Origin of the sequence: Paenibacillus sp. Root444D2, from assembly GCF_001426375.1 — a bacterium.
Lineage (GTDB): Bacteria > Bacillota > Bacilli > Paenibacillales > NBRC-103111 > Paenibacillus_E.
This window is the reverse complement of sequence record NZ_LMEO01000009.1, coordinates 1-57,671: the sequence shown is the minus strand read 5'-3', so window position 1 is coordinate 57,671 and position 57,671 is coordinate 1. Positions and strand designations below refer to the sequence as shown.

The following is a 57,671-nucleotide window of genomic DNA, read 5'->3' as shown; positions in this document are numbered from 1 at the left end:
AGCGCCTGAAGCAATCATCGCATCGGCTCCGCCTTCACCAGGAGCAATAATTTCTACATTCAGTCCCTCTTTTTCAAAAAAGCCTTGATCCTTAGCGACGTATAACCCCGTATGGTTCGTATTTGGCGTCCAGTCTAGAACGACCTTCACGTTCGTTAACGGCTTGGGCGTTTGTTTTGCCGGCTGTTCAGCCATCTTATTGCCGCATCCAGCCAAGGCGACTGTTAAGCTCACTAGCATAAGTGATGCAATTTTCTTCCATTTCATTCTTTGTTTCCCCTCTCCACATCTCTTTTTAACCACAAGAAAAAGCCCCCGTTATCCGGGAGCGCCATGTGTAGAAAATGATAAACCCATTCGAAACAGATCGAATGAACGTGCATTTATGTGAGTTCTCTACGCTGGCATTACCCAGATCAGATTAACGGTGAGTGACAATGACGGTCACAATCTCAGCCTGACTTCTCAAGCTCCCGTGAGTTCTTATTGGTTTGTTTATACCATACCTCATGTTCGTACATATTGCAAACAGAAATGATAACTACATTCCTGCTGCATCCAGCAAATAGGGCTTATGTTATACACCTTTGATGCTTGTTGATAACTCTCATTAACTTCTTCAGCAGACCCGACGGCCATAACTTCAAATTTGTTTGTAACGTTGGTCAAAGGCTTTATACATATAGGCAGCCATCCGTGGTTACTGTTGTTGTATTTTCTGCAACATTTTCCACTCACAAACGCTATTTATTAAGTGTAAGTTGTAGTTTGTACAACACTTTTTACCCCTTTGAGGAAAAATGACCTGTAGGGGTCAAAACTGTTGCACTTTATGCAACATCGTATCGCAATAGCGCTTTTATAGGCTGCAATTGTTGCATTTCCTACAACATCATCCATCGAGAGTTCGTCCAGTCCTTCACCAACCTTTAAAAACAAGAAAAAACCACCGTTCACCTTAGAATCCCCCCCCTAAATTTTTCATCGGTTTAACCCAGGGGTTTTTCCAATGTTTATTCTAAGGGGCGCTCTTCAAAGGAACAGTGGCCTTAATTAATATGTCTAGTTTCTCGCAAGATTCAATTGCCATGTGACGCCGAAACGATCACCAACCCAACCAAACTTTTCACTAAATGGGTAGGCCGCTAATGGCATGAACACCTTGCCGTCTTGCGCTAACTTCTCATACACGCGATCAATTTCCTCTTCACTGTCACATGTAACGTACAAAGAAATCGCAGGTGTAAAAGTGAAATCGTGCTTTACATAGCTATCTATGCACATAAAAACCTGTCCATGAAGTGAAAACGTGGCGTGCACAACACTTCCCTCCGCGCCTGCTTCGCCTGCTCCATAGCGTTTTATGGTCAATATCTCGGAATGGTCAAATAAAGAAATATAGAAATTCATGGCTTCCTCAGCTTGACCGGTAAACATTAAAAACGTAGTAATTTTTTGATTTGATTTTTCCAAATACACACAGCTCCTTACGGTCAACTAAGTAACCATTCTTTCATCTGTGATCCCATTCGTTTCGCATCCTGATAGCCAAGCTCGTGCAACGCTTCTAGTTTCTTTGGATCCTTTTCCATACGGCCTACTACTACTTTCGACGAAGGTCGTATAATGATGGCACTTCCATCTGCTTCCATTCGTTCAATGGTTTCTAAGGTTCCATTATAGATTTCACTTCGATTGACAAGTACATTTACAAGGCCGTTATAAGCCGGGTAGAAACTTTTAGCTAGCCACCGCTGCTTAAAGGGACTCTTGCGATACCCCTGTTCTTTGGTCAACACGATAACATGCTTTTTGTTCCCATCAGCGAGAGACTTCTTCACAGGAATCGGATCTACTAAGCCGCCGTCAAACAAGGTCCGACCTTCATAATGAATCGGAGTGGCTACAAATGGCAATGAACTTGATGCTTGAACAATCGGCAAGGTTTGCTGCATAAGCTGATGTTTCGTGTAATAAATGGGTTCGCCCGTATGCGCATCGGTTGTACCGATCGCGAACTGCTGTGACGAGTTATAGAAGGTATCGTAATCAAACGGTACCAACTTATTCGGCAACTCTTTAAATATAAAATCCATCCCAAATATGCTCTTATGACGGAATAAATTACGATAGCTTAAATAACGGTGATCTCTAATATAACCGATCGTTACTTTTTTATTACGCCCGGGTTGTTTGGAAATATACGAAACTGCATTGCATGCACCTGCGGATACACCAACCACATAAGGAAAATATAAATCCTGTTCCATAAAGTATTCCAAGACTCCTGCGGTGTATACGCCTCGCATGCCTCCGCCTTCCAGTACGAGTCCAATTCCTTCCATGGTCACACCTTCTTTCTCTTTCTCTCTGTCTCTAGCCCCTTTCTAGCATACAGGAAATGTCAATTAAAAGAAATGCTCCTCCATCTCCGTAAAAGAGACAAAGAAGCAGATTTCATACCACTTTATTAGATGGATTCAGGAATTACCCCAGATAACCCACGTTTTTGGCGAATTTTACGGATGATGATGTTAACGTTGCTCCTTGTAGAACTCTTTGATTACCAGGAACTCATCCAAATGCTTAATAAAGAGATCTACGATCACAGGATCGAAATGCCGACCGCGTTCCGTTTTAAGCAAATCCATTACGCGATCAAGTTCCCAAGCTTTCTTATAAACACGATCACTGCATAAAGCATCAAATACATCAGCTAATGCGGTTATACGACCATAGAGATGTATCTCGTCGCCGCGAAGTCCTTGGGGATACCCTGTTCCATCAAAACGCTCATGATGCTGCTGTGCGATGATAGCAGCGGCATTTAAGACTTGCTTGTTCGAATGCTTGAGCATTTCGTACCCCAGATTCGAATGAGTTTTCATAACATCGAATTCTTCACTTGTTAGCGATCCAGGCTTATTTAAAATCGCGTCTGGTATGCCAACTTTACCAACATCATGCATCGGCGAAGCCAAGCGAATGACTTCGGCTTCCTGCTCAGATAATCCATATTTAATAGCCAGTAAACGGGAGTATTCGGCAACTCTTTTCACATGGTGTCCCGTTTCCTTGGATCTCGTTTCCGTGATTTCACCCATCGTATAAATAATTTCTTGCTGTGTGCTTTCAAGCTCTTCATTCAAATAAATATTTTCGAAAGCCACAGAAACATTCGCACAGTAAATATCAACTAAATAATGCTCCCACTCGCTGAGTGCTTTGAATCCATTCATATAGATGACATTTTCCATCCCCATCTTACTTTGAAAATAAATCACAAAGCGATCCGATGCGAAGCTGCTTTTTTTGGAATGAAAGGCATGTTCAATCTCTTGGAGTACATCTGTAGGAACAACATCCCGTGCTCGTTCGTCTTGATTGGATGCGTAATCCCCGCTTGCTGCTAGGATATAAATATCTTCCACGCCTTTAGTAACAGCAAAGCTGCAATGAAGCGCATTTTTATGTAAGTTAACGATGGAGGTCATTTGTGTTAAAACGCCGGAAGCAAATTTCTTCATAGATTGCAGCTCGAATAACGAAGCAGATGACTTAATAATCTCCTCCAAGCCCGATCTGCTTTTCTCAATTGTTTTAATATCGCGATAGGAGCGCAGCGCCGTAACCACTGTGGTGAACAGCTTCTGTGTTGTGAGTTCTGTCTTTTCTTTATAATCATTAATGTCATAATCCATGATGACCGTGCGTTCAGGCGCTTGACCTGGCTGACCTGTCCGCAAAATAATGCGTATCGCCTGATTATTCAATTCTTCGCGTATGTACTTAACAATTTGCAGCCCCGCATCATCTTGTTCCATGACAACATCCAAAAGGACTAATGAGGCATTCGGTTGTTGTTTTAACAGCTGTTTGGCTTCTAAAGCCGAAAAAGCACTATGGAATTCCAGCTTCTTTCCATCAAATTCAAAGTCTTGCAGAACCATTTTCGTCACTTGATGGATTTGTTTCTCATCGTCAACAATGAGTACGACCCAAGGGTCTTGTTCGATCGGAACTTCCTTTGCTGAATCGGTCTCTTCTTCCTCAGCAAAAAAAAGCTCATCCTGGTCCATTAACCCATCTTGTCCTGTCATTGCACAGCTTCCTCCTCTTTCGGAATTGTAATGGTAAATAAACTTCCTTGTCCCAAGGTACTAGAACCTTCGATGGTTCCATTCAGTGATTGTGTAACGAGATTATAGACAATATTCATCCCTAACCCTGTTCCGCCTTTACCGCGGCTCGTCGTAAAGAAAGGATCAAAAATTTGATCTAGCACTTCTTTCGTCATCCCTTTACCGTCATCGGTATAGGCAAGGATAATATAGTCTTGATGCTCTTCAACACGTATGGTTAAACTGCCTTCTTCCTCTATTGCATAGGCATGGTTCAAAGAATTCATGACTAAATTTGTAATAATTTGTGATAAAGCACCTGGGTAAGTGTAAAGAATCAGCTCATTATCGCAATAAACATCTACTCGCAGCCTTGTTTTCTTGAGCGTTGGTTTCAAGCTTGAAATGATTCCCTCTAAATACTCCTTCAAATGAAACGAGCGCTTGACTTCAACGCTTTGATCAACAGAAATTTGTTTAAAACTGCGCACCAAGGAAGAAGCGCGTTCCAGATTGGTCTGCACCATGGCATTCGTCTCTTGTGTGATGGATAGAAACTGCTCAAGGTCAGACTTTTTCATTTTACCTGTCTCATACAGGTTCTTAAATTCCTTCGTCTTTTGATCTAAATAGCTGATTGCTGTTACACCAATTCCTATTGGTGTGTTGATTTCATGTGAGACCCCGGCTACAAGATTACCCAAGGCTCCCATTTTCTCCGATTGGACAAGATGGTCCTGTGTCACCTGCAATGTTTTTAGTACCTGCTGAAGCTCTTGGTAGCGTTCATCCAAATTTTTGACCATATCATTAAAAGCTTCAGACACTTCGTCGATTTCAGGGGAAGCTTTGAACTGCAGGCTAGGAAGATCTCCTCCTTGCCTTACAACAAGCGCGGCTTCACGAAGTCGGCTTAATGGTCGAATAACAATTCTTCTCAAAATAAGCCAAAGCAATGTTGACATAACAATAGCTACACTAATGCCCACAATCAGAATAAGTTTCGTTCGCTTTGCAAGTAGTACGGCTTCCTCGGACGAATCAAAAATAACTTCTACCGCACCTACAACAAGGCCATCCTCCTGTAGAGGCGCCGTCAGACGGACTACCGGTTTATCCGTTTGTGCCATAGGCACACGGTCAACAATGGTATGATCCTGCTTAGGAATGATTACACTATCAAGAGGCATATGATTACCGACTTCAGAACGATTGGAAGCCGCAAGAACTACGCCTTGTTTATCGTAAAGCTTCATTTCGAGTACACGCGTATTTTTGTATTGAATATAATCAAATATTTGCTGTACATCTGTAACGGAACGAGATTCTTCATAGCGTCCATTAATGGCAATCGTCATACCGCTTATTTGACTCACATAGGCTTCTCGAATGGATTGATTTAAACTTATGGTATCGAAAACCAACATTGTTGAGAGCATACTGACCGTAACTGTAGTCACGAGGAAAACAATTCTTTTCTGTAAGCTCAATCTCTTTGGAAGAAATGACATGGGATGCTCCTACTTCACTTCAAACGTGAGCGTCTTGCTTACATCGTAAGGTGTGTGATCGTTATTATGTAAGGAAACCTTTAATTCGTGAGGACCTTTGCTTAAATGTTCATAATTTTTTTCAGTGGTCGTCATGATTTCTTTTTCTGCTTTGTCCAAGGAAACATGAACGTGCCCCTCCCCTTGCTTGCGCTGTTGATCATAATGCTCTTTGGAAAGCTTAAGGTCCGTTGTAATTCGAAGGGTTGCAGCATCTCCATTAACAATAATACTTGCCTCTAAGGTAGGCGTGAATGAATTTGCCGGTGAAGTATTTGTTTTGGATGATCCACATCCGGAAATACTTAGTGTAACAGCTGCAATTATACAAAAACCTTTCCATGTTCTCATCGTTTCATCCCCTATTTAGACCCAAATTGTCTAATCATGTCAAAAAAAAGCTATCTTCTTTAGCTTATGAATATTCAAGCGGTTTGTCCACTTTTATTTTGGAAACAATAGCCTTTTCATGTAATTGATTTTGTATTCGAAATTTTCTGACTTTTCATGTCGAATTATCATAAGAACGCTCACATTTTGCGCTTCCCCAGGAAATAATTTCATTTCCCAATCGAAGAATGATTTCCCCAACTTTGGAGCAATGTAGTAAAGTCGCTGTTCTTTTTTACCCATAACAATTATCCTTAGGAGGCATTCCCCTATGACAGAAACCCGTCAGCATCAGCAGCCGCTTCAGCACGCCATTGACGCAGCAGATCATGCTATACTCCAAGCTCAAGACGCTGAGCATCAACTGCAAGTTGCCATTACACAGGCCAACCCTCGGTCTATTCAATCTGCACAAGCAGCGCTTACAGAGGCTAAGCAGCAAGTTCATGAAGCACACGAGCAGCTACAAGCTTTTAATAACGATGAGTATGGGCAGCAGATACAGCAAATCATGGAACAATTGACGCAAGCTTCACAAGATATCGAGGCCAATCAAGAGAAGTTCCATACCCCGAAGCAAATTCGATAAGGCTATTATTCTCTGCAAAAGGTGATCGAAATTCGATCGCTTTTTCTTTTTATACGAACATTATGTTAAACTACGGAGGAAGGTTTTCAAGTTATTTGGGGAGGCACTACATTTCATGCTCGTTATCGGAATTGCCGGTGGTACCGGTTCAGGAAAAACTACAGTAGCTCGATCTATCATTACCAAGCTAGGATCCACGAACGTGACATTAATTTCACAAGATAATTATTATCTTCATCATAGTGGTCTTACTTTTGAAGAACGGGAACGTATTAATTATGATCATCCCCGTGCCTTCGAAAACACCTTGCTGCTCAAGCATTTAAATGAATTGAAAAACGGCAATGCCGTTGACATTCCTGTGTACGATTTCTCGCAGCATGCTCGCTCACAAGAGACGATTCGTATCGAAGTAAAACCGATTGTGCTTCTTGAAGGCATTCATGTCTTAACCGATGAAGAGCTGCGCGGTGCTTTGAACATTAAGGTGTTCGTTGATACCGATCCAGACGTCCGTATTCTGCGCCGACTATCCCGAGATATTAATGAACGTGGACGTACGCTCCAATCTGTCTTTGATCAATATTTGACAACCGTTAAGCCAATGCATGACGCATTTATTGAGCCGTCCAAGAAATATGCTGACATTATTATTCCTGAGGGCGGAGAGAATCAAATCGGAATTTCTATGCTCACTATTTTGACAGAGCGGTATATGACGGATCAAGCAGCAAGCTATGAAATAGGCTAAATGTTGACTAAATGAAAAAGGACACCAAACCTTCGTTAGGTTTAGTGTCTTTTTTTCATACAGATTGACGTCGAAAAGTAAACCCAGATAGGGCAAATAAGATATAGATAAGGCCTATTAAGTAAAAAATACTGGCCGTGCTAATATACCGTATAGCTAGTCCTCCCATTAAAGGGCCGGCTATACTTCCTATGCTGTACTGGATAGAAGCAAGTACATTCGCAGTAGGTACTAAATGTCTGGGCAATATATCTGCCGCGTAGGCCAAACCTAGTGAGAAAAACGAGCCCACCATGCCCCCAGCAACGCCGAAACAGAGTCCAATCAACCAAAGATTCGAGCCTGCAAACGGAATACATAGAAATGCGATGGAGCCAATGAGACCACTCACAATAAGGATACTTCTCCGCCCCACACGATCACTCCAAATCCCTAGCGGCAGCTGCATGATGAGACCCCCTACCCCCATGATGGGCAGCAGAACACCAATATTAGATTCCGTGAGACCTGCACGCAGTCCATAAATCGGAAAGTTGCTGTTCATCGAGGCTTCCATATAGCCATAGAGTAAGGAGGTAATAAGCGGGAACCAAGCGATTGCTAATACCTTTGAAGCACGCTTATGCACCGCTTCCACTTTGTCTAGTTGCTCTGGCTTCTCATTGGACAACTGCAGCACAAGCGTTAGAACGATTAAGAAAAAGCAGCTGGTCGTCAAAAAGGGAACCCAACTACCTGCTTTGAGCAAGGTAATTCCTATAGGTCCTAAGCTAAAACCAACGCCATAAGCCATGCCGTATAAAGAGATATTACGTCCTCTACGCTCTTTAGGGCTTGATGTAACGATCCATAACTGGGTTGCATAATGCAGGGCGCTATCCCCGATCCCTACAAGCAAACGAAGTACAAACCAGAAACCAATCTGCTGCCATAACGGAAACAAACAAGTTGCCAAGATGACAAGTCCCATCCCAACCATGATGACTGGCTTATATCCGTATCTTCGCACAGGTCTTTCTATGAAGAACATCGTGGAGAAAATACCAATATAAAGCGCAGCAGCGTTCAGGCCATTGGCTTCCGTTGAGACACCCGAACGATCCAAAAGGATCGTTAGCAGCGGCAGGAGCATGCCTTGACTCATCCCTGCCACGATAACGACCATAATTAATATGATTAATTTGTTAGTTGAGATCCGTTGTTTAAGAGCCATTTCCAAAATCCACAGCTTCCCATCTCTCCGCGTATTCATTCAGCTTACCATGGAGAGGGACATGGAATTGGTTGATGATGACGAGTCTTACTTTTTTGATCCATTCCTTGAAGGAAGGATATGTCACGAATAGATTCGCATAGCGATCACTCATGCATACGAAATGGGGTCCGGGCGTTTTATCCGTCAAAAATTTCAAAGATGTATCTATCGGTGTGTACTTCTTACGCTTCCCTTCCCACTTATCCACGTCCAATTGAAGGGTGGTATCCACATGTTCCAGTAGGCTTTCCAAATGCTTCACACGGGCATAATAGGGCTGCTGACTAGGTATGTCCATTCTCCGTAGCGTTTCCTCATGCTGGGGATAAAAGATAGCCCGAACGAACTTTCTTTCCTCCGCCCATTTGGTAAAAGCTTGCAGCTCTGTCTCCGTCCAGTCCTCAAATGTTTCAAATAATAAAACGGTTCCTTTATGAGTCTCCGCTGGAGGTTCGTACCCGAATGGTACTTTAATCTGATCTCTTGCCATTGCGTCCTCCTCTAGTTGTAATTTTCTTTTGTCTGTCATTCCTTGATATATTGTAGCATACCCCATTAAGTTCCACGAAATCATTAGTCATTATTGGCTTAAGAACGCTTGTTGCGATATAATTTGTTAGTACATATATTCAATCAAGGGAGACCTATAGAATGAGAGATCCAAGACTTCAAACTTTTGCCCGAAATATAATCCGTTATTCAGTTAGCCTTCAGCCTGGTGAGAACATATTGATTGAAATGATTGGAGTCAAAGACCCCGAACTCGCCAAATGCTTCATTGAAGAAGTGTATGCCGTAGGCGGTAAACCATTCATCGAGCTGCGCGATCCAGCCATCATGAGAAGCTTACAGATGACAGGTACACAAGAGCTATTTACCCAATGGTCCGAATTTGAACTTGCGCGGATGAAGCAGATGGATGCTTACGTAGCCGTCCGTAGCGGTGATAATATTACCGAATCGTCCGATGTACCCGATGACCAAATGAGGCTCTACCTAAAATACTTCCAACGTCCTCTCTTCGACGAACGCATTAACAATACCAAATGGTGTGTAATGCGTTATCCGAATCCTTCGATGGCTCAGCTTGCCGGCAAAAGCACCGAGGCTTTCGAAGATTTCTATTTCAATGTTTGTAATCTCGATTACAGCAAAATGGCTGTCGCTATGGAATCACTTGTCGACCTGATGAACCGTACAGACCGCGTTCGCCTTGTTGCCAAAGGGACTGATATTAGCTTCTCGATCAAAAATATTGGCGCCGTTCCTTGCTCTGGTTTGAGAAACATACCTGATGGTGAAGTATACACGGCGCCTGTGAAAGGCTCCGTCAATGGAGTAATCAGCTATAACACACCTACGATATATTCCGGCACTTCTTTTGAAAATATTGTATTACGGTTCGAAAATGGCCGTATTGTTGAAGCTACAAGCAATGACAGCAAGAAATTGAATGATATCCTGGATACCGATGATGGTGCTCGATATATCGGCGAATTCGCAATTGGGGTAAACCCTTACATCCAACATCCAATGAAAGATATTTTATTCGATGAGAAGATTGATGGCAGCATTCACTTTACTCCAGGACAAGCATATGAAACAGCGGATAATACGAACCGCTCCTCCGTTCACTGGGATATGGTGCTGATCCAGCGTCCCGAATATGGCGGCGGCGAAATCTACTTTGATGATGTTCTCATTCGCAAAGACGGACGCTTCGTCATCCCTGAATTGGAAAAACTGAACCCTGAGAACTTAATGTAGTTAATTTAAAAAGCAGCCGCTGCTTCCGACTAATCCTCGGTAGGCCTAGGCTGCTTTTTTCATAAGATCGCAGGAAATAATAAGTAATGCCATTAACAAAACGTGATTAACCAAGCCAATGAAATACCTGTTTCGGCGATTGATCAAGGGATGGCAGCTTATTGGGAATAAGCAATAACGTGTCCTTCACTTGCTCATTATGGATCGCAGCCCATTTGGCAGAATTTATTTGAACCTCTGTGCCCTTAGGAACAAACTGGAATAATTGCTGCACATCCGGATTCGTCAGTCGAATACAGCCCAATGATTGATCCGTGCCGATTGAGCTTTCATCGAATGTTCCATGAAGTGCAATCGCTCCAAGTCCCAAGCCGGCCTCCCCATATACTTGTGCATGTTTACCTTTGGGCTTCTGTACACGATCCATCACCCGAAAATCTCCTTGGGGTGTGCTCCCGTTGGCTCCAAGACCAATATCTTTAACCCACAGTAAATAGCTGCCGCTAACCAGTTTCAATTGATGTTCTGCCTTGTTGATTTCTATATGCACAGGTTCATAGGGTACTCGGCCAACGCCTGCAGTATTCGCATAAAACATCTGCTCGACATCAGCCGCGCCGAAATTGTAGACCCAACCGCCTCGCCCGTTAAACTCCGTGGATATGTCATTGGAACTTGTGACCGCTTCTAACGGAATGAAGCTCAAATAATTATTCGGATAATCTTGCAGGAGAGCATTCAGATGAACGGGAGCCTTCCCATAATCTTTGCGGTACGATTCCAAAGCTGTACGAACTAAATTAGCACCAATCGCACTAAGCGGTTGGTGCTTTTCAAATTCGGAATTCAGAAAGCGAATTCTCACTGTACGATCCGTCGCGGGATGATATTGAGCGATAACAATGGCGCTTTTCGTCAACTCATCATTCGTGAGAAGCATTGTTTTCCCTTGGTTCACGTTATCTTGTGAAACAATGCCATAAATAAGAATACTGGAATTCGGCATCTCCTTGGCTAATTCCAAAGCCTGCTTATGCAGTGCTGTTTCAATATCTTCATTTTGGGTGTCAGGATCAAGATACATGATAAATGGGACATCTACTGTCTCATATGTAACATCGCTTCCAACACCCCAGACTTTCATTTTCGAAATCGCTTTATAGATCGGGGCATCTCCAACAAACAAGAAGACTAACATCAAATTAAGTACAAAGAGAACGATAAGCATTGTTTTCATAAATGGTGGTAACAGCCGTTTTTCCGCCTCTGGGAAAGCCTTTTGCATACTAGCTGCATGATCCGCTTGTTGTTGATCCAATTCACGAATGGCTCGATTAGCAGCCGAATAAAATGGTGATGGATACGTTCGAAGAACTTCTTTGTAATGGAAAATCGCTCTTTTCAAATTTCCTTTTAACTGAAATTTTTGTCCGATCTTATAATGAGCTTCCGGAGAATTAGCGTCAATATATCGGATCACTTTTTCGTAATATTGTGGATCAGAAGGGCTTATGAACAAGTTCTTATGCAGATGAATCAGATTATCGTCGAGATGGTTACGAAATCGTTGGCTTCTGCGAATCATTCGGCTCCTCTCCGTTCAATAGAATAGCTTGTCCACTCTAGATGAATGATACAATTAGTATCTCTGATACATAATGTATCACGCGTAAGATAGAAAGACAACTATTTATTACCTTTTGTCTTATTGAATGAACGATAATCATTTAGCAAAAGCTGTATCGACGGAGGTGATAAATCATGAGTGGAAGAAATAGTAAGCCCAAGAACACTGGACCTGCAGGCAGCCCTTCTCGCTTAGATCAATTCGGAGAAAAAGCCGTACAACAAGAGAAACGAGAAGCTAAGGAACGTAACAATCCGACATGCTAGTGATACTCTGAATACTTTAGTGATGAAATTCATCGTCTCAGCTGCCATCTTCAGGGGATTAGGCTGGTTCGGTTCCTGAAGGGATGTTTTACATCGTTATGGAGTCAATTTCAGCAACTCCGTGTACTTTAGCGATGAATTTCATCGTTTCAGCTGCCTTCTTCGGTGAATTTTGGTTAATCTGGAGTTTATAACAATGTTTATCATCATTACAAAAAAAAGACGTTCTCACCACGCCAAACGTGGTGAAAACGTCTTTCCTTTTATCAAAACTTAATGAGCGACTTGATTATAAGTCATAATCCAAATCGAACCGGCCACAATCGTCAATAAAATTACAAGACCAAAGATCAGCGCCATGATATTCCAGCGAGCGTTCTCGCCCTCTTTCACATGCATGAAGAAGAACAATTGAACACCGAATTGCAGTACGGCCATGATGAGGATCAATACGATTGTGCCTGTTTTGCTCAACATATGGTTCATGACGGCAACGAGTGGAATGATGGTCAGAATGATCGAGAGAGCAAAGCCAATGATATAAGATTTCAATGAACCATGAGCGTCATGGTTTTCATGTGAACCTGTATGCGGTTGACTCATCTTACATCACCCCCATCAAATAGACGACTGTAAATACGAAGATCCAAACAACATCAAGGAAATGCCAGTACAGGGAAATGACAGCCACTTTCCGTTTGGTTACTGCTGTGATGCCGCGGCGTTTCAATTGCAGCATCAACCCGACCATCCAGATCAAGCCAACCGATACGTGCAAACCGTGTGTACCAACTAATGCAAAGAAGGCTGATAAAAAAGCGCTCGTACTAATGGTTGCACCCTCATGATTAACCATGTTAATGAATTCATTAAGCTCGAGTCCAACGAATGACGCTCCCAGAAGCACGGTTACGGCGAGCCAACCGATTAACTGCTTCATGTTCCCTTTATGCATACCAAGCACAGCTAAACCGCTTGTGAAGCTGCTAGTTAGCAAGATAAAGGTTTCTGCAATGATACCTGGCATCTTGAACAATTCTTCCGGGGTAGGTCCCCCGTTCGTATTTTGATGAAGAACCATGTACGTTGCAAATAAAGATCCAAATAAGATACAGTCCGTGATTAGAAATATCCAGAATCCGAACGTTTTGAGCGACTCGTGATCATGTTCATGATCGTGGGCGTGATGCCCACCTTGCGCAGCTGCATGTGCCATTATACTTTCGCCCCTTTCAATGCGGCTTCCGTACGTTTCACTTCATCAGCAGGAATATAATAATCCGTATCATAGCTGAACGAACGTGCAATCATACTAATCGCGACACCAATTAAGGCAGGAATCGTCAGCCACATCCAATCAAATACAAAACCAAATCCTGCGAAAAACCACAAAGCGGACATTATGAATGGTATGGAAGAATTCTTAGGCATGTGAATCGCTTCATATACGATCTTGGCTGGTTGCTTGGCAGATAAGCTTTGCTTCTGCTTTATTTCCCACCATGCATCTGCCTCGTTTACTTCTGGCAATACGGCAAAGTTATATATTGGAGCTGGCGAAGGAATCGACCACTCTAGTGTTCGGCCATCCCACGGATCCCCGGAAACATCCGGTTCTCTGAATTTAATCGAGTGGGCAATTTGCCATACTTGGAAAATGAACCCAATACCCATAAGGAAACCACCAACTGTTGACACAAGATTTAACGGTCCCCAGCCCATATCGAAATCGTACGTGTACGTACGACGAGTCATACCATCTAAGCCTAAGAAATATTGCGGCATGAAACAAACATAGAATCCAATGTTCCACAGCCAGAATGCCCATTTACCTAAGTGTTCATTAAGTTTGAAGCCGAACATTTTCGGCCACCAGTAGTAAAGTCCAGCGAAGTAACCAAAAGCTACACCACCAATTAAAACTTGATGGAAATGCGCAATCAGGAAGTAGCTATTATGGAATTGAAAATCAGCAGGCGCAACAGATAACAATACCCCTGTCATGCCCCCAACAACGAAACAAGGAATGAAGGCAATCGTCCACATCATTGGTGTCGTAAAACGAATTTTACCGCGGAACATAGTGAATAACCAGTTAAATACTTTAGCTCCGGTCGGTATCGCAATCAACATCGTACTAATGGCGAAAAAGGCGTTAACATTCGCGCCGGAGCCCATCGTAAAGAAGTGATGCGCCCATGTGAAGAAGGACAATAAACTAATGATCAGCATAGCAAAAACCATCGATTTGTAACCAAATAATTTCTTTTTGGAGAAGGTCGAAACAACTTCTGAGAAAATCCCGAAAGCCGGAACGACAACAATATAGACCTCGGGGTGACCCCACATCCAAATCAAATTAATGTACATCATCGGATTCCCGCCGCCGTCCAACGTGAAGAAATGGGCGCCAAGGAAACGGTCAAGGAATAATAAGGCTAACGTAACTGTTAGGATCGGGAAAGCAAAGATAATCATAATACAGCTTGAAAATACGGACCATGTAAACATCGGCATTTTCATCAACTTCATGCCAGGTGCACGCATTTTCAAAATAGTTACGATAAAGTTAATCCCTGTTGCCAAACTACCGATACCGGATATTTGAATCCCCCAGATATAGAAGTTCTGTCCAACACCCGGACTGTGGGACACTTCCGAAAGCGGCGGATAGCTAAGCCATCCTGCATCCGGTGATCCGCCAATGACGAACGATACGTTGAAAAGCATCGCTCCCCAGAAGAACATCCAGAAGCTAAGTGAGTTCAAGAACGGATAAGCGACGTCTCGAGCTCCAATTTGCAGAGGGACTACAATATTAAATAAACCAAACATTAGAGGCATAGCCATGAATAAAATCATAATCACGCCATGCGTTGTGAAAATTTGATTATAGTGCTCTGGTTGCAGAAATTCGCTGTTTGGCATTGCTAGCTGTACACGCATTAGAAGCGCATCCACACCGCCGCGGAACAGCATCATGATCGAGCAAATAATGTACATGATCCCGATTCGTTTATGGTCAACACTTGTTAACCATTCACGCCAGAGCCAGCCCCACTTCCTGAAATAAGACAGCACGAAAATCATTGCGATCATCGAGAGTCCGATACTAACCTGAGCACCTAGGATGAGTGGATCGCCCGTTACGAAAAACTCTGATGCGAATTGCTTTATTTTATCCAACATGAGCAGATCTCCCTTTCTCAAAAGCTTTGATCGATCATTTTGTCATTTTCATTTGACTGTGATCATTATGGTTCATAGGGGCATTTTTGTCCGTTGCTTGAGGCTTACTCGTCTCTTTCACGGATTCTGTACCGCCATGACCACTGTGAATGGATTGACCATTCGTATATTTCGTTACAATCTTATCGAAAAGTCCATCTGGCACCGATGAGAAGTATTGCACATCTGACTTACCAGGCTTTGCTAATGTTTCATAGCTTTCCATCGTAAGTTTTGTTGGAACCTTTTTCGTTTTGGCTACGAAAGCATCGAAATCGCTCTGAGATGTCGCATTCACATCGAATGTCATATCCGCAAAATGCGCACCGCTGAAATTCGCTCCCGTTCCGAAGTAATGCCCGATCTCATCGGCTTGCAAATACAGTGTCATCTTCATACCTGACATCGTATATATCTGCCCACCCAACTGCGGAACCCAGAACGAGTTCATCGGAGCATCTGAGGTCAGTTCAAACTTAATCGGTGTATCCTCTGGAATTTGCAAGTAGTTGACTGTTGCTATGCCCTGCTCCGGATACGTAAACAACCATTTCCAATCCAGTGATGTCACTTGAATGGTGACGGGTGGTTTATTGGATTTCAACGGCTTAGAAGGCTCTAGTGAGTGCGTATAACGAATAGTTATGACTGCCAGTGCCACAATAATAATGATGGGAATTGACCACCAAACGATTTCTAAAGTAGTACTGTGCGCCCAATTTGGCTTATAAGATGCTTTATTGCCTTCTTTATCCCGATACCGCCATACGATCCATGCAGTTAGCGCAAGAACAGGTACGAGGATTACCGTACATAAAATAGTAGAAATCACAATCAAATCTTTCTGTTCAGCACCCACAGGTCCTTTGGGATTCAGTACCATAGCTTGATTACTGCAGCCTGCCAATAAAATAATGATGGCGACCATCATAAAGGGCAGCAAAGCTTGTACGAGTGTTCTCTTCTTCATCCTACTTAACCTCCCTATCAACAAATCTGATCTATTATCAAGATATCATCTCGCTGATAAAAGTACACTGTCGCAAATGCAACTTAACAAATACGTCAAAGGATCGACGTTTTACTGTAAAACAAATGTCACAGAACGTTTGTTGACTATTATAAAAATGTATGAAAATGCGTGAAAACGAAAAAGCCCTTCAAGTTGTAACTTGAAAGGCTTTTTTATTACTCATAATACGTTGTAATCATTCCGACTTTGAAGCTGCACGAGAATGCACCAAGTGAATAGCCGTCCGAATGACATAGATGTGCACACTACCTACCATGAAGCCAATACCAACCATTAAAGAAGCATTACGGTCACTAAAATGATCCATATTCATCAAGCTTAATAGTAATCCTATGCCTAGCAACGTCCATGCCGCTATTGTCATCATCTTGACTAATGGCATTACATCGCGCTCACTGCGCTCATTACTACTGATCAAAACGGCTCTATTTGCCATCATTATCACTCCAAACTCCAATGTAAGTGCTTTATAAACATAGTATATCACAAATCCAAAATTTGTTCATACTTTATTCACACGTTGATCAAAATTTGGACAAAACTAAATACGTCTAGTTCACAAATAGAAATATATTGACATTTAGATAAATTTGTGCTATAATAAAATATTTATTTGACAATTCACCAACCTCCTGGGTATGATAGCACTGTTATTTCATTATCATTTCTCTTTGGAGGGATTCGAATGCAGATTGCGAACGGTATTTACATGCTTGAACTGTCAGTTCCTGTAATGGGGCGTATCGATGTCATACACCCAACCCTTTTAATCGATGAAGGGGGCGCCACTCTCGTGGACACCGGATATCCCGGTATATTACCGCTTATACAGAATGCCATGGAGGAACATAACGTTCCATTCCGTCATTTGAAAACAATTATTATTACCCATCAAGACATAGATCATATCGGAAGTTTACCTGATTTCATAAGCAAATCTCCGCATAAACTTGATATCTTAGCCAGTGAAATCGAGAAACCTTATATTCAAGGTAAGAAAATGTTGATCAAAATCACACCAGAATCGATCGAAAAAGCGGTCGCTAGTTTACCTGCGGACATTTCTCCTGAATGGCGAAAAGCTTTTCGATCAGCTTTGGAGAATCCGCCCAAAGGACCGGTCAATGGCATTCTTGAAGATGGACACGAACTTACCTATAGTGGTGGAATTATCGTCATACATACCCCAGGTCATACTCCGGGACATGTTAGTCTGTACCACAAACAGAGCAAAACATTGATTGCGGCTGATGCCTTGGTCGTTTCAGATGGTCAACTTCTCGGCCCTATTCCGGAGTACTCCGTTAACTATGAGTTAGCGATGCAATCAATTAAGAAGTTCATCAAATACGACATTGAGGCTGTCATCTGCTATCACGGCGGGTTGTATAAAGACAACGTAAATCAACGTATTGCGCAATTGGCAGCTTCTTCTTTTAATTGAATCATCATCTTATCGTTTAAAATCGAAAAAGCAGGCTGCCACAATTGGCAACCTGCTTCTCATATGTATGTCCTGCTACTTCAATAACGTGTAACCTCCGATAAACGGAAGGGGTTTTACTTCGCCTTGGGCCGCAGCGACTATACCTAGAATGGCTAAAACAAACACAGCTAAATTCGCTAAAGGCAATAGAATCCAACCAATGAAAGGAATGATACCCAAAACAACATTTACGATGACAGCGGCCAGTAATAACGTAAGACCTTGGTTAGCATGATACCATGCAAACTTGGAGTCCTTTGCAGCGATGAGCGGGATAAAAAACAAGATGTATGCAATGATGGCCATTCCCTTATTACTTTGAATATCCGAAGAATCATACATAGACAGCACCTCTTTCTTTTTCTCAAAGTATACTATTCCATTATATTCGGTGTTTTCCATCTATTCTATTGAATTTCATACTTTTCGAAAAATTATTTTCCGGAGTCAAATATCCCATCAGTTGCTAAAATCACGCCAGAGTCTGAGTAATTCTTGTTCGCGGGAAGGGTCCATACCTGCAAGGCGAACTATCTCAGATGATCGTCCTAAATCCCAAACCAAAGTGTCTTGGACAGTCTCACTTAACGGCCTAGTTGTTAGTCCCGATTCGAAGGCTTTGGCATTGTCCAAAGCAAACATCCCAACTAAACTATCGCTCTTTATCCAAAGTGGAAGCTCCATCCACTCCCCGACTTCATGTGCCACTAAGAACGTTTCCGATACCCATGAACAAGATGTTTCAGATACACATACACTTTTACATGCCTCAACTACATCTTCCATTGTATAATCGTTGCCGCTTGCATGGAGTGTGCCCGTTATACCTTGTTCAACTAACCGAATAATCCAAGCCGATAAATCTCTTACATCAATAAATTGGAGCTTCCGTTCTTTCGGCAGAGGAACTAACACGTCTCCACCCCGATGAAAACGAGATGGCCAATAGGTGAATCTATCCGATGCATCATAAGGTCCAACAATGAGACCTGGACGTATAACTAGTGACCGGTCAGGAAATGATTGGTTCACCGCTTGCTCACAGAGGGCTTTTAGCGCACCGTAACGCCGCCCTGGATCAATTGTTTCTACCGATTCCAATTCAGCCACTGGTGCCGACTCATTCAAATTTTCCTTCCGAAGATCGTCATAGACGGAAACAGTAGAAATGAAGGTAAAGTGCTTCACTCGATCCTTCAACAGCTTTGCAGCGGCATCTACAACCTCTGGCTGATATCCGCTCGTATCGATTACCGCATCCCATTCGTGCTCTTGAAGCAAGTGTAAATCAACGTACCGATCACCATGGATATGCCGGACCTGTGGAAAGGCATTAGCGTCATGCTGTCCCCGGTGAAATAAAGTTACTTCATGCCCCTTAGCTAATGCGGCTTCTGTAAGCGCTCTTCCTAGGAATTTCGTACCGCCTAGAATTAGTATATTCATGGACTACCTCCAAATATTTAGTTTATCTACACGCGATAACCCAGAAGCCAATCCAACCGCTTCATTTGGACATTATCAGGAAGGAGTCTAAGCACCTGATTTCGCAGCATAATAGCGGCTGGATTGCTCATTTGTACGATGCGCGCCATTCGTCTGGATTGACGCACAACTTGATTGGCTCGTGGTTTTCGATTGCTTTCATAAGAATGAAGTGCGGATGTAACGCTATTTAATGAAAGCATTGAAATTCCTTCTAGACATCTAGCTACAACAAGAGCATCCTCCATCGTCTGAGCGCCTCCTTGCCCGAGATTAGGCAGCATAGGATGAGCTGCATCACCAACCAGTGTTACTCTCCCTCGGCTCCATCTTTCAAGTGGTTTACGATCATGAATGTCATGCGTTAAAATTGCCCCCTCATCAGTAGACTGGATAGCCTGCTCAATCGGATTATGCCAGCCCTCAAATTGCATAAGAACGTAGTCCTTCTTACGATCTACACCTGTCCCTGAAGCTGCATTGATTGCCGCGAACCAAAAAACTTGCCCCTCGCCAATCTGGGAAAAACCGAACCGTCGTCCTCTACCCCATGCCTCAAATCCTCCACCGATCTCAGGCATATAACGCTTATCCAAGAATGTAGTAATACCTCGGAAAGCTCTAAAACCTGAATATCGCAGTTGTTCTAAACCAAATAATAGTTGAGCAACTCGTGAATGAATACCATCTGCACCGATTAAGATATGTCCGCTATCTTCTGTTCCATCATCAAAATGGACAACTACCTGATGCGGATCCTGTTCAAAGGTTATCAGCTTTTTATTCATATAAACGATTGTTCGCTCATCTAGTTGTTGAAATAAAATCATTTGAAGCTTCGCGCGATGAATAAGGTAGCTATAAGTTCCATATTGAGCGGCTTGCTTCGAGACGGGAACTGAAGTGATCGGTTTACCATCCCATGAGCGAATTTCAGCCAAGCCAACTTTAGCGCCGGCCCCCCGCACCTGTTCATCCAAGCCAAGCTCCGATAATACATGCATCGCATTCGCAGCTAACACAATTCCAGCACCGAACTCGGATAGCTCTTTCTTTTTCTCGTAGATGACAACTTCCCAACCTTGCTTTTCTAAGAAAAGCGCTGTCGTTAATCCACCAATCCCAGCTCCAATGATAATTGCTTTCCTAGTAGAAGGTAAGATATTCTTCATGTTGCCCTCCATAACCAAACGAACCATTTCCATCTACTGTAACATATTCCATTCAAGACAAAAACCTCCTAAAACCAAGGGTTAAGGAGGTGCGTTATTATGAGGGTATGAAGTTTATATTCTGTTATGTTGCAACTAATTGTTGTTTAACCTCAACGATCTCAAGATTCGAGAAAAATCGGCTTAACTTCATCATTTTCTCATTTGCTGCCAATTTAGAAAGTGGCGGGCACATAGGCTTTCCTCTGTAACATACGATAAATAACAAACTCATCACCTACTCTTCCATTCAAGAATTCACATTTTCACTTGATACATAACGTATCATACAATAATTTTACTCTAGATACAACAAATAGAGATAAATACCGTCATATTTCGATAGTATATGTAATTTCACAGGACTTTATAACCATTAAACTCCTACATAATTCGAAAGACCCCCTCGGAATGAGGGGGCCCTTCGATATTTTAAACGATGACCAATTCGGAAAGCTTGGCACGTACCTGCTCAACTAATTCAATCGCATCTTCGGAACGATTCACAACATCAACACGATCCATATCTACAATCAACACTTCAGAGGCATGATAATGATTCATCACCCAGTCATCATAACCTGACCAAAGCTGCCGATAATAATCAACCAAAGATTGATCCTGCTCGAAGCTGCGTCCCCGCAGTCCGATGCGGTACATAACCGTTTCGAATGAAGCTTTTAGATATACCATAAGGTCTGGCGCTTTCTTAGGAAGCTCGGCAAGCTCAGACATCATATTGTCAGCAAGCCCCTCATAAACATCAAATTCCAGCTGTGAAATACGGCCTAACTCCCGATTCACTTTGGCAAAGTACCAATCCTCATAAATACTTCTATCCAGTACATTTCGATTATGTACTAACGCTTGTTTAATTGCCTTAAATCTTGTATTCAAGAAGTGCAATTGAAGTAAAAACGGATATCGCTTCAACTCAATTTCTTCCGGTGATGCCGTGTAAAATAGCGGTAGTATCGGATTATCATCGACACTTTCATAATAAACATTTGAATTTAATTCTTGCCCAAGTAAAGTCGATACCGATGTTTTACCTAGACCGATCATTCCCCCAACCACGATCACAGCCATTGACCCCTTTCTCCTTCTGCCCATTCCTAATTTACCGTCAGTCAATTCTTGCAAAGCTTCCCTATTATACAAGGAATTCATAGTGGTGGGAACCCTATTTTTTCACCTTTATCTATCGTTTTCTTCTTCTCTTGTAATCCGCTCAATGACAGCATGAAGATCATCTGGTCTAAGTAATTCAACCGGTGATACGCCTTTTTCGAAGTGTAAATAATCGCCTTCAATCAGGATGACGTACCGTTCACCTTGTCTGGCAATGTGAACTTTGCGTCCATAATCGGCAAGTTGCGCCTTCACACTGATATGATCTAGCTTGATGCGCATTTCCAGATCCGGCTTCTGCTGGGCCAAATAATTAGCGGCATCCATGACCTGAGTCGGTGTCCACTTCTCCTGAAGCTCGCGCTTTTCACTGGCTGCCCAAATTTCCAAATCCTTTTCTTCCTGCTCGCGTTCCTCCGGTTTATGCTCATAGTCTCTCTCCAGCTGCTGCTGAACGAGCCCTAGTACTTGATGATGCAAAATTTCTGGCATGGACTGCTCATATTCTACATATTTTAGGAAATCCTCAAAGTAACGAGCATGTGAAGCCTGGTGAATTTTCAGCTCCGCTGGTTCTAACATGCCTTCCTCAGGCATAAACGGATATTGGATCGATTTCATGTTTTTTGCATTAATCGCCATTTCCACTTGATTCAATAAGCTCTTTTCGTCGGTAATCCGTGCAATTTTCGGCTCAAAATCGCACTTAAGGATAAATACAAAAGGATCATCAAAATATTGATTGAGCTTCGCACTTGCGACAAGAAAAGCTCCGCCCCTGACCGCACTTGTGTTCAGATAAGCGTTTAAGAGTTCGTCAGCGACATTAAGGAAGTCCTGTTTATTCTCTGCATAGCGCAAACGCGCGAATAGATTATAGTTCGGATTACTTTCTAGTCACAAAAAATGATATATATTGAACTGCGAATTTCATGCTGCTTCTCCCTGTCAATCGTATTCAAAATTGCACAACTTTGATTGTACTTGGTATAAAACCGAAACACCACAAAAAAAAAGGAACAGTTTGTGATTGTTTGTAAGCTCATGCTGTCACTACTAATAAGCGCTGCTTTTTCAAAATAATAAGACAGAGGTGTGAAGATGATTTACGGAACCAAACTACTGGAAACAGATACAGAAATTTTCATTGCCGCTCTTACAAAAACACCTGTTTATGTTTGGTCGTTAGATTCATTAGGCGTTTATTATCAGGTAAATTCAGGTTTTATCGTAAAATATACACCTGATGAAGTACAAATTCATCCTGAACAGGACTCCTCAATGACAAAATGGTATTCAAGAGAGACGAATGAATTTAGTATCCGTTTCTAGAAATGAATAAAACCGCCCGTTCCTGTTACTTGACAGGCCTGGCGGTTTTTACATTCATGCTATTCAAATTCACTCATGTCCTTACCTATCGTCTGCGTCGGCAAAAACACATCAATAATGGTTCCTACTCCAATTTGGCTCTGAATTGACATTGTGCCTTTGTGCGCTTCAACGATTTTGAAACACATCATTAGACCGAGTCCTGTGCCCTTTTCCTTCGTTGTATAGAAAGGTTCACCTAATTGCTTGACCCGCTCCTCTGGGATGCCGCATCCATTATCCTGAGTCCTTACTCGAATCATCCCGCTGCCCTGCATGGAAACGGTAATCTTAATTTGTCCATCCTTCGTTATCGCTTCAATCGCATTTTTCACCAAATTAATAAACAATTGCTTAAGATGCATCTCGGAACAAATGAACTCCGGAATATCAGACTCAAACTCGAGCAAAAGCTGCACATTACATAGATTAGCCTGCGTATCAAGCAGCGCAATCACGGTTTGTAATATATTTATCAAATCACTTTTTTTGTATTGAATAGCTTCCGGTTTCGCAATGACGAGGAATTCACTAACAATGAAATTAATCCGATCCAGTTCGGACAGCATAATGTCAAAATAGTGCTGTTTTCCCTTCATATCGTTCTGCAGCAGCTGTAGGAAGCCTCGGAGTGACGTGAGCGGATTCCTGATTTCATGAGCAAGTCCGGCAGCTAATTGGCCAGCGACGGAGAGTTTATCTGATTTACGCAACAATTCCTCAGTTCGTTTCCGTTCAGTAATATCTCGCGTAATACCAGCAAACCCGATAATCTCGCCCTTCTCATTCTTGATCGGCGTTTTGGTCACACTTACGTGAATGAGCTGTCCATCTTTACGAACTCGAACCGTCTCTAACCCAGAAATTTGATTACCCGCTTTCAATATGTCATGAATTTCTATACGATGCTCTTCCAAGAAATCTGGATATATGGGTAATAGTTGGTTTAGAAGCTCATCCTGATTCCAACCAAATACTTTCTCATAGGCGGAATTGACAGAAATAACCTTAAACCGTTGATCAAGTACGCAGATGGCATCTGTTGTATTATTAATAAAAGATTCCAGCAGCTCCTTCGTTTCTCTAAGCTCTGTTTCCATCTGTTTACGTTCCGTAATGTCCACACAAGAGCCGATCACTTCAATCACGCGGCCATTTTCAAAAATGGGACGTAACGATGTCAAATAGGTAATCCCCCGGAATGTGGCTTCATACATGACATTTTCTTCCCCGCTCCATGCTCTGCGATAATACTTATCGATATTGACAGCCATATAGAATGGCCATATCTCGTATAAGCCGTTGCCAAGGATATGCGATGGCTTATAGCCGAGCCTATACAGAAGTTCACCGTCACATAAGGTATGAATGAATTTCCCTTGCATTTGTCTGAATTTCATGGTCATTCCTTGCTGTCTGCGAACAGTGTCATGCAGATCCTGCTGCGCAACTCTCAAGGACTCACGGTCTTTATTATGCTGGGTGATATCTCTAGCGATAATATAAACGCCTTCCGTTATCCCATTCACAATAATCGGCACATTTTTTAAGCCTAATTCTATCATGCCGCCACTCTTATGCGTAACCCGAAGCATATAATTATCCGTCTGCAAGAGCACACTATCGGTCAGGTATTCAGATGGATCCTCTTGTTTCTCTTGCTCCCAGAATTGATGGATGGACCGTCCAACCATATCCGTCTTCGAGTAACCCAGAATCCGTTCCATAGCAGGATTCACACTAATGATCACACCATTCAAATCACTTGTTATGATCCCCGCAGGATTATGCTCAATTAATGAATTATACCGCTGCTCACTCTCAGCAAGTTTAAGTTCCATCTCGGACTTTATCGAGAGATCTTTCATCTGAGCCATATAATAAAGAGGTTCATTGTCAGAGTTTCTAATTAGCGAAATTCCGCATTCCACCCTTTTGATTACTCCCTCTTTTGACTTCAATCGTTGTTCGATCTGAAAATAGCGTAAATCCCCAGACAACAGTTGCTCTAAGTGTCCAGGCAGTTTGTCGTTCTCTTCGGGCAAAAAGATCGTAGTTATATCCGTATTTACTAATTCTTCTTCCGAATATCCAGTTATCGCGATTAAGCTGTTATTCATCTTCATCCATTGTCCATTGAGCGAAATAATCGCCATGCCCATCGTTGTGAATTCGAATACCGTGGCAAATGACGGTTCCGTTCTCGAAAGCATATCCATTCATTTATCCCCCATCTTAAACATACATGGATGGTTTCCATCACCAAATGTTTGAATTCGACGATTTAAAGATGATTCCTCCCGTAATAGCTCTTAGTTGATCAAATAGTTCATGAAATGTGCCCCTGAAATTCCTCGTTATGATAAAATAAAATGGTTCTTCTATGTATGTTTGAACATCACAAATTAGGAGGGGCACAATTGCCTAACATCTGGACACATCTGATTTTCGGTCAAGAATTAATGAACCAATTGGGGCACGCCAATATGCTGAATGATAAGCAGATGCGACATGTTTTCTCCCTTGGCTGCCAAGGACCCGATTTCTTGTTCTATCATAACTTCTTACCTTGGAAAAAAGACAAGAAACTCAATCAATTGGGAAGTCTCATGCATGCGAGAGCATGCGGTCCGTTCTTGATGGATCTACTTTCCCATATGCAAGGTCGAGGCTTGTATAATCCCGCTGTTGTTTATGCACTTGGATTCCTTACACACCATATTCTCGACCGCAACATGCATCCCTATGTTTTTTACAAATCAGGCTTCAAGAAATGGGATCACCAACGATTTGAGATTATTATGGACACACTCATTGTTCGTCGCAAGCTTGGACTTCAGACATGCAATACGCCTGTATGGAAAGAAATATATGTTGGAGAAGCTCTGCCCCTTGGTATTGTACCTGCGCTTGCCCACGCTGCCGCCATCCACTATCCTGATCATGCATCACAGATTACTGACAAGGATTGGAACGATGCTTACATGGACATGATTCGAGCTCAACGCTTATTCCACGATCCGAAAGGAATCAAGCGTTTATTTACCTTCGGTCAAATATCGCCTTTTGTCTATACCAGACATCCGGCTCCGCTTGATTATTTAAACGAAGCCAAGACGGTTTGGAATTGTCCTACATCTTTAGAAGAAACGTACACATACAGCGTCTGGGACTTATGGGATATCGCGATGGAAGATGGACAAATCGTCCTCCAAGCAGCCATAAAAGCCATACAACGAGGTTCTTCGGCTGATTACCAAGCCTTTAAAGAAGTTCTCAGCAATCTCTCCTATGAAACAGGTAAAGATTGTGACAGCGGACTGCAAATCACTCATGTGAAGCCTATGATTTAAAGCTTAGCATCATCAACCTGATCAAGCCATGAGTCGATATGACCAATTACCGAAGCCACACAGCCATCTTTGAAAGGTGAAATTAGCTTAGCGACTTGCACAAGCTCGGTGAAATTCAAACTTCCGCCTTGCTGACAAAGTCTTAAGTAATCCTCCCAAGCTAGTTCTGGATTTTCATTAGCTCGTTTCCAGAATTGAAACGCACACACTTGCGCAAGGGTGTAATCAATGTAGTAAAACGGGCTTTTGTAAATGTGGGCTTGCTGCTGCCAAAAGCCCCCTCTTTCCAAATAGTCATTATCCTCGTAAACACGATGCGGCAAATATTTGCGCTCAACCTCGCGCCAAACTAACTTACGCTCAGCGGGTGTAAGTTCCGGCTGCTCATAGATTCGATGCTGAAATTCATCTACCGCAACACCGTATGGAATGAATAAGAGCGACTCACTAAGATGTTTGAATTTATACTTATCTGTCTCTTCCTCAAAGAATAACGACATCCAAGGCCAAGCGAGAAACTCCATGCTCATCGAGTGAATTTCACAGGCTTCCAAGGTTGGAAATATATATTCAGGCACTTGAAACTCTCGGCTGCTATAGCCCTGGAAAGCATGTCCCACTTCGTGCGTTAAGACATCAATGTCACCTGAAGTTCCGTTAAAATTAGAGAAAATGTACGGTGCTTTGTATGTACTAATATAAGAGCAATAACCACCTACGCGTTTTCCCTTCTTAGCCACTAAATCCATCAAACCGTTATCGATCATAAAGGTAAAGAACTCATCCGTTTCTGGGGATAGCTCTGCATACATCTTACGAGCTTGTTCCACAATCCAATCCGCATCGCCTTTAGGTGTTGCATTCCCGGAGGCGAAACCAAACTTGTCATCGTAATAGTGCAGCGAGTCTACGCCGATTCTAGCCTTCTGCCGCTCCTTTAGTTTGGTTGCCACCGGTACAATGTGTTCAAGAACTTGATTCCTAAATACATCCACATCTGTGGCATTATAATCAGAGCGGTTCAAACGAGCATATGCGAGTTCAACAAAATTGTTGTATCCGAGCTTCTTAGCTATGAGAGTGCGAATCTTCACTAATTGGTCATACAATTCATCCAATTTCGCTTCATTCTCTATAAAAAAGCTATATTTCACATCATTCGCTTCTTTACGAACTTTTCGGTCTGTTGATAATTGAAAAGGCACGAGTTGGGATAAATTTCGTTCTTCCCCTGCATAAATGAGCTTCGCAGATGCAAGCAGCTTCGAATATTCACTGGCCAGTTTGTTTTCCTGTACGAGATCTTCAACAATTTCCGGCGAAAACGTTTTCAGTGATAAGGAGGCAATCGTGAACAATTGCTTCCCCCATTTGACTTCTAACTCTGATCGATAGGAGGACTCAATGAGAGCTTTATAAAATTCGGTAATTAGCCCTTGATATAAAGGCTCAATTTCGTCGAAATACTCTTGCTCCGCTTTGTAAAATTCATCATTTGTATCTACACTGTGACGAATCCGCGCAATAGACTCCATTGACTCCAACTCACTTCGCAGGCTAACGATCGCTTCCATCGCTTGGTCCTGATCGCCAAACGAAGATGCTCGTTTAAATGCCTCTAAAAGCTCCTTAAATTTAATTTCAAAAGCGTTAAAGTCGGGTCTTTCGTACTTAAATTCTTGAAATTTCATTGGATTCACTCCTTTGAGTTTTCGCCAGAAAAACTGGCAGTCTAATTACATAACTGCAATACTGTATGGAAACAATTCACTGGTCATAAGTTGATTAGAAACAGCAGGGTCTTGTTCCATGATCAGTGTAGCTTCTAACTCATTATCCACCCTCAGGATAACAATGCCAAATGTTTTTTCATCAAAAGTTTGTGTTCTTCCTGCTAAAATGAGTTCCCCCTCCTCTTTCAACTGTAAGAGGTATTGAAAGTGCTCTTCAACAATTTTTTCTTCTCTATCTGTCCAAACACTGCGATCTAGAAAAGCAGGTTTTAATCGTAAGACATAAATAAATTCTTTATTGTCGCTCATTATTCCCGCTCCTTCACAAATAAATTTGGTATTTGCCAATCAATTTCCGAATTTCCAAAGTCCCTAAGATGCGCATTCACTTGCGAAAAAGGCTTACTGCCAAAAAATCCGCGATACGAAGAAAGCGGACTTGGGTGAACTGATTTTATGATTACATGCTTCGAAGTATCAATTAGACGCTGCTTAGCCTGTGCATGACTTCCCCACAGTACAAAAATGACCGGATTCTCCCGATCACTAAGTGTCGTTATGACTTTGTCTGTAAAACGTTCCCACCCTTTTCCCTTATGCGAATTCGGCGTATCAGCTCTCACTGTTAGGACAGTGTTCAACAGCAGTACACCTTGTTCTGCCCAAGTCTTCAAGTAGCCGTTATCGGGGATATAGCAGCCAAGGTCAGACTGTAATTCTTTATACATATTTTGCAAAGATGGCGGTGTTGGTATACCCGGTTTAACGGAAAAACTAAGGCCATGGGCTTGGCCTCTACCGTGATAAGGATCTTGTCCCAAAATAACTACTTTGGTATTCGTATAAGATGTTAAATGAAGTGCACTATAAATCTCATTTTGTCCTGGAAAAATGGTTTGTGTCGAATACTCATCATTAAGAAATTTTTGCAACTCATGGAAATAGGGCTCTTCCAACTCTGACCCCAACAAAGAAGCCCAGTCGTTCGTTAAATGGCTCACCATTCATCCCTCCTATCACTCCGTTTCCGTACCGAGCTCTCCCGTATCCATGTTTTTCAGCACGATTCGTCCATCCGCCGATGTACCATCTGCAAGTACGAGCTTCAGCTTCGTCGTTTTCCCTTTATTTACGAGCGCCTGAACTTGGGCGTCCGTTAGATTCCGGCCAAAGCTTTCTTTCCAGATGACGAATTTGCAGCCTTCCTTATAGTGCGAGCAGCCGTAACCTTTACGTCCCATGAAAAGAGAGCCTCCGCACCCTGGTCTTGGACATGTCGCAAGGAACGTATTAGCTCCATCTGTTTGTTTAGCAGGAGCCACTTTCTTAGGGGCGGATGCTGTTTTGGTGCCGCCTGAAGCTGAAGCCGCACTCGATCGTACAGACCCGCGTTTGGGTGCACTAGCAGGAGGCGTTTCGCCTTCGAAAGCTGTTTTGGAAGCCCTAGCTTGCACGCGAACCTTATCAACGATAAGGGTTGCGAATCTTTTGACGTTATGCATAAACTGCTCGTCCGAAGCCGTACCACGGGAGATTTCATTCAGTCTTCGCTCCCATTGCCCTGTCATTTCAGGTGAAGTCAGCAGTTCAATGCCCGCGCCGCGAATTAATTCAACAACCGTTCTCCCCTTCTGGGTCAGGACGATTTTCTTGCCCTGCATGTCAATGTAGCCAACCTTCTTGAGACGCTCGATAGTCGCTGCACGAGTTGCCGGAGTGCCGAGTCCCGAATCTTTCATCGCATCGCGGAGCTCCTCATCCTCAATCTGCTTGCCGGCACTTTCCATAGCTTTGAGCAGCGTTCCTTCGTTAAAATGCTTTGGCGGCTGCGTATCTTTTTCCTTTACGATCGCGTCATGGCAAAGGACATTTCCCTGTGAATCAATGGAGAAAGGCTCATTTACTTCAACCTCTTCGTCTTCTTCCTCTTCCTTCTCCTTGCCCTTCGTGCTCTTCGCCTTTTCTTTTTTCTGATCGGCGTAGATGACCTTCCAGCCTAATTGGAGCAGTTCTTTGACCGTTGTTTTAAACATTTCTTGTTCTACTTCAGTCATAACCGTGTGAACCTTATACTCAGCTGGAGGGTAAAACTGGGATAAGAAACGTCTTACAATCAAATCGTACAATTTCTGTTCATCTGGACTCAGTCCTGATGCTTTGCGATTCGTCGGAAGGATCGCATGGTGATCTTCAACTTTGCTCGGATTGCAAATAAACTTGTTATTTTTATGCACCAGATTACGATTTGCCCCTTGCACAAGCTCATGGTAAGCCGTTCCTTGTAATGCAGATAAGGACTTGTGCATTTCCGGAATATTTTGCTCAGTCACATAGTTGGAATTGGTTCTTGGATAGGAAATGACCTTATGCTTCTCATAGAGTGCCTGAGCCGTATCCAACGTCTTTTTCGCTGAGAAGGCGTATTTCCCATTCGCCTCACGCTGCAGCAGCGTCAAGTCATACAATTTAAACGCATATTCCTTCGTCTCTTTCACTTCATAGGAGATAATCCGTGCCGGTTTCCCTTTGACCTTGGCAGCAAGCGCCTCGACCTTCGGTCCATCCGTCAAGCGCTCTCCCTGCCACATGCCTCTATACGTCGTCTCGCCTTGTGTAAAATGCCCTTCCAGCTCATAAAACTTGAGCGAAGAGAAGGCTTCAATCTGCTTCTGTCGATCATAAATAAGCGCTAGAACGGGCGTTTGAACGCGGCCAACAGAAAGCAATACGTTATGCTTAGTTGTAAATGCACGAGAACCATTCATGCCGATTAGCCAATCAGCTTCACTGCGAGAGCGCGCGGCGCGCGTTAAATTCTCGTATTCAGCGCCGTCCTTTAATGTAGCGAAGCCATTTCGAATCGTTTCCGAGGTTAAATCGGAAATCCAGAGACGCTTAACAGGCTGTTTCAGACCAAGATGCCGTTGGATAAGCGAGAAGATATGCTGCCCTTCCCTCCCCGCATCGCAAGCATTGACAAGCATGTCGCATTTCTTCGCAAGCTCAGCAATCACTTTAAGCTGATCGTAAGTCCGCGGGTTTGGAATCAACTTAAATTCATCAGGAATAATCGGCAGGTGATTAATATTCCATTTTTTATATTTATCATCATATTGATCAGGTTCAGCCAACTCAATTAAGTGTCCGATCGCCCAGGTGATGATGTACTGCTCACCCTCTAGATGGGACCTGAGATTTTTGGCTTTGGGTTCTATTGCGGCGGCTATATTACGTCCCATATCGGGTTTTTCCGCAATAATTAATGTCTTCAAGAGAGTATCGCTCCTTAATTGAACTTTCTAAGTAGATCAGAATCTGTCGCCTCAGTGTATCCCACTTTATAAATGGCTGCAATATGGTAATGATCGAAAAATTTTATTTTTAGCAAGTAGACTTTACTCCAAGTCCCTTTACTTCCTTTGAATATGATAACTGGAAACATCAAATGAAGCCAAGAGGTGAAAGTTCTTATTATGCATATTCTGATTATTGCTCCTGAACAAATTCCCGTCCCTCCTCCCGTCGGAGGCTCTGTGGAGCATTGTATATACCAAATCGCCAAAAAAATATCCTCCAAGCATAAAGTTACCATAATAAGTCGGCTGCGTTCTAACTACCCAAAGACAAGTAGATTAGGTCATATTACGATTCTTCGAGTCCCAGGTGCCAATAAACAAGCTTATTTATCTAATGTACTTAAGACTGTCAAAGGCCATCATTATGATAGGATTCAAATCGATAATCGCCCTAGATTTGTGCGTTCGGTGCGAAAAGTATTCCCACATACGCCAATCTCTGTTTTTTTGCATTCAAAGACATTTATATCCCCGCCAATGACATCCAAAAAGCAAGCTGCAAGGGATCTCAGCGGGGCTAATCGCATTATTGGCAACAGCCTTTCGCTGCAAAATCACCTGAAACGAACCTTTCCAAAAATCAGCCATAAGGTTCGTTACGTTCATCTAGGCGTTGATCTCACTCAATTCCGTCCTCGTAAAAAGAAAGAACATTCAAATGACGGTCGCCGTCCATTTGTCATTCTATTTGCAGGTAGGTTGATTCCGAAAAAAGGAATCCCCGTACTAATGAAAGCTACAAAGATCGTTATGAAATCCATCCCTTCAGTAAGGCTTAAAATTGCTGGCGGAACCGGAAAGCCAAGCTACAAGAAATACTTGAAGCATCTAGCTTCCTCACTCCGAATCCCAGTAACGTTCAAGGGTTATGTTTCACGCAGTCAAATGCCTCGTTTCTATCAGTCCGGGGATTGTTTCGTTTGCCCGTCTCAAGGTCATGAAGCGTTTGGTTTAGTGAATGTGGAAGCGATGGCATCCGGCATTCCAGCGATCGCCTCCAGAAATGGCGGGATTCCTGAAATTATTCGACATAAGCATAACGGACTTTTAGTGGCGAAGTATCGAAGCCCGAAGGCTTTTGCCAAAGAAATTATTAAACTAGCCAAAGACCCTTCTAAGGCCAGAAGACTGGCCAAGCAAGCCCGACTAGATGTAACGAGAAAATTCAGTTGGCGAGCCACAGCAAGCAAATTAGAAAAGATTTATACGAAAAATTCCACGTAGAGGTGCTGTTATGTCCATGAATCGAGCTAGAACAGTAAGCAGCAAATGGGTCAAGACGAAAGTTCTTTTATTAAACAAAGAACTTCGCAAATTTGTTCCGGAAACAAGAATCTATAGTCAAAAGAACCTGCTTGAAATGCTAAATAAACATAAAATGGTTTATGTCAAACCACTCAATGGCTCTTCTGGGCATGGTGTTATTCGTGTAGAGAAAAATGAGACTTATCGATTTCAGTCCGGCAAAAGAGCTAAATCCTTTCGAACTTTTTTAGGTTTATTCGGTGCCCTAAACAAAGCCAAGTTAGCTAGATCCTATTTGATTCAGCAAGGCATTCATCTCTTAACCCATCAAAAGAGAATATTCGACATACGTATAATGGTACAAAAAAGCCCTAAGAAAACTTGGGAAACTACTGGTTATATTGGTCGAGTTGCTCATCCACAAAAAATAGTAACGAACTTTCATAATAGCGGCAAACCGCTTCCATTAGAATTATTACTTGCTACTTACTTAAAGAATCCGAAAAAAGATTATTATATCAAAAGCTTGCGACATCTAGGATATCAAATAGCAACGCATTACCAGAAGGTTTATCCGAGATTTAAAGAAATTGGTGTTGATATCGGTATTGATAAAAAGTTAAAACCATGGGTCATAGAAGTAAACACAGCACCTGACCCCTTTATATTTAACCAATTAAAAGATAAAAAAATGTTCTTCAAAGTACTCCATTATTCGAGAGTAAACGGCCGATTCTTACCCAAAAAACGTAAGTAATCATTTCCTATGCTTAGTAAAAACCTCCAATCCCACTTGAAATGGGACTGGAGGTTTATTTGCTTTATGAGGTTAATCGGCGTTAGCGAACCATCTGCCGTTCTCAGAAGTGGAACAGACCTTTGTTTTTTTCTTGTCAAGGTTTTTGGCCTCATTGGATTCTCATGGTTTTCTAATAAACCTCGTTTAAGCCTGATTTGACCTAGTGTTCCCCTATTGTTGGTAATCTATAGGTCATTCTGGATGTGTTAAGGTTATCCCAGGTGGAAGCCTAAAACACGATCCTGAAGGAGGACATCCAATCATGAACAACATGAAAAAGAACCGCCTAAGTAAATCGCTATTAGGAATTACACTTAGTGTGTCCTTATTTGCATCAGCTAATCTAATAACAGCCCCTCAATCCGCACATGCTGCAAGCGCAGCTTCTATAACAGCAGCTTCAACATCGATGCCGGGAAAAGCAAATCGTATTATCTCAACCGGTAAGAAATACCTTGGCGTGAGGTACAAGTTCGGATCGCAGAAAAGCAGTGCAAGTTCTTTTGACTGCTCGTCTTTTACGCAATATGTATATGGCAAGAATGGGATCAATTTGCCTCGTTCCTCCAAACAGCAATCACAGGTAGGTACATTTGTGCCTAGGAATCAGCTGCAACCTGGAGACCTTGTCTTCTTCTATTCACCTATTCATCACGTAGGTATCTATATGGGTAATGGTAAGATTCTTCATACGTACGGCAATCCTGGCGTAACGATTTCAGATATGAATTCCGGTTGGTGGAGCAGAAATTACAAAACGGCTCGCCGCGTGATTAACTAAGCCGGATATTCACAAAAAACTCCTTCCAGATATCCATCTGAAGGAGTTTTTTTATTCATTAAATGACTTTATTCTCTTCATGATCTACCTTTTTCCGGGAATGATAAGAATATGGTGAGTTATTTGTGTTTTTATCTTTACTTCCAAATACCTTGAATAGCAGGAACTTCATTTGTACTGCCCAAATAAGGCAATTTATACATCTCTTCTAACGTACGTAATACATTCAAATGCGTAATATGCTGATCATATTTAGCTGCTTTGACCATTGGTCCTATAAAGATTGTTGGGATATGATTGTCTTTGGAATTATCATCTTCGTCCCACGTAAGAACGAGCAAGCTGTTATGGCTTTGAGCCCAGGTTACATAGGGACCTATGTGTTTTTTAAGCCAATCATCTGCGGCAAGGATTGTCCCGTCATGCATGTCATTATCCAGATTAGGGATGACGAAAGATACCGTTGGCAGTTTGCTAAAGTCTTTTGGAAATTGGTTAAAAGGTTGATTGCTCTCTTTGGCAACATTGGAGAAACTCACCCATGGACTGTGTTTGCGGCCATATTGATGATTCGTACAAACGGTTGAACCTATCGCAGGTAAATCCTCCGAGTAGCCTGCAAACGAATAGCCTGCCTTCACCAGTTCGCTAGCCAAATTAGCCGTCTTAAATTCATGACCGCAAGAATCATTTTTAACACCTTGATCGGAGCCTGAGAATAAGACGAAATAATTAGGCTGACTGGGATGTGCCACGGCATATGAATGTGTGAAGAACGCTCCTTGCCCAGCCAAAGCATTGATATAAGGGGCTGAAGCATTGCCAATCAATTTCTCATAGGAATGATTCTCTTCTACCACTATAACAACATGGTCGGGTTTACCGCCTTCGAAAATTGCCGGGTTAGGCGTTTTCGCCGGACTTGAAGCCGTGGTCAACGGACTTGGTGAAGGTAATATGGTAGGGGTTGGCGAAGCAGCGGGTGTTGCTATTTGAGTTTGTGGTTGGATTGATGTCGCTACATGACCTTGATCCGGATTGGAACAAGCTGTAACCATTAGTACAAGAATGGATACTGCCAAGAATGTTTTTTTCAATGGATGTCCTCCCGTCATTCCCCGCTTATCAAAGGTATGCATGAATTAAAAATAAAACAGCAAAGATTAGTCCTAATCGCAAATGCCATTTCCGATCAAGTCCTCGAGATCGAAATACCCCTGCAATCGGTACAGGCAACAAGGCAAGTCCTGCTAGAAGTCCACTTATATTGGCAAAGTCTAGCTTGATACCATATAGAATAGCACCCACGATATGCAGAACAATGACGCCGATGGCAAGAATGGCGATAGGTGTATGGAATTTCCGAGTTATTCTCAAAAGGGTAATAACACTCCTTTTCAGTATAAGCCATTGTTCCACCCATCGTCTCTGTATTATTATTTTGAGCACATAGTACGCCAAAACGGCAAATAATAAAAAACTTGCTTGGGATCCATAATTTTTATATAAACCTTTGAAAGAGCGATCATGCCATTGTATAGATGGTACATGGAACATTGTCCATGTGCCATATATGACGATTAGCAGTGTAATTCCAAGACTAAGAATCACCCATTTACGGTCTTTCGCCCAGAATGTATTCATAATTCGTTTACTGAAGATTGCGGCGATACGTTCCTTCGCCAAATCTTGGACTCGACAGCTTCATAACAATGGATGCATTTATTCAACCATGTCAGTGCCAACGACGAACGCTTAAATAACTGATGGATGAGAACCGCGGCAGCTATTCCAATCACAGCGCCTCCTATAACATCAGAAGGATAATGAATCCCTGTCCAAATTCTTGAGAAAGCAATACCAGCTGCTAATACAAGCCATAACTTCCCTTCTTTTCTCCGGTGAATCCAAATGGATGTGGCTATAACGAAAGCGCCGATGGCATGGTCACTTGGAAAAGAGGCATTGGCCGGATGAGCGATCAGTTGAATGACATTATGTGTGACAAACGGGCGATCCCGATAAAAGAAATGCGCAAGTATTCCGCTGAAAGCTACTGCCACACATGCGGACAGAAGTGATTCAGCAATCATTCTACGCTTGAGATCATGCCTCGTAAACCAATAAATCACAATTCCGATGTAAAACACGTACTCCGCATAAGAAGCTAACAAACGCATAATCGGGTTTAGAGCGGGTATCGTATTCCCTAATTGATTAATGAGTTGAAACCAATGATAATCCAACTGTGTAAAGCTCATCTTCATCATCCTTTATTTATACTGAATGCTCTAACGAAAGCATTTGCATTGACTTTACATGATAAAGATGAGAACGACATGAGAAATGTACTATTTAATAATTTGATTTATTGGTAATGTAATTAAGACTATGGTACCTTCGTTTTCCTTGCTTCGGATGGTTATTTCCCCTTGATACTTGTGAACGAATTGCTTGGCAATAGACAATCCTAGCCCGGTACCCGCTATCTCACGATTTCTTGCTTTATCAACACGATAGAACCGATCAAATACATAGGGTAATTCGGCTTGCGGAATCCCTATTCCATGATCTTCGATAGTAATATGCACTTGATTTATCAATCGAAGTCCCTCAATAACGATCCGTCTATCTTGAGTGGAGTATTTAACCGAGTTATCCAGAACGATTAGGAGAATTTGCTCCAGGTGCAGCGGGCTTATGGATACCAAAGCATCACTCATTTTCTCCGTATTCACTTGAAATTCAAAATCTGGATTAAGGACCTCAAATCTTTTTAGCGTTTCTAAGATTACGGGTTCTATTGGAATAGGCTCACTAATTTCAGAATCGAGGTGAGTTTCTACTCTCGTTAGGGTCAGAAGTTCTTCGACGATCCCTTTCAAGCGTCTAGTCTCTTGGAGGGAAGCTTGCAAAGATTCATTTAAGACTTCTGGATCTGATTTACCCCAGCGATTTAAGAGGGACAAGTGACCTTCCAATATCGTTATGGGTGTCCGCAGCTCATGAGAGGCATCCTCAACAAATTGCTTTTGTTGGCGAAAGGAGACTTCCAACTGATTCATCAATTCATTAAATAATTGTGCTAAACTGGATAATTCATCTCCATTTTCTATGTTACTAACCCGCTCTGTCAGCCCATTCTCCTTTACACTTCGAATGGTTGCTGCCAATGCCCGAATAGGGCGCATCAATTGCTTCGCAATCGCTAAGCCGCTAATTGCACTTATAAAAACAGCCAACACCCCGCCGATCAGCATCACCCAGAATAACGTCTTACTAAAATGATCGAACGTTTCTAGATTACTTGCGAACTCTAAAGTTCCAACAAACTTTGCCGTTATAAATGGGCTCCTATAAATGAGAATGTGATCTTCTTGGCGGATGGTATCCAAAAGTTCAGGCGCTGTCACAGTCCTAGGTGTAACCCAACTTTCATCAAAATGATTGGATACGGTCAGGAGTGGCTCTCCATTATTCCCAATAATACGTACTAATTGGTTTTTTCCAATCATTTTTTCTATGTAGGGTCGAGCTTCCGTTATCAACAAGGCATCCATTGTATTTGATTTTTCAAGTAAATAGTCTTGAAGCTGCGTCATACTAACTTGAATTTTGTCTTTTTCTTGATTCATCATCCACTGTTTGAGAACAAGATATTGGGAGAAATTATAAGTTGCAAATAAAAGGAAGATGAGTGCAGTTGCTCCTAACATGAGCTTCCATTTGATGGGGAGTTGTCGAATTAAACGAGATAATCGTTCCATCATCGCATCACGTATCCGATTCCCCGAACCGTTTGAATACAACTATTCTCTCCCGCTTGATCTAGCTTGTTCCTCAAATACCTGACATAAACATCGACAACATTCGTCTCCACTAACGAATCATACCCCCATACATGATCCAAAAGCATATCGCGCGTCAGCACGAGATTAAGGTTTTTCATGAACATCACCAATAGATCGAACTCACGCTTAGTAAGCTCAATGATTTGATTGTCTTTATAAACCATACGAGCATCCATATCGACGTGAATATTTTGAAATGAAAGCATAGCATGCGGGTCGTTTCCCTCGAGTTCGATACGACGGAAAATAGACCTTATCCTAGCCAATAATTCCTCAATCGCAAAGGGTTTGGGCATATAATCATCGGCGCCGCTATCTAAGCCTGATACACGATCAACAACGCTATCTCTGGCTGTCAACATGAGGATTGGAGTCTTCTTCGCTGCACGAATACGGCGGCAAACCTCAATTCCGTTCAGCTCTGGCAGCATAATATCTAACAATATCAAATCCCAATGATCTTGAAGGGCTAATTCTAATCCTGTTTTCCCATCGTAAGCTGTATGTACTTCGAATGATTCGTGCTCCAGTTCCAATTGAATAAAACGAATTAGGTTTTTTTCGTCTTCTATGAGCAATACCCGTTTCATGAATATCTCCCTTGTCTCGTTAATCCAATAAGTATAGGCTATGTGAATGAGAAAATAATGAGAATTTTCGCTGTAATCCGTCTCTGCCTAGTTTCTATTTCAAAAGCCCCAGAATACTGGGGCAAATTAACCATTCAGTTACGTTGATTGATGTAAGAGAAACTTTGCGTATCGCATTGGTGTTTCATATGTGCGATAAAAAGTCGTTTCTAAGCCTGCTTTTTTAAAGGTATAGCGTTGGTCTCTGCCGTTTACTTCGATCAATTTGATGCGGCCCCCCTGATCAACGCCCACATCTAATCCGATATCAGCCATATGAGGCAATTTAACGCCAATATATTGGGCAATTGCCAGAGATACTTGCTGTAATTCTTGCTTCATTTGGTCGGAATCAAAACTACTGGACTCAAACAGCTGCTCGCACCGTTTAACTTTCCCTCCCTTTGCCACATTAGTCACATGACGGCCGGAGGCTGCGACTTTCCCAATCATTCCGGTAACTTGCCACTGCCCACTGCTTCCACGCTGTACCGATACACGAAGATCATAAGGCCTTTCTTTGTAAGTTGCTAATTGGATTGCTTCCTGAATCATGTAGTTTTGTTTACCCACTACCTTCCCAATGAATGAAATGGCTTTCTTCTTGGAAACAAGCTTTGGTTTCCTTTTCATCCAGTACAAAGTCCAATCCCCACTCTCCTGCTTGGATATTTTAATAATCCCGTCACCTACACTGCTGTTTGTCGGCTTGATGAAAAGTGAGGCGTACTTCTTCATGGAGTCTTCTAATTTTTCCCGCGAATATTTAATAGAATCAGGAAGATACTTACGCAGCGAATGATTGGAGTTTAAGAGTTGATGTATGCGATATTTGTCATATCGATTTTGTCTGTTGAACACGATGCTCGATTGCGAAAGCTCTTTTAATTTTTTTCTTAAATAAGGAGATAAGCAAATGGCTCGGTTATGTGTCACACGAGGAATAGATCGCCTAACGAGCCTGTACGCATTATTCTCATAGTAATAACCCAAAACAGATTTACCTTTTACATGCTGTAAACACATATAAAAAGGCCTTATTCCATGCATCTTTCCTGCTTTGTTATACAGGGCTAAGCGTTCATTTCCTGTTCTTCCTCTTGCAATACCCAAATAAGTTTCCAAGTCCAATAGGACACCTACCGTAGTACGCATCGAATCACCACCATTCGAATAATAGAACTATGACAGTGTATGTCCCTCTTACTCTTGCAAACACGGTGAACACCTAAGCAAAGGAAGGAAATGACACAATTTAAGAGAAGGAATTTTTTGCCATCTGTCGAAATTATCTTAGGAGTAAGATTAAAGGAGGGCACGTATGTCAAAGCGCGTTCAACTGCTCGTCGGCACCAATAAAGGCATTTTCATTTATTCCTCAACGACTGAAAGACGGAACTGGTCCATGCAAGGACCTTTTTTACCAGGATGGGAAGCTTATAGTGTTCTTGGAGATACACGAACAGCAAGTACGTTGTATGCGGGAACCTCTCATGCCGCTTATGGTGCGACCATACGAGTGTCCAGCAATGGCGGTGAAACGTGGGAACAGATTGCGGATAGTCCGAGGTACACCGAGGAGAGCGGTTTTTCACTAAACCGTATTTGGCAGTTGGTACCAGGTCTTTCATCTCAGCCCGGAACTCTTTTTGCGGGTGTCGAAGAAGCGGGATTATTCGTTAGCCGCGACAACGGTCAGACGTGGCAAGAGTTAGATGGTTTAACGAAGCACCCCACACGTCCAGAGTGGTTTCCCGGAGCCGGCGGTATGTGCTTGCATACCATTCTCATCGATCCAAGGAACTCGCAGCGCATGTGGATCGGAATATCTGCGGTTGGTGTCTTCCGTACACTTGACGGGGGGATTAGCTGGAAGCCCTGCAATAACGGCTTGAACCGGATACCAACAGGTCAACCTGATGAGCGTGTCGGATACTGTGTGCATAAGATGGTGCTCGACCCGGAAAACTCCGATGTTCTCTATATGCAGGAGCATAGCGGGGTGTTCAAATCCATTGATGGCGGTGACAGCTGGCATCCTATCGAGGAAGGCCTCACATTACGCGAAGGCGATGCCCCGTTTGGTTTCCCGATTAGTATTTCACCAACAGGTGATTTATTTCTTATCCCGCTGGAAAGCAGCGAACAACGATCTATGCGTGACGGCAAGTTAATTGTTTACAGAATGGCACGCGGTGAACATACCTGGAAGCCTATTGGGGATGTTCTCCCAGAAGAAGAACGACATGTCAGTGTACTGCGAGATGCGATGGCTGTGGACTCACTTGAGCCTTATGGACTTTATTTTGGAACAACATCAGGTGAAATTTACTGTTCATTAGATCGCGGAGAAAGCTGGGAACGTCTTCCAGGACAATTATCACGAATCCTAACTGTGAAGCCAATGATTTTGGAGGACTAGCATGCTTATTACCGTCAGCGTCCCCTCCTTGCTGCGTGATTGCACAGGGGGAAACGTTAAATTTCAATTGGATGCGCTTACGTTACAGGATGCACTAGATCAACTTATATCGAGCTATCCCCTGCTGCGCGTTCATCTTTGGACCGAAACCGGACAAGTCCGAAAGCATGTCCTGCTCTATTACAATGACACGAATATCGCATGGCTGGATGACTTAAATATCACGCTGCAGCAAGGGGATCAGCTTATCGTTTTCCAGGCTGTCTCCGGCGGATAGAGCAGATGTACGCAATGTCAGATGCTAAGCCTTACTATCGTAAAAGAAATGCTTCGCATGAATGCTATCACCGATCTCGATGATACCGTAGGAGTATTGCGGCTGCCTTCTTTTATCCGTAGGCGAGCCTGGATTAAACATGAGAATGCCATTAATCGTTTGCTGGTATGGAACATGGGAATGTCCGAAGATGACGATATCCGGCCGCTCGGCCTGGAACGCTTCTCGGGCTCTTTCCTCTGTCGTTTTACGAAAGCCGTCTCCATGGATAAGACCTATTCGATAGTCGCCGAGTGTCAGTATTTTCCTCAAGCCAAATCGTTCTATGATGTCAGATCCGTCATTGTTACCTGCCACAGATTCGCAAGGTGCGATTCGCTCAACCAAGTCAACAACGTGCTCACTCACCCAGTCTCCGGCATGAATAATAAGATCAACACCTTGTAAACCTGCAATTAACGCATCTGGCAGTTTCTGAACCCGAGGTGATAAATGAGTATCCGAGATCACACCAATCCGCATATGGACCACTCCTTCATTTAATCTATTAGCCATGATATTCGTTCAAATTAACTTCCCATTCCAATAATAGCTGTCCTCCCGGTATACTCGAAAAGCGATCTCCACCTCAGGAATGCCCAGCGAAAGAACGTGTTTGGTCAGTACGCTAGCATACTGGTCACGCGTTTCCTGCCCTCTCTCGAACCAACCTACTTCAATAAAAGGGTATGTATGGACTTGCTTTCCTTCAAATATAGAAACTGTGGGAAGACATTCCAGCATAAAATTGTCCGTTCCGCACGAGCATACTTGAGCTAGTTCTTCAATTAACGCCGTACTAATGGATTGAATTTGAGGAACACTAATTCCTCTAACGATCATTTGTGGCATGGATAACGCTCCTTTGTATTTTCTTAGAAGACTGATAACTGCAGGCTCAGATAAAAGTAGTGTAGATACTACAGGTCTTATTGTAGCATATTCGATGTTTACCGGGCAGTTTGATACAATATAAACATACGAGCTTTGATTACGCCAAGGGGGACAACAATGTGAAAGAACCCATCGTCATACAGAACAAATTAAGAGAAGCTATGGGTCATCTCGAAAAACGGTTCATGGAACGGGAAGAGCTCATCCGTGTCTTACTACTCGCTATCATGAGTGGCGAACATGTCTTATTGGTTGGACCTCCCGGTTCAGCCAAATCTCAATTAGCACGCGCTGCCGCCGAATTATTCGGTAATGAACCTTATTATGATTACTTATTAACCCGATTCACAACACCTGACGAATTATTCGGGCCTGTTTCCTTACAAAAGCTTAAAAATGATGAGTATGTAAGGCTCACAGACGGCTACTTACCAAGTGCCCGCTTCGCCTTTCTCGATGAAATATTCAAAGCGAACAGCGCCATACTTAATGCGCTTCTTTCTGTCTTGAATGAACGTGTCTTCTTCAATGGACGGCAAAAGCAGCAATCTCCCCTTCTATTCTTAATGGCAGCATCGAATGAATTGCCTGAAGATAACGAACAATTAGCAGCGCTGTACGACCGTTTCCTGTTCCGTTTTGAAGTCGAATATGTCAAGCAAATATCCAGCTTTGAACTCATGTTTCAGGCACCAACCACACCTCTCCCTGCCCTTCTATCAACGGAATTGGTGAAACAGTTGAAGTCTCAAGCGGCCGAGGTTCAATTGCCAGATGCGCTGGTTTACATGCTTTTTCAATTGAAGACAGCTCTTGAAGAGAAAGAATACGTGCTTTCGGATCGACGCTACCACAAGATTGGCCATTCGTGGAAGATTTCAGCAGCTATCCATGGGCGCAGCGCTGTCAATGTGTGGGATACCGTACTAACCCCGCATATGCTGTGGGATTTCCCTGAAGATTTGGCAGAGCTCAAAGCCATTTTCGACTCCTTATTCCAGGACATGCTCAAACGAGAAATGGAACAAGAACTCCCGCTGCTTCAATATAACTTGACGGTTAAGAAATGGTTGGAGAAAGAAGATGAATTACATGCCTTCCAATTTAAAAAAGAAATCGGCGGCGCTTTAAATAAGGATGCTTCCGAGCGATTGAAAGTAACTTTGGAAGATTGTCGCACTGAGCTGGAAGAAACAGCCAGAAGCTTACGCGGCAGACTTGTCTCCTGGCAGGAGAAAGAAAAGAAATTACCGGAATGGATTGCTTCTCAATCTATTTTTCTGCAGCATCCCGAGCAGTATGCCGTTAAATTCACGCACTTACGCATTCAGGGCGAGCGCATATTACAATCGATCCAAGGCTTATATCGCACATTGTTTGACCGGGAAATCCCGGGAATTATATACGACTATACGTTATAAGAGGTTACCTATATGATCATACGCTGCACTCGGGTTGACAGGTATGTGTTCGAGGGCTACGTACACTCATCGCGCGTCGCACAAGAATGGATGCGCGAGGCCGTAAGGCAAGCCCCTTGGTTTACGCTTGAACTTTTTGCAGATTTCTTTATGTGCTTCTATTTAACGAAGCCTGATGTGGACGGCACCGTAGAGGAAACCCCCTTCCACCGCTGGATGGTCTTAACGCTGCGCAAGCAGTACTTCTATGTGTCCATACATCCTCGAACAATTGGACAAGTAAATGCTTCTTTCAAAACAGCGCTTAAGGCGCTGATGTGGCTTACCGAGTCCTATGAAAAAGAAGTCAAACGCAGACAAAAGGAACAACAAATGAGCGGCTTCGGCTTCGAGAAGAAGCAACAGATGAGCGGGCAAGAGGAAAAGAGCGTCAGTGAGCGTCTCTCCGAGAAGCAAATCGAGAAGCTGCGGCTCGTTGGGTATACACTGCAGCAAGGGAAACGCGCCGTCGAAGACAAGCAGGAAGCCGTCGATTCGAGGCCGCTCATCGCCGAGGAGATACGCGCGCTGAAGCAGCGCATCACGGAGCTGCAAAGCGAGATGCGCACCGAGTTCATGAAGCGCGATAAGCTGAAGGCGAAGCTGCGCAAGGCGGAAGAGGAACTCGAGCGCCGCGAGCGGCAGCTGGACCGCATGAGCGCGCGCGACATCGCGGCCATGAAGGAGATCGAGGCCGAGCTTGGCGACTGGCTCGGTCAGGCTTTAAAGGAGACGCTGTCCCTCGAAGAGACGGACAGCTTCAATGTGCACGAGCTCGTGCAAGCGAGTCAGCGGCTAGCGAACCGGCGCTGGGGCAGCGAGCTGGGGAAATTGCGGCGGCAGACGTTCGAGCGCTACGTGCAGTGGATTGAGAAACTGAAGCGCAGCAAGGATCTGGTGTCTTTCCTGCAGGAGGTGGGACGGAACATCCATCACCTTCGGGTGCAGCGGAAGAAGCTGCGCTCGCCTTACGTTCCGGAAGCCTACGATGATTTGCGCCAGTCTGGCGACATCGCGCATCTGCTTCCGAGCGAAGCCAGCCTGCTCGCTGATGAAGATTTCGAGCCTTATTTTCTCGTCAAATGGATGGAAAATAAGCTCATGACCTACAACTACACCGGCTCAGTTGAAGAGCCGCAGAAAGGTCCTGTTATCTGCATGCTCGATACCTCCCACTCGATGCGAGGCAGCAAGCTGCGGCTTGCGCAGCTGTTTACGGCGACCTTTGCCTCCTTCTCCCTCCTCGAGCGGCGGGACTTCGTCCTGCTCTTGTTCGGGGCGAAGGGCGAGCTCATCGAGCATGTACTATCTTATAAGCGGCCGGATTGGGACCGCTTCTATGGTCTGGCTCAGCTCGCTTTCGGTGGCGGCACGAACTTCGACGCGCCGCTGAGCAGAGGCATGGACATCGTACAGCACGAGCGGCAGTTTCACGATGCCGACTTCGTGATGGTCACCGATGGTGTCGGCCAAATCTCCAAAGCAACGCTGCAAAAGCTTGGCGCTCTTGGTCAGAAGAAGCAGCTGCGGCTGCATTCGCTCATTATCGGCTCCGCCCGCCAACATCTCGTTCAGAAGTACGAAATTGTCGGCGTTTCTCACCAAGTTAGATTCGCGACAGCCTGGGATGTTCAAGATCCAGTGAAGGATGAACTTCTTCTGGATGTGTTTGCTAAGCGATAGTGAGAGCTTTAAAATAGCGAAAAAGCCTTCAATCCCTTGGGAATTGAAGGCTTTTTCTTACTTGTCTCAGTTACTTCCTTTTGAACCAGTAAAAGCGCGGCGGGGGGAGCTGGGTGCTGGTTTTCAACTGATTCATATACTAGAATAGCTATCACTTTCATAATACCCCCACCCTGAACCTTCATGAGCGGAACGCCAATGCCTTATTTTGCTCGAAAGTCGCTATTTTGCTTTGGAAACGGAACGTCAATCACTTATTTCCCTACAAATGCCGTATTTTTGGACAAGAACTGCAAAATAACGAATCCTTATTCCCTTTAAACGAATATAGGCGTATATTTGAGACAAATAGCGCATTCTAGTTCCTTTAGCTGGTTCCTTTCACTAGTTCCTCACCACTTCTTATCGCTGCCTCCCAGTCCTTATAGGCGCATCCAATCAATCCGCTCCCACATAAAAAAAACCATGAAATCTTCAATGAAGATCATCATGGTTTTTGTCATTTTCTATGTATTCAAGCTCTCATAAGTTCTTTTATCGTTTTCAAAGATACACCCGTTTGGTGGTAAACCTCAATAAGTGTGGCACGCGGATGAGCCCGAACGAAATCCTTCACTTTGTGGGACTCTTTTATTTGAAGCTGGGAGCAAGATTTACAATGCTTTTCAAATTTCGAAATATAAACTTGTCCGCATGTTTCACAGTTGCAAAGTGACATTTCTCTACACCTTCCTGATCCAATTCTCTATGATAAATCTCTCTAATATAGATTTCGAGAAGAGGCGCACACTTCTGGGGGTACCTTATGAAATAAATGCAATTAAATTTGAATCTCGACCAAGTCACCTGGTTTTAGTTCACCTGGGCGTTCCACGTAAGCGACAATCCCTCTACTTTGCCCAGCATGTTTGATAAATTGTTGCGTTAGACTTCTGTCTCCGTAGTAATTGGCAATTTGCTTACCAGGACCTGCACAAGGCTCGTTCTCACCTTCGCACACAAGTCCGCCGCCACTTGGCAGGATCATTCGGATTCCCATAGGAAGCTTGGTTAATTCAGGAGCACCGCTCACAACAATATTTGCACCCAACCACTCAGGTTTAATTGTTTCCACACCCAGTCGCTGCGCAATGCCTTGCAGTTCCTCAACAGATACAATACTGAGTTGACGACGATTCATTATCTCTTGGCCTCTTTTGTACATGGGCTGCCGCGAGTCCGCTTTGGCGAATAAACCGAAGTGACGATCGCCTTCAATGCCCCCAAAACTTAGTTCGACACCGTCGATTTCTCTCGTTACAAACGTTGAAGCGTCATCCGCGATAAGTACAGCTTCAATTTTGGCTATAATTGCCATGAAGTCGTTCACCTGCCTTGTCCCCTATTATACCACTTACTTTCCCTATTCTTCCAGTACCTTCGTTAAGTCCTGCTCTGGCCATATCGTTCCATCCTGCCAACCGAGCACAAAAGCTTCCCATCGACGATTTTCCGGAAAAACATCAAGTTCACCGAAATGTTTGGAAATTGTTACATGCTGAGTTGCATGAGCCCGCAAGGCTGCTGCCTTGATCGGCCAACCAGCTTCTGTATCTACTACTATCGAAGGCTTGTGACCTTTTGCTAGTAATGAAGCTGCTGCTGCATAATATAACTTGCGTACACTCGGACATTTCCCACTTAATACTGCCGCCGTTGTCGCCTTGGAAATGGTGATATGATCAGGGTGACCATTGCCCCCATCCTCTGGAAAAGTGAATAGTACCTCAACCTCGTACCGCTGAATAAAAGCGATAACACCTGCAACTAGTGCATCGAAATTAATCTCTGCGAGCTGACCATCTGGCCAACCTAAGTGCTCCACGTGTGATAAGCCCAGTATTTTGGCGGCTTCCTCCATCTCTTTCTCTCGCAGTTTAGCCAGTTCTGATCGATCTTTTGCCCGCTCTAGCCCTTGTCTTCCCGCATCACCTCGTGTTGCCAACAACAAAACAGGATTTTCCCCTTGATCGGCAAGCTTGCGAATGATGCACGCACTAAGAAACGTCTCATCATCCGGATGTGCAAATATAAATCCATATCGGTGCTTCATCTCTTCACTCCACTCTCTTTTTATGTAAAATCTGCTGGCGGATAAATCTTTTCGATGCAATAAATCGCTTGATCCATCGGCATCACTTTCTCATGTAGATCCTGCATATCCATTAACTTCACTTGGTCAGTCGAGCTGTCTTCCAAGCCTATGCAGATAATAAAACGAATTCCAAGCTTTGTCGCAGCAGTTAGCTGCTTATCCAAATCTAACTTCTCATCAACGATCATAATACCTATACCAGCTAGTTTCAGCTCATTTTTCATTCGACCTGCAGCTTCAGAAGCTATAGGGTCAAGAAGGATGACCATAGCTTGCTCTTCTTGCTGCTTTCCATACGAATCTTCTGAACTCCAACCTACATTTGATCCTTCCACGTTTTGCATACCATCCACCCTTTCCATTCTTAACGAGATAAAAAAACGCGCCGGACCTATGGTCCTGCGCGAATTGCTATCCCGCAGGGAGGCCAACGCGAAATGCGTTAGCCCACCCTGATATGTACAGGTGTGTGCTAACGCCTATAAAAATAATGAATTTGTACGAACCAAGCTGTGTTTTTCATATGATTCGTCTCCTTCAACTTCATGATTATTATGATTATAGCGAGCCTCTATCGTAGATGCAACAGCTTTTTTATTTATTCTATGCTAAAATTGCTTCAATATCCGGAGCGATAGTCGCTGGATCCGTACTAGCGCTGTACTGTTTAACAACAATACCGCTGGCATTAACTAGGAATTTCACGAAATTCCATTCGATTTCTCCTGTCCGATAGGTTTCAGGTGTATGAGTTAACAAGTAAGTATATAAGGGATGAGCATTTTCACCCTTCACATCGATTTTATCAAATAACGGGAATGTCACGTTGTAGTTGAGCTCACAGAAGCTTTGGATTTCTTCATTCGTGCCTGGCTCTTGACCGCCAAATTGATTACAAGGGAATCCCAGAACTACCAATCCTTTATCTTGGTACTGCTCATATAAGCTTTGGAGCCCTTTATAATGCGGTGTAAGCCCGCATGCACTTGCTGTATTTACAATGAGCAGCACTTTTCCTTTATATTCGGATAGTGACCTCGTTTCGCCTGAGATCGTTTTAACCTCGATATTGTAGATGGACATACCTCCACGCTCCTTTTAAATTATAATAAGTTCCTTCCTGTCCATTATAACATTCTTTCTTAGGAGAGCCCAAATCATAAGCTTGACTGTTTCGCTTCCCATATACTGACAGGTGTGATATATTGTTTACCTGTTTATTTCATAAAATAAACAACATCTGATCTTAGGAGGTAACTGATCTTGGACACAAAGACTCAAAGTGCCTATCAAGAAGAATTACAACAACTTGAACGAACGAATGCCGAAATTGACAAACAGCTTGAGCGGCTTAGGTCGACTCCTGTTTATTATGGACCGGATTTAACGGAGCAAGCGTTGGAGGCAGCACGCGAGAATGGTCGACACAATTTAGCTAAAGCCGTCGATGAACCGTATTTCGGCCGCCTTGACTTCCAAGAGACGGGAACGGCTTCCGCCCTTCCGCTTTATATTGGCAAATCAGGTGTCGAGGACGAGCGAACAGGCCAATTGCTTGTCATTGACTGGCGGGCACCAGTCGCTAGCCTTTTCTATTCATTCACGGGTGGACTGGACGCAGCTTCTTATGATTCACCGGACGGCCTTATCGATGGCCTCGTATATCTCAAACGAAACCTCGTTGTCCGTAAACAAATTCTCCAGCGTGTCGTTGATACCTATGACCGCAATGCAGACTCTCTTGCCGTAGGCGATGAGTTCTTACTCTACCGACTTGGCGAAAATAAAGACAATAAGCTGCGCGACATTGTATCTACAATCCAGGCTGAGCAAGACCGCATTATCCGCGCAGCGAAAAATACCGCACTGATTATCCAAGGGGTCGCAGGAAGTGGTAAAACAACTGTCGCCCTGCATCGACTTGCTTTCTTACTCTATCAATACCGTGAACAGGTTCGTGCAGAACGGATGATTATTTTTGCACCAAACTCCATGTTTCTCGACTACATATCCGGCGTACTGCCTGAACTTGGAGTCGGAAATATCCAGCAAAGCACTTTCACAGATTGGGCAATCGATGTGCTCGACCAAGAAGTGAAGCTAGCGGATCAATCACTAGTTCTTCAAACCTGGTTCTCGCTCGGCAGCAAAAGACCGCCGGTAGATGATCAAGCACCGGGACGATTTAAAGGATCCATTGCTTTCAAACAATACCTAGATCTCTGTCTCACAAGGTTCGAGGAGTCTTATGTACCTACTTCCGATTTCATCCCGTGGGAGGGTATCAAGCTTCCAATTGCAACCATTCGCGAATGGTTTTTCGTTGAGAATAAGCATTATCCGCTTGTCAAAAGGCGCGAGCGTGTCATTGCTCGGATCAAACGCTGGATGGAAATTCAGCTCGACAAGATTTGGGAGCAAAGTCGGAAGAAAGAGCTGAAAAAGAAAGCTTCTCAGCGCCTGCGCACGTATCTGACAGGATGGCCTGATCACTCGGCATTCAGCTTCTACAAAATGCTCTTCTCAGACAAAGGTCGCCCAGACAGCTTGCCCATTGACCTGCTCAGCCAAATACCAGAACCTATTGTCACCGCTTCGCTGAAGCTTTTCAAGAAAAAAGAAGTGCAGCTCGAGGATCTCGCTCCACTCCTTTATATTCATACACGCCTTTTCGGCATTCCCTCAGATCGGTTATTCGACCATGTGGTGATCGATGAGGCGCAGGACTTCTCGCCTTTCCAGGTAGCTGTGCTTGATTCTTATACAAGGAATAGTTCGTTCACGATACTAGGCGATTTATCACAGGGAATTCACGCTTATCAAGGCATCACAGACTGGAAGGAATTTTCCAGCTTGTTTGAAGTAGAAGAGACTGGTTATTTCGAACTTGAACGCAGTTATCGTTCCACGATGGAAATCATCTTGTTTGCCAATCAGGTCTTAAAACGAGGCGTCGAGAATCCGCTCCTTGCTGTTCCAGTGTTCCGCAGCGGCAACAAAGTCCGTGTTCTACAGACGGATATCAAAGGCCGATTGCCGCTGCTGCAGCGTGCCATCGCAACCTTGAAACAAGGGAGCTCGAGTACAATCGCTGTTGTTGCCCGTACGGAGAAGCAAGCACAAGAGCTTCATGATGCGTTGACTGAAGCTGGCATCGAAACGAATCTCATAACCTCCAAGCAGCGGGTATACCGCGGTGGCATCTCAGTCCTTCCCGTCTTTTTGACCAAGGGACTTGAATTTGATGCTGTGCTGCTCATGGATGTTACTGCCGGGCATTACGAAGCCACTTTTATGGATGCCAAGCTTTTGTATGTAGGCTGTACGCGCGCGCTTCATGAATTATGGCTGATGGCCCCAGGCGAGCTGTCCCCTCTTGTCTCGACGGAAGATACGGAGATAGTTGAAACCCATTATCCTGAATAATTTCAAGAAGTGTTGTAGTTTGTACAACATTTTCCAAGATTTACTCCGTTATCTCTGAGAAAGTTGCAGAAAACACAACATTTTATCACCAAAATAGCCATTTGGCATGAAATTCGAATAAATTGTTGTACAGCTTACAACATCTTCACGTCGGTAAAAGAAATCGAGATAAATTGTTGCACGCTATACAACTTTACAGATGAAATTAATTCCGTGGCTCCCCGTGAGGGGCAAGGTTGGCCAACAATAATGTAAAATTCATAGTTTGTACAATGAATAAAGACACCTACTTCACCGATCATTAGGATCGAGTAAATAGGTGTCTTTTCTCCATTTTTAATAAGCGATCAATACGCCGCCTTCACCAGCGTAGGTACCAATAACCGTTCCCATGTTAGAGAACAGTACTTTACGGAAAGGATATTTCTCAAGCAGTTGGTTCAAGACTTCACGCGCTCTATCCTCACAATTGCAATGCGCGACAGCAATCACATCTTTATCGAAATCGTGGTGAGCTTCCCCAATTTTGGTGATCAATCGTTTCAAAGCTTGCTGGGTACCACGGATTTTCTCAATCACTTCTATGGTACCTTCTTCACTGCCTTTCATTAAAAGCTTTATATTCAGCACAGACGCAACAGCTCCGCGCACTCGGTCGAGTCTGCCACCTTTTATTACATTTTCTAATGTGTCTAGAAAGAAAAAAGTGCCTGAAGTCGTTACGGATTGACCTATTTCTTCTACTATTTGTTCAAATGGAACATTCGCTTCTGCCATTTTGGCTGCCTTATAGACGAGAACGCCAAGTCCAAGTGAAGTTGTTTTCGAATCAATAACCTCGATACGACCCGTATAACCTTCTTCGAGAAGCATCTCTTTAGCCATGACTGCATGATGGTAAGTACTGCTAAGAGCCGATGAAAGACTGATCACAAGAATATCTTGATCTACTTGGGCTTTCTGATACTCAGCGAGGAATAGCTGCGGAGCCGGACTTGACGTCTTCGGCAGGACGCTCTCCTTTTTCATTCTCGCATAAAAATCAGCTAGCACCATGTCAGGTGGCATGCATTCCTCTCCAAAATGTACGGATAATGGAACAATCGCAATCCCTATCTCGTCTACAATCATTTCGGGGAGGTCGCAACTGCTATCTGTGATAATCTTGATTGTCGTCATGGTGTCCACTCATTTCTTATTTTTTGGCGAAAACAATACCTAATGTATGCGGTCCGCAGTGGCTGGCAACAACGCAGCCCGTTTCAGTTATATGAACTTGTTTCACATTCGTTTGTTGTTCAATTTGTTGTTTGATGTAAGCGGCTTCTTCTGCTGCCGAAGAGTGAGTGATAAACAGGATTTCCGTGTCCATGTCATCCTTTTGCGCTAAAGCATTTTCCAGAAGCTGATGGAGTGCTTTTTCCCGTTTACCTCTTACCTTATCCGTCGATATCATAGCCCCGTCAATGACTTTAACGATCGGTCTAATTTTCAACAGACTCCCTATAAAATGCTGAACACTTGAACATCTTCCGCCTTTATGCAAATATTCCAATGTGTCAATGATGAATTCAACTTCCATTCGGGTGATTAAAGGTTCAATCAATGATTTTATTTCAGCGCTGCTCCGACCATCTATTGCCGCTTGCGCAGCTTTTAAAACTAGTAGACCTATTCCTGTTGATAGATTTCTAGAATCAATGACCGTTACCCTGCCTTCTGGAAAACTCGCAGCTGCAATAGTAGCATTCTGAAGCGTTGATGAAAGCTCAGAAGAAAGACCAATAAAGACAATGTCTTCTCCTCTTTGAATAATGGGTTCAAACGCTCGTTCGAAATCAATAGGAGATGGAGCCGCAGTCTTGGGCAGCTTGCCGGTTTGGTCAACTAATTCATATAGTCTATCAGGTTTTATCGTAATGCCATCTTTGTAGGAATTATCCTCAAAAATGACATAAAGAGGCACCACCTCTATTTGAAAGCGTCGATAAAGTTCTTCGCTTAAGTCACTTGTACTATCTGTAAATATGCGAACCCGGGACATTGCGGTCATACCACCTTATCTATGCTGTCTATCTATTAATCTATCTATGCTGTCTATCTATCTTGAACCCGCAACAACTCTATTAAGATTGTGTAAAGTATAATTGAACAAGTCGGAAAGCTCAATCCTACAAAATAAAGCAGCTCCAATTTAGAAGCCGTAAATGGTCATCCCACCATCAACGAACAGGGTCTGACCTGTTACATAATTCGCCGCATCTGAAGCGAGAAAAACAGCGGGCCCTACCAACTCCTCAAGCTCACCCACGCGCCCTAAAGGCGTACCCGCAATAATTTCGGCTAGGTAATCCGGATTAGCAAGTATTTTCTCTGTCAATGGTGTTTTGAAATACCATGGTCCAATACTATTCACATTGATCCCATATTTACCCCATTCAAGTGCTAGCACCTTCGTCATTTGGATCATCGCAGCTTTGGTTGCTGCGTATACAACACCTGTTCGAAGGGCAACCTGTCCTGCAACAGAAGCGATGTTGATAATTCTTCCATAATCCTTTTGCTGCATGTGACGACCTACGATTTGAGAGCACAAGAAAGCAGATTTAAGATTCGTCTGCATGATCGTGTCCCATTCCTCATCCGTAACAGCCAGCGCTTGACTGCGAATATTCATGCCCGCATTGTTCACTAGAATATCCAGTCGACCCGTATGTTCAATGATTTGTTGGACAGCTTCCTCGATCTGTTCTCTATTCGTGACATCAACCGTAAACGGGTATGCCTTTCGTCCCAAGGCACGAATTTCATGAGCTACTTCCTCAATATCACTCGCTGTACGCGCAAAAAGAGCTACGTCTGCCCCCGCCTCAGCAATGCCTATCGCTAGCGCTCTGCCAATGCCTCTTCCTGCTCCTGTGACTAAAGCTATTTTATTTATTAATTGAAATGAAGGTAAAAACATCTTTTCATCGTCCAATCTATAAGGTAGTAGGATATTTAAGAGCGAAAGAAGGGTTATCTATGGACTATTCCGTTCGGGAAGAGAAGGCCAACGCCATCAGCCACGGCGTAGGCGTGTTGTTAAGCATCGCAGCGCTTGTCCTGCTCATCGTGCAGGCTTCCTTACATGGCACGATATGGCACATTGTAAGCTTCAGCATTTTTGGTGCAGCTTTAGTCATACTTTATACCTGCTCCACGCTGCTTCATAGTGTGAGCCATCCTCGATTGAAGGATGTGTTTGAGCTTCTCGATCATTCCGCCATTTATTTGTTAATTGCAGGCAGCTATACACCTTATTTACTCGTCACATTGCGAGGACCATTGGGCTGGACCTTCTTGGGTGTGATTTGGGGCTTAGCGCTTGCCGGGATTGTCTTGAAAGTTTTCTACGTGAAACGATTCGTCTTGGTTTCAACTCTTTGTTATATACTCATGGGTTGGCTGATCGTTTTCGCCTTTAAACCATTGTACTTAAACCTGCCATTTGGCGGTATCGTGTGGCTTGTCGTAGGCGGACTGTTCTATACGTTTGGTTCCATCTTTTATGTATGGCGGCGCATCCCTTATCACCATGCCATATGGCATGTTTTCGTGCTTGCTGGTAGCGCCTGTCATTTCTTCTCCATTTTCTGGTATGTCATACCCGCTTAATTATTGGATCAATTGCTGGAGGTGTTGGAGAGAAACCGCATTCTCCACTTGACGCGCCAGTTCTTCATAACCAATTTCATTTGGATGAATGGCGTCTTCTGATAAATAACGGCTATCTTGCCCTACGAAAGCATCATACACTTGAACCACAAGAATATGTGGTTGCTCTAATTTGCGAAGAAATAAATTAAAGCGCTGTACCCAATATGCGGCATCCGGCACCTGCGGCAGAGGATTGTAGAGCCCGACTAAAACGATTAAGTAAGGCTCCTCAACCCCTTGCCGCAGCGCCTCAATTTCACCGATCAATTTCTTATAGTTGGATTCATACGTTTGAAGAGCAGATTTTAAGTAAGCAGGATCTCCTTGATAAAAGAAAGGAATTGCTGCCTGGATTAAGTCATTGCCACCAGCTGTGATCGTGATGAGATTCGCTTCTCTTATATCCCTTTGGATCTGCGGATCTAACTCAAGTGTTTGAAGCAATTGACTAGTTGTAGCACCATTCTTGCCTGCAGGCTTTAAGTGAATAGGAACCTTCAGCAATTGCTCCAACTTTTGCCGATAGATAGATACGAATCCGTGACCTTCCGGAGCTCCAAAACCAACTGTTAGTGAATCTCCAAATGCCAAATAATTGATCGTCTTTTCCATTGCTATCCTCTCCCTAAAGCCTGACGTATAATACTATATGCGCCAGCGCCCAGTTTGGGAAGGGACACTCTTACCAGTTCTTTCGTCGTTTTTTTATACGTTTACATACTGCTTCACATAATTTTCGATTTGTGCCTTTTCCGAAAACGTAAATTGGAATTCACAATCACAGCCCTCGTCGTGAAGAACAATTTGAACAATTTCTCCATCTAGATTACAGATAACTAGGATAGAGGGATCGATTAAATCCTCCGGAAACTCCTCGCCAACCTCTTTATGAATACCTAAGAAAATGTCGCGCCATTGCCCTCTTACCTCTGATTCTGTGAAAGATAATGTAAATCGGTGTTCTTCATGTTCGGCTCCATATTTCATCATGTGAGAGTCCCCCTAATATTTCGCAGAAAAATTTTTTTCGTAAGATTACGTTTGTTAACTCTTTTGTGTTCGTTAATTGTAACCCAGTGCGCTCTAAAGTGGTAGTTCGCCTTCCTTTATACTACAATGGAGCTAAGAACCATTCAACAAAGGAGCCTTCCATTTATGAAAACAACGATTACGCAAACCATTGAAAGCCATGTGGACAGATTCAAAGCCATATCCAGCTTTATAGGGGCAAACCCGGAGCTAGGGCATGAAGAATTTCAAGCTTCTGATCGCTTAACTGAGGAATTGGCCTATCATGGCTTCCATGTTGAACGCGGTGTATTAGATATTGCAACCTCTTTTATTGCTACATATGATTCTGGTAAAGCCGGCCCTGTCGTGGCCTTCTTAGCTGAATATGACGCATTGCCCGACCTGGGTCACGCTTGCGGTCACCATCTTATCTGCATGATGAGTATTGGCGCAGCCATAGGTCTTAAGTCGGTCATCGACGAAACAGGAGGCAGTATCCGTGTATATGGCACACCTGCCGAAGAAACCAAGGGCGCCAAAGTGCCAATGGCCGCGGCTGGACTATTCAAAGATGTGGATATTGCGCTGATGGCTCACCCGTACTATACATATGAGAAGTCAGGCGAATCACTAGCTATGGATGCTATTCAGTACGAATTCTTTGGTCGTTCCGCTCATGCAGCTGCACAACCTTATGAAGGCGTCAATGCGCTTGATGCTGTGCTTCAGCTTTTCAATTCCATAAATGCGCTGCGCCAACAAACCAAGTCAGATGCTCGTATTCACGGCATCATCAGCGAAGGCGGCAAAGCTCCAAATATTATCCCTGACTATGCCGTCGCTCAGTTCTATGTCCGTTCAGCTTCACGCACGTATACGAACGAGCTCGTCCAGAAAGTCCTTCACTGTGCTGAGGGCGCTGCCCTGCAAACTGGCTGCACGTTAAAAACTTCCTTTTACGAGTATTCGTATGACGAACTTCGAACCAATGAGACACTATCAGCCGTCTTTACTGATCAGTTATTAACAATGGGAATTGATCCGAAAGAGATCGAAGTTGGCAAGGATCACGGTTCCCTCGACCTAGGCAACGTGTCTACCCAATGCCCGACGATTCACCCATTCGTCAAAGTTGTAGACGAGAGACATATGCTCCATACCAAGGAGTTCCGTGATCTCGCGCTGCAGGAACCCGCTCTTAATGCCATGATTTTCACAGCTAAGCTGCTGGCTTTCACAGCATACGAAGTACTCACTAGCCCAGAGCTGTTAAGTAAAATCAAAACAGAGTTTGCTGCGGCGAAGAAATGACGCCCATACGAAAGACCAGCCGCATGAAACAGAGCTCCTGCTCTGTTTCATGCGGCTGTTTTATTTGAGGCTTATTTGATTCCTTGAAGTATGATGTTGTAAAAAGTGCAACAATTACTGCTCATATCCTGTCTCTCTCGCCTCATTGTTGTATAATGTACAACTTTTATGACCTAACATGGCTCATTTTGCTTCAAATGAACCAAAATTCGGTCTAACCCCCTAATACTGGACACTAGTCGACTAAAGCAACAGATTACTTATTAAATTGCGAGTTTAAACGGCTTTACTTCATTTTTCTTTAACT

The 57,671-nt window shown here is 43.4% G+C and carries 60 protein-coding genes and 1 pseudogene (1 of these 61 running past the window's edge); 17 read left to right on the top strand and 44 right to left on the bottom strand.

What is annotated here, in order from left to right; genetic code table 11:
- From ASD40_RS07530 to ASD40_RS07500, 7 genes are all read right to left on the bottom strand, one after another.
- Positions 1–267, bottom strand: the beginning of a protein-coding gene (locus tag ASD40_RS07530) for an ABC transporter substrate-binding protein (RefSeq protein WP_057302701.1). 747 nt of this gene lie to the left of the window's left edge; only the first 267 of its 1,014 coding nucleotides appear in the window; it begins with the start codon at positions 265–267; the stop codon falls past the left edge of the window.
- A 483-nt stretch (positions 268–750) separates the two neighbouring features.
- Positions 751–957 (bottom strand): hypothetical protein, encoded by a 207-nt coding sequence (locus ASD40_RS07525; protein ID WP_057302700.1) that lies wholly within the window; start codon positions 955–957, stop codon positions 751–753.
- Positions 958–1,062: 105 nt separating this feature from the next.
- Positions 1,063–1,473: a VOC family protein gene (locus tag ASD40_RS07520; protein WP_082562113.1), complete on the bottom strand. Its 411-nt coding sequence runs from the start codon at positions 1,471–1,473 to the stop codon at positions 1,063–1,065.
- Between the two features lie 20 nt (positions 1,474–1,493).
- Positions 1,494–2,345: a patatin-like phospholipase family protein gene (locus tag ASD40_RS07515; RefSeq protein ID WP_057302699.1), complete on the bottom strand. Its 852-nt coding sequence runs from the start codon at positions 2,343–2,345 to the stop codon at positions 1,494–1,496.
- 189 nt (positions 2,346–2,534) lie between these two features.
- Positions 2,535–4,100: a DUF3369 domain-containing protein gene (locus ASD40_RS07510; RefSeq protein ID WP_200957379.1), complete on the bottom strand. Its 1,566-nt coding sequence runs from the start codon at positions 4,098–4,100 to the stop codon at positions 2,535–2,537.
- Positions 4,097–5,632, bottom strand: coding sequence for a sensor histidine kinase (locus ASD40_RS07505; RefSeq protein WP_057302698.1), 1,536 nt, complete (start codon positions 5,630–5,632; stop codon positions 4,097–4,099). The genes ASD40_RS07510 and ASD40_RS07505 overlap by 4 nt, the downstream gene beginning before the upstream one ends.
- 9 nt (positions 5,633–5,641) lie before the next feature.
- Positions 5,642–6,022 carry a hypothetical protein gene (locus tag ASD40_RS07500; protein WP_057302697.1) on the bottom strand — a complete coding sequence of 127 codons (381 nt, stop codon included), beginning with the start codon at positions 6,020–6,022 and terminating at the stop codon, positions 5,642–5,644.
- A 310-nt stretch (positions 6,023–6,332) separates the two neighbouring features.
- On the opposite strand from ASD40_RS07500, the gene ASD40_RS07490 reads away from it, so the two are divergent.
- The gene (locus tag ASD40_RS07490) at positions 6,333–6,650 is read left to right on the top strand and encodes a hypothetical protein (RefSeq protein ID WP_057302695.1); all 318 of its coding nucleotides are present in this window, start codon (positions 6,333–6,335) and stop codon (positions 6,648–6,650) included.
- Between the two features lie 115 nt (positions 6,651–6,765).
- Positions 6,766–7,401, top strand: a complete 636-nt coding sequence (gene udk, locus ASD40_RS07485; protein ID WP_057302694.1) for a uridine kinase — start codon at positions 6,766–6,768, stop codon at positions 7,399–7,401.
- A 55-nt stretch (positions 7,402–7,456) separates the two neighbouring features.
- On the opposite strand, the gene ASD40_RS07480 is transcribed toward udk, so the two are convergent.
- Together ASD40_RS07480 and ASD40_RS07475 are read right to left on the bottom strand one after the other, a co-directional pair.
- Positions 7,457–8,614, bottom strand: a complete 1,158-nt coding sequence (locus tag ASD40_RS07480) for an MFS transporter (RefSeq protein WP_057302747.1) — start codon at positions 8,612–8,614, stop codon at positions 7,457–7,459.
- Positions 8,604–9,146 (bottom strand): hypothetical protein, encoded by a 543-nt coding sequence (locus ASD40_RS07475; protein ID WP_057302693.1) that lies wholly within the window; start codon positions 9,144–9,146, stop codon positions 8,604–8,606. Before ASD40_RS07475 ends, ASD40_RS07480 begins: the two co-directional genes overlap by 11 nt.
- A 161-nt stretch (positions 9,147–9,307) precedes the next feature.
- Here ASD40_RS07475 and ASD40_RS07470 point away from each other — a divergent pair, with 161 nt between their 5' ends.
- Entirely contained in the window at positions 9,308–10,423 is a 1,116-nt protein-coding gene (locus ASD40_RS07470; RefSeq protein ID WP_057302692.1) for an aminopeptidase, read from the top strand.
- A 106-nt stretch (positions 10,424–10,529) separates the two neighbouring features.
- On the opposite strand, the gene ASD40_RS07465 is transcribed toward ASD40_RS07470, so the two are convergent.
- Positions 10,530–12,008, bottom strand: a complete 1,479-nt coding sequence (locus ASD40_RS07465) for a L,D-transpeptidase family protein (RefSeq protein WP_057302691.1) — start codon at positions 12,006–12,008, stop codon at positions 10,530–10,532.
- A gap of 176 nt (positions 12,009–12,184) precedes the next feature.
- Between ASD40_RS07465 and ASD40_RS39045 the strand changes: the two genes are divergently transcribed.
- Positions 12,185–12,316 (top strand): hypothetical protein, encoded by a 132-nt coding sequence (locus ASD40_RS39045; protein WP_268795878.1) that lies wholly within the window; start codon positions 12,185–12,187, stop codon positions 12,314–12,316.
- 273 nt (positions 12,317–12,589) lie between these two features.
- Here ASD40_RS39045 and cyoD read toward each other — a convergent pair whose 3' ends face one another.
- From cyoD to ASD40_RS07440, 5 genes are all read right to left on the bottom strand, one after another.
- A complete protein-coding gene (cyoD, locus tag ASD40_RS07460; protein ID WP_047677705.1) occupies positions 12,590–12,919 on the bottom strand; it encodes a cytochrome o ubiquinol oxidase subunit IV in 330 nt (109 codons plus the stop codon).
- A 1-nt stretch (position 12,920) separates the two neighbouring features.
- The gene (gene cyoC / locus ASD40_RS07455) at positions 12,921–13,532 is read right to left on the bottom strand and encodes a cytochrome o ubiquinol oxidase subunit III (protein WP_057302690.1); all 612 of its coding nucleotides are present in this window, start codon (positions 13,530–13,532) and stop codon (positions 12,921–12,923) included.
- Positions 13,532–15,505, bottom strand: coding sequence for a cbb3-type cytochrome c oxidase subunit I (locus tag ASD40_RS07450; protein WP_057302689.1), 1,974 nt, complete (start codon positions 15,503–15,505; stop codon positions 13,532–13,534). The genes cyoC and ASD40_RS07450 overlap by 1 nt, the downstream gene beginning before the upstream one ends.
- Before the next feature lie 34 nt (positions 15,506–15,539).
- Positions 15,540–16,514 carry a ubiquinol oxidase subunit II gene (gene cyoA / locus ASD40_RS07445; RefSeq protein WP_057302688.1) on the bottom strand — a complete coding sequence of 325 codons (975 nt, stop codon included), beginning with the start codon at positions 16,512–16,514 and terminating at the stop codon, positions 15,540–15,542.
- Positions 16,515–16,752: 238 nt separating this feature from the next.
- Positions 16,753–17,016 (bottom strand): hypothetical protein, encoded by a 264-nt coding sequence (locus ASD40_RS07440; RefSeq protein ID WP_235549191.1) that lies wholly within the window; start codon positions 17,014–17,016, stop codon positions 16,753–16,755.
- Positions 17,017–17,262: 246 nt separating this feature from the next.
- On the opposite strand from ASD40_RS07440, the gene ASD40_RS07435 reads away from it, so the two are divergent.
- Positions 17,263–18,021: an MBL fold metallo-hydrolase gene (locus tag ASD40_RS07435; protein ID WP_057302686.1), complete on the top strand. Its 759-nt coding sequence runs from the start codon at positions 17,263–17,265 to the stop codon at positions 18,019–18,021.
- A 75-nt stretch (positions 18,022–18,096) separates the two neighbouring features.
- Here ASD40_RS07435 and ASD40_RS07430 read toward each other — a convergent pair whose 3' ends face one another.
- The 6 genes and pseudogenes from ASD40_RS07430 to ASD40_RS39035 form a co-directional block, all read right to left on the bottom strand.
- Complete coding sequence (locus tag ASD40_RS07430; RefSeq protein ID WP_057302685.1) at positions 18,097–18,405, bottom strand: DUF4870 domain-containing protein; 309 nt, start codon at positions 18,403–18,405, stop codon at positions 18,097–18,099.
- Positions 18,406–18,522: 117 nt separating this feature from the next.
- Entirely contained in the window at positions 18,523–19,509 is a 987-nt protein-coding gene (locus ASD40_RS07425) for an NAD-dependent epimerase/dehydratase family protein (RefSeq protein ID WP_057302684.1), read from the bottom strand.
- Positions 19,510–19,535: 26 nt separating this feature from the next.
- Positions 19,536–20,720 carry an FAD-dependent oxidoreductase gene (locus ASD40_RS07420; RefSeq protein ID WP_200957376.1) on the bottom strand — a complete coding sequence of 395 codons (1,185 nt, stop codon included), beginning with the start codon at positions 20,718–20,720 and terminating at the stop codon, positions 19,536–19,538.
- Between the two features lie 471 nt (positions 20,721–21,191).
- Positions 21,192–21,848, bottom strand: a complete 657-nt coding sequence (locus tag ASD40_RS07415) for a deoxynucleoside kinase (protein WP_057302683.1) — start codon at positions 21,846–21,848, stop codon at positions 21,192–21,194.
- Between the two features lie 108 nt (positions 21,849–21,956).
- The gene (locus tag ASD40_RS39040) at positions 21,957–22,280 is read right to left on the bottom strand and encodes a DUF3898 domain-containing protein (protein ID WP_268795879.1); all 324 of its coding nucleotides are present in this window, start codon (positions 22,278–22,280) and stop codon (positions 21,957–21,959) included.
- Positions 22,281–22,775 (bottom strand): annotated as a pseudogene (locus tag ASD40_RS39035) (DUF3900 domain-containing protein); the annotation flags it as partial.
- A gap of 216 nt (positions 22,776–22,991) precedes the next feature.
- On the opposite strand from ASD40_RS39035, the gene ASD40_RS07405 reads away from it, so the two are divergent.
- The gene (locus ASD40_RS07405) at positions 22,992–23,222 is read left to right on the top strand and encodes a hypothetical protein (protein WP_057302681.1); all 231 of its coding nucleotides are present in this window, start codon (positions 22,992–22,994) and stop codon (positions 23,220–23,222) included.
- A 59-nt stretch (positions 23,223–23,281) separates the two neighbouring features.
- Here ASD40_RS07405 and ASD40_RS07400 read toward each other — a convergent pair whose 3' ends face one another.
- Positions 23,282–25,480, bottom strand: a complete 2,199-nt coding sequence (locus tag ASD40_RS07400) for a PAS domain S-box protein (RefSeq protein WP_057302680.1) — start codon at positions 25,478–25,480, stop codon at positions 23,282–23,284.
- A 201-nt stretch (positions 25,481–25,681) separates the two neighbouring features.
- On the opposite strand from ASD40_RS07400, the gene ASD40_RS07395 reads away from it, so the two are divergent.
- Positions 25,682–26,614 carry a zinc dependent phospholipase C family protein gene (locus tag ASD40_RS07395; RefSeq protein WP_057302679.1) on the top strand — a complete coding sequence of 311 codons (933 nt, stop codon included), beginning with the start codon at positions 25,682–25,684 and terminating at the stop codon, positions 26,612–26,614.
- Here the strand turns inward: ASD40_RS07395 and ASD40_RS07390 are convergent.
- The 4 genes from ASD40_RS07390 to ASD40_RS07375 are packed head-to-tail and all read right to left on the bottom strand — an operon-like array spanning position 26,611 to position 31,619.
- Positions 26,611–28,305: a M3 family oligoendopeptidase gene (locus ASD40_RS07390; protein WP_057302678.1), complete on the bottom strand. Its 1,695-nt coding sequence runs from the start codon at positions 28,303–28,305 to the stop codon at positions 26,611–26,613. The two genes, ASD40_RS07395 and ASD40_RS07390, sit on opposite strands and share 4 nt — an antisense overlap.
- Before the next feature lie 45 nt (positions 28,306–28,350).
- Complete coding sequence (locus ASD40_RS07385; RefSeq protein ID WP_057302677.1) at positions 28,351–28,656, bottom strand: YciI family protein; 306 nt, start codon at positions 28,654–28,656, stop codon at positions 28,351–28,353.
- A complete protein-coding gene (locus ASD40_RS07380; RefSeq protein ID WP_057302676.1) occupies positions 28,656–29,351 on the bottom strand; it encodes a uracil-DNA glycosylase in 696 nt (231 codons plus the stop codon). The genes ASD40_RS07385 and ASD40_RS07380 overlap by 1 nt, the downstream gene beginning before the upstream one ends.
- 12 nt (positions 29,352–29,363) lie before the next feature.
- Positions 29,364–31,619: a type IA DNA topoisomerase gene (locus tag ASD40_RS07375; protein ID WP_057302675.1), complete on the bottom strand. Its 2,256-nt coding sequence runs from the start codon at positions 31,617–31,619 to the stop codon at positions 29,364–29,366.
- A gap of 201 nt (positions 31,620–31,820) precedes the next feature.
- Here ASD40_RS07375 and ASD40_RS07370 point away from each other — a divergent pair, with 201 nt between their 5' ends.
- The 3 genes from ASD40_RS07370 to ASD40_RS07360 all read left to right on the top strand — a co-directional run bounded on the left by ASD40_RS07370 (position 31,821) and on the right by ASD40_RS07360 (position 34,528).
- Complete coding sequence (locus tag ASD40_RS07370; protein WP_057302674.1) at positions 31,821–32,927, top strand: glycosyltransferase family 4 protein; 1,107 nt, start codon at positions 31,821–31,823, stop codon at positions 32,925–32,927.
- Between the two features lie 10 nt (positions 32,928–32,937).
- Complete coding sequence (locus tag ASD40_RS07365; RefSeq protein WP_235549190.1) at positions 32,938–33,705, top strand: YheC/YheD family protein; 768 nt, start codon at positions 32,938–32,940, stop codon at positions 33,703–33,705.
- A gap of 304 nt (positions 33,706–34,009) precedes the next feature.
- Positions 34,010–34,528 carry a C40 family peptidase gene (locus ASD40_RS07360; protein ID WP_156389923.1) on the top strand — a complete coding sequence of 173 codons (519 nt, stop codon included), beginning with the start codon at positions 34,010–34,012 and terminating at the stop codon, positions 34,526–34,528.
- Positions 34,529–34,665: 137 nt separating this feature from the next.
- On the opposite strand, the gene ASD40_RS07355 is transcribed toward ASD40_RS07360, so the two are convergent.
- The 6 genes from ASD40_RS07355 to ASD40_RS07330 form a co-directional block, all read right to left on the bottom strand.
- Entirely contained in the window at positions 34,666–35,625 is a 960-nt protein-coding gene (locus ASD40_RS07355) for an alkaline phosphatase family protein (RefSeq protein WP_162251208.1), read from the bottom strand.
- A 28-nt stretch (positions 35,626–35,653) separates the two neighbouring features.
- On the bottom strand, positions 35,654–35,905 hold the full coding sequence (locus ASD40_RS38485) for a hypothetical protein (RefSeq protein WP_156389921.1): 252 nt from the start codon (positions 35,903–35,905) through the stop codon (positions 35,654–35,656).
- 263 nt (positions 35,906–36,168) lie between these two features.
- Entirely contained in the window at positions 36,169–36,789 is a 621-nt protein-coding gene (locus tag ASD40_RS07345; RefSeq protein ID WP_057302672.1) for an undecaprenyl-diphosphatase, read from the bottom strand.
- Between the two features lie 90 nt (positions 36,790–36,879).
- Complete coding sequence (locus tag ASD40_RS07340; RefSeq protein WP_156389920.1) at positions 36,880–38,337, bottom strand: HAMP domain-containing sensor histidine kinase; 1,458 nt, start codon at positions 38,335–38,337, stop codon at positions 36,880–36,882.
- The gene (locus tag ASD40_RS07335) at positions 38,295–38,969 is read right to left on the bottom strand and encodes a response regulator transcription factor (protein WP_057302670.1); all 675 of its coding nucleotides are present in this window, start codon (positions 38,967–38,969) and stop codon (positions 38,295–38,297) included. Before ASD40_RS07335 ends, ASD40_RS07340 begins: the two co-directional genes overlap by 43 nt.
- Positions 38,970–39,107: 138 nt before the next feature.
- A complete protein-coding gene (locus ASD40_RS07330) occupies positions 39,108–40,163 on the bottom strand; it encodes a YheC/YheD family endospore coat-associated protein (RefSeq protein ID WP_057302669.1) in 1,056 nt (351 codons plus the stop codon).
- 166 nt (positions 40,164–40,329) lie between these two features.
- Between ASD40_RS07330 and ASD40_RS07325 the strand changes: the two genes are divergently transcribed.
- A complete protein-coding gene (locus ASD40_RS07325) occupies positions 40,330–41,430 on the top strand; it encodes a WD40/YVTN/BNR-like repeat-containing protein (RefSeq protein ID WP_057302668.1) in 1,101 nt (366 codons plus the stop codon).
- Between the two features lies 1 nt (position 41,431).
- Positions 41,432–41,707, top strand: coding sequence for a MoaD/ThiS family protein (locus ASD40_RS07320; protein ID WP_057302667.1), 276 nt, complete (start codon positions 41,432–41,434; stop codon positions 41,705–41,707).
- A 24-nt stretch (positions 41,708–41,731) separates the two neighbouring features.
- Here ASD40_RS07320 and ASD40_RS07315 read toward each other — a convergent pair whose 3' ends face one another.
- Both ASD40_RS07315 and ASD40_RS07310 read right to left on the bottom strand, forming a co-directional pair.
- Positions 41,732–42,229, bottom strand: a complete 498-nt coding sequence (locus ASD40_RS07315) for a metallophosphoesterase family protein (protein ID WP_057302666.1) — start codon at positions 42,227–42,229, stop codon at positions 41,732–41,734.
- A gap of 42 nt (positions 42,230–42,271) precedes the next feature.
- Positions 42,272–42,598 (bottom strand): DUF1904 family protein, encoded by a 327-nt coding sequence (locus ASD40_RS07310; RefSeq protein WP_057302665.1) that lies wholly within the window; start codon positions 42,596–42,598, stop codon positions 42,272–42,274.
- 161 nt (positions 42,599–42,759) lie between these two features.
- Here ASD40_RS07310 and ASD40_RS07305 point away from each other — a divergent pair, with 161 nt between their 5' ends.
- The gene (locus ASD40_RS07305; RefSeq protein WP_268795877.1) at positions 42,760–44,061 is read left to right on the top strand and encodes an AAA family ATPase; all 1,302 of its coding nucleotides are present in this window, start codon (positions 42,760–42,762) and stop codon (positions 44,059–44,061) included.
- 12 nt (positions 44,062–44,073) lie between these two features.
- Complete coding sequence (locus ASD40_RS07300) at positions 44,074–45,783, top strand: vWA domain-containing protein (protein ID WP_057302664.1); 1,710 nt, start codon at positions 44,074–44,076, stop codon at positions 45,781–45,783.
- A gap of 8 nt (positions 45,784–45,791) precedes the next feature.
- Here the strand turns inward: ASD40_RS07300 and ASD40_RS37085 are convergent, their stop codons facing one another.
- The 5 genes from ASD40_RS37085 to ASD40_RS07275 form a co-directional block, all read right to left on the bottom strand.
- Complete coding sequence (locus ASD40_RS37085; protein WP_156389919.1) at positions 45,792–45,944, bottom strand: hypothetical protein; 153 nt, start codon at positions 45,942–45,944, stop codon at positions 45,792–45,794.
- A 659-nt stretch (positions 45,945–46,603) separates the two neighbouring features.
- Positions 46,604–47,140 carry an MOSC domain-containing protein gene (locus tag ASD40_RS07290; RefSeq protein WP_057302662.1) on the bottom strand — a complete coding sequence of 179 codons (537 nt, stop codon included), beginning with the start codon at positions 47,138–47,140 and terminating at the stop codon, positions 46,604–46,606.
- Positions 47,141–47,185: 45 nt separating this feature from the next.
- Complete coding sequence (locus ASD40_RS07285; protein ID WP_057302661.1) at positions 47,186–47,875, bottom strand: PIG-L deacetylase family protein; 690 nt, start codon at positions 47,873–47,875, stop codon at positions 47,186–47,188.
- A gap of 20 nt (positions 47,876–47,895) precedes the next feature.
- On the bottom strand, positions 47,896–48,261 hold the full coding sequence (locus ASD40_RS07280; RefSeq protein ID WP_057302660.1) for a His/Gly/Thr/Pro-type tRNA ligase C-terminal domain-containing protein: 366 nt from the start codon (positions 48,259–48,261) through the stop codon (positions 47,896–47,898).
- Positions 48,262–48,520: 259 nt separating this feature from the next.
- A complete protein-coding gene (locus ASD40_RS07275) occupies positions 48,521–49,000 on the bottom strand; it encodes a glutathione peroxidase (protein WP_057302659.1) in 480 nt (159 codons plus the stop codon).
- Positions 49,001–49,180: 180 nt separating this feature from the next.
- Between ASD40_RS07275 and ASD40_RS07270 the strand changes: the two genes are divergently transcribed.
- Positions 49,181–51,343 carry a HelD family protein gene (locus ASD40_RS07270; RefSeq protein ID WP_057302658.1) on the top strand — a complete coding sequence of 721 codons (2,163 nt, stop codon included), beginning with the start codon at positions 49,181–49,183 and terminating at the stop codon, positions 51,341–51,343.
- Between the two features lie 336 nt (positions 51,344–51,679).
- On the opposite strand, the gene ASD40_RS07265 is transcribed toward ASD40_RS07270, so the two are convergent.
- The 3 genes from ASD40_RS07265 to ASD40_RS07255 all read right to left on the bottom strand — a co-directional run bounded on the left by ASD40_RS07265 (position 51,680) and on the right by ASD40_RS07255 (position 54,308).
- Positions 51,680–52,522 carry a DegV family protein gene (locus ASD40_RS07265; protein ID WP_057302657.1) on the bottom strand — a complete coding sequence of 281 codons (843 nt, stop codon included), beginning with the start codon at positions 52,520–52,522 and terminating at the stop codon, positions 51,680–51,682.
- A gap of 16 nt (positions 52,523–52,538) precedes the next feature.
- Positions 52,539–53,387, bottom strand: a complete 849-nt coding sequence (locus tag ASD40_RS07260; RefSeq protein ID WP_057302656.1) for a DegV family protein — start codon at positions 53,385–53,387, stop codon at positions 52,539–52,541.
- A 150-nt stretch (positions 53,388–53,537) separates the two neighbouring features.
- Positions 53,538–54,308 (bottom strand): SDR family NAD(P)-dependent oxidoreductase, encoded by a 771-nt coding sequence (locus tag ASD40_RS07255; protein ID WP_057302655.1) that lies wholly within the window; start codon positions 54,306–54,308, stop codon positions 53,538–53,540.
- 59 nt (positions 54,309–54,367) lie between these two features.
- Here ASD40_RS07255 and trhA point away from each other — a divergent pair, with 59 nt between their 5' ends.
- Positions 54,368–55,000 (top strand): PAQR family membrane homeostasis protein TrhA, encoded by a 633-nt coding sequence (trhA, locus tag ASD40_RS07250; RefSeq protein ID WP_057302654.1) that lies wholly within the window; start codon positions 54,368–54,370, stop codon positions 54,998–55,000.
- Here the strand turns inward: trhA and ASD40_RS07245 are convergent, their stop codons facing one another.
- Together ASD40_RS07245 and ASD40_RS07240 are read right to left on the bottom strand one after the other, a co-directional pair.
- Complete coding sequence (locus ASD40_RS07245; RefSeq protein WP_057302653.1) at positions 55,001–55,654, bottom strand: GDSL-type esterase/lipase family protein; 654 nt, start codon at positions 55,652–55,654, stop codon at positions 55,001–55,003.
- Between the two features lie 93 nt (positions 55,655–55,747).
- The gene (locus ASD40_RS07240; protein ID WP_057302652.1) at positions 55,748–56,032 is read right to left on the bottom strand and encodes a hypothetical protein; all 285 of its coding nucleotides are present in this window, start codon (positions 56,030–56,032) and stop codon (positions 55,748–55,750) included.
- A gap of 165 nt (positions 56,033–56,197) precedes the next feature.
- Here ASD40_RS07240 and ASD40_RS07235 point away from each other — a divergent pair, with 165 nt between their 5' ends.
- Positions 56,198–57,364 carry a M20 family metallopeptidase gene (locus tag ASD40_RS07235; RefSeq protein WP_057302651.1) on the top strand — a complete coding sequence of 389 codons (1,167 nt, stop codon included), beginning with the start codon at positions 56,198–56,200 and terminating at the stop codon, positions 57,362–57,364.
- The last annotated feature ends 307 nt before the right edge of the window (positions 57,365–57,671 follow it).

Bases quoted from the DNA above. Each gene is read 5' to 3' on its own strand.
- ASD40_RS07240 (WP_057302652.1), bottom strand. From the start codon at position 56,032: ATGATGAAATATGGAGCCGAACATGAAGAACACCGATTTACATTATCT.
- ASD40_RS07435 (WP_057302686.1), top strand. From the start codon at position 17,263: ATGCAGATTGCGAACGGTATTTACATGCTTGAACTGTCAGTTCCTGTA.
- ASD40_RS07255 (WP_057302655.1), bottom strand. From the start codon at position 54,308: ATGTTTTTACCTTCATTTCAATTAATAAATAAAATAGCTTTAGTCACA.
- cyoD (WP_047677705.1), bottom strand. From the start codon at position 12,919: ATGAGTCAACCGCATACAGGTTCACATGAAAACCATGACGCTCATGGT.
- cyoA (WP_057302688.1), bottom strand. From the start codon at position 16,514: ATGAAGAAGAGAACACTCGTACAAGCTTTGCTGCCCTTTATGATGGTC.
- ASD40_RS07335 (WP_057302670.1), bottom strand. From the start codon at position 38,969: ATGAAACGGGTATTGCTCATAGAAGACGAAAAAAACCTAATTCGTTTT.
- ASD40_RS07275 (WP_057302659.1), bottom strand. From the start codon at position 49,000: ATGTCCATCTACAATATCGAGGTTAAAACGATCTCAGGCGAAACGAGG.
- ASD40_RS07280 (WP_057302660.1), bottom strand. From the start codon at position 48,261: ATGCAAAACGTGGAAGGATCAAATGTAGGTTGGAGTTCAGAAGATTCG.
- ASD40_RS07370 (WP_057302674.1), top strand. From the start codon at position 31,821: ATGCATATTCTGATTATTGCTCCTGAACAAATTCCCGTCCCTCCTCCC.
- ASD40_RS07400 (WP_057302680.1), bottom strand. From the start codon at position 25,480: ATGGATATGCTTTCGAGAACGGAACCGTCATTTGCCACGGTATTCGAA.
- ASD40_RS07515 (WP_057302699.1), bottom strand. From the start codon at position 2,345: ATGGAAGGAATTGGACTCGTACTGGAAGGCGGAGGCATGCGAGGCGTA.
- ASD40_RS07450 (WP_057302689.1), bottom strand. From the start codon at position 15,505: ATGTTGGATAAAATAAAGCAATTCGCATCAGAGTTTTTCGTAACGGGC.
- ASD40_RS07360 (WP_156389923.1), top strand. From the start codon at position 34,010: ATGAACAACATGAAAAAGAACCGCCTAAGTAAATCGCTATTAGGAATT.
- ASD40_RS07245 (WP_057302653.1), bottom strand. From the start codon at position 55,654: ATGGAAAAGACGATCAATTATTTGGCATTTGGAGATTCACTAACAGTT.
- ASD40_RS07345 (WP_057302672.1), bottom strand. From the start codon at position 36,789: ATGAGCTTTACACAGTTGGATTATCATTGGTTTCAACTCATTAATCAA.
- ASD40_RS07510 (WP_200957379.1), bottom strand. From the start codon at position 4,100: ATGACAGGACAAGATGGGTTAATGGACCAGGATGAGCTTTTTTTTGCT.
- ASD40_RS07235 (WP_057302651.1), top strand. From the start codon at position 56,198: ATGAAAACAACGATTACGCAAACCATTGAAAGCCATGTGGACAGATTC.
- ASD40_RS07385 (WP_057302677.1), bottom strand. From the start codon at position 28,656: ATGAGCGACAATAAAGAATTTATTTATGTCTTACGATTAAAACCTGCT.
- ASD40_RS07470 (WP_057302692.1), top strand. From the start codon at position 9,308: ATGAGAGATCCAAGACTTCAAACTTTTGCCCGAAATATAATCCGTTAT.
- ASD40_RS07420 (WP_200957376.1), bottom strand. From the start codon at position 20,720: ATGAAGAATATCTTACCTTCTACTAGGAAAGCAATTATCATTGGAGCT.
- ASD40_RS07505 (WP_057302698.1), bottom strand. From the start codon at position 5,632: ATGTCATTTCTTCCAAAGAGATTGAGCTTACAGAAAAGAATTGTTTTC.
- ASD40_RS37085 (WP_156389919.1), bottom strand. From the start codon at position 45,944: ATGAAAGTGATAGCTATTCTAGTATATGAATCAGTTGAAAACCAGCAC.
- ASD40_RS07480 (WP_057302747.1), bottom strand. From the start codon at position 8,614: ATGGCTCTTAAACAACGGATCTCAACTAACAAATTAATCATATTAATT.
- ASD40_RS07430 (WP_057302685.1), bottom strand. From the start codon at position 18,405: ATGTATGATTCTTCGGATATTCAAAGTAATAAGGGAATGGCCATCATT.
- udk (WP_057302694.1), top strand. From the start codon at position 6,766: ATGCTCGTTATCGGAATTGCCGGTGGTACCGGTTCAGGAAAAACTACA.
- ASD40_RS07300 (WP_057302664.1), top strand. From the start codon at position 44,074: ATGATCATACGCTGCACTCGGGTTGACAGGTATGTGTTCGAGGGCTAC.
- ASD40_RS07325 (WP_057302668.1), top strand. From the start codon at position 40,330: ATGTCAAAGCGCGTTCAACTGCTCGTCGGCACCAATAAAGGCATTTTC.
- ASD40_RS07260 (WP_057302656.1), bottom strand. From the start codon at position 53,387: ATGTCCCGGGTTCGCATATTTACAGATAGTACAAGTGACTTAAGCGAA.
- ASD40_RS07475 (WP_057302693.1), bottom strand. From the start codon at position 9,146: ATGGCAAGAGATCAGATTAAAGTACCATTCGGGTACGAACCTCCAGCG.
- ASD40_RS07490 (WP_057302695.1), top strand. From the start codon at position 6,333: ATGACAGAAACCCGTCAGCATCAGCAGCCGCTTCAGCACGCCATTGAC.
- ASD40_RS07285 (WP_057302661.1), bottom strand. From the start codon at position 47,875: ATGAAGCACCGATATGGATTTATATTTGCACATCCGGATGATGAGACG.
- trhA (WP_057302654.1), top strand. From the start codon at position 54,368: ATGGACTATTCCGTTCGGGAAGAGAAGGCCAACGCCATCAGCCACGGC.
- ASD40_RS07330 (WP_057302669.1), bottom strand. From the start codon at position 40,163: ATGCGTACTACGGTAGGTGTCCTATTGGACTTGGAAACTTATTTGGGT.
- ASD40_RS07405 (WP_057302681.1), top strand. From the start codon at position 22,992: ATGATTTACGGAACCAAACTACTGGAAACAGATACAGAAATTTTCATT.
- ASD40_RS07315 (WP_057302666.1), bottom strand. From the start codon at position 42,229: ATGCGGATTGGTGTGATCTCGGATACTCATTTATCACCTCGGGTTCAG.
- ASD40_RS07415 (WP_057302683.1), bottom strand. From the start codon at position 21,848: ATGGCTGTGATCGTGGTTGGGGGAATGATCGGTCTAGGTAAAACATCG.
- ASD40_RS07440 (WP_235549191.1), bottom strand. From the start codon at position 17,016: ATGATGGCAAATAGAGCCGTTTTGATCAGTAGTAATGAGCGCAGTGAG.
- ASD40_RS07320 (WP_057302667.1), top strand. From the start codon at position 41,432: ATGCTTATTACCGTCAGCGTCCCCTCCTTGCTGCGTGATTGCACAGGG.
- ASD40_RS07500 (WP_057302697.1), bottom strand. From the start codon at position 6,022: ATGAGAACATGGAAAGGTTTTTGTATAATTGCAGCTGTTACACTAAGT.
- ASD40_RS07390 (WP_057302678.1), bottom strand. From the start codon at position 28,305: ATGAAATTTCAAGAATTTAAGTACGAAAGACCCGACTTTAACGCTTTT.
- ASD40_RS07290 (WP_057302662.1), bottom strand. From the start codon at position 47,140: ATGGCAATTATAGCCAAAATTGAAGCTGTACTTATCGCGGATGACGCT.
- ASD40_RS07380 (WP_057302676.1), bottom strand. From the start codon at position 29,351: ATGGTGAGCCATTTAACGAACGACTGGGCTTCTTTGTTGGGGTCAGAG.
- cyoC (WP_057302690.1), bottom strand. From the start codon at position 13,532: ATGGCACATGCAGCTGCGCAAGGTGGGCATCACGCCCACGATCATGAA.
- ASD40_RS07465 (WP_057302691.1), bottom strand. From the start codon at position 12,008: ATGATTCGCAGAAGCCAACGATTTCGTAACCATCTCGACGATAATCTG.
- ASD40_RS07265 (WP_057302657.1), bottom strand. From the start codon at position 52,522: ATGACGACAATCAAGATTATCACAGATAGCAGTTGCGACCTCCCCGAA.
- ASD40_RS07365 (WP_235549190.1), top strand. From the start codon at position 32,938: ATGTCCATGAATCGAGCTAGAACAGTAAGCAGCAAATGGGTCAAGACG.
- ASD40_RS07310 (WP_057302665.1), bottom strand. From the start codon at position 42,598: ATGCCACAAATGATCGTTAGAGGAATTAGTGTTCCTCAAATTCAATCC.
- ASD40_RS07425 (WP_057302684.1), bottom strand. From the start codon at position 19,509: ATGAATATACTAATTCTAGGCGGTACGAAATTCCTAGGAAGAGCGCTT.
- ASD40_RS39045 (WP_268795878.1), top strand. From the start codon at position 12,185: ATGAGTGGAAGAAATAGTAAGCCCAAGAACACTGGACCTGCAGGCAGC.